The organism is Klebsiella sp. CN_Kp113, assembly GCF_040064585.1.
GTDB classification, from domain to species: domain Bacteria; phylum Pseudomonadota; class Gammaproteobacteria; order Enterobacterales; family Enterobacteriaceae; genus Klebsiella; species Klebsiella michiganensis.
Window position 1 is genome coordinate 1 of sequence record NZ_JBEAID010000028.1, and the last position, 57671, is coordinate 57671.

The 57671-nt window shown below is 57.0% G+C and carries 51 protein-coding genes and 4 tRNA genes (1 of these 55 running past the window's edge); 18 read left to right on the forward strand and 37 right to left on the reverse strand.

What is annotated here, in order from left to right:
* Positions 1-150: 150 nt before the first annotated feature.
* Genes hemG through pepQ form a run of 4 tightly spaced genes read right to left on the reverse strand, consistent with a single transcriptional unit; the run spans position 151 to position 4134 of the window.
* Positions 151-684 (reverse strand): menaquinone-dependent protoporphyrinogen IX dehydrogenase, encoded by a 534-nt coding sequence (gene hemG, locus ABLV30_RS18945; RefSeq protein ID WP_025108385.1) that lies wholly within the window; start codon positions 682-684, stop codon positions 151-153.
* Between the two features lie 11 nt (positions 685-695).
* On the reverse strand, positions 696-2147 hold the full coding sequence (gene trkH, locus ABLV30_RS18950) for a Trk system potassium transporter TrkH (RefSeq protein WP_004097624.1): 1452 nt from the start codon (positions 2145-2147) through the stop codon (positions 696-698).
* A gap of 41 nt (positions 2148-2188) precedes the next feature.
* A complete protein-coding gene (locus tag ABLV30_RS18955) occupies positions 2189-2803 on the reverse strand; it encodes an IMPACT family protein (RefSeq protein ID WP_014227487.1) in 615 nt (204 codons plus the stop codon).
* Complete coding sequence (gene pepQ / locus ABLV30_RS18960) at positions 2803-4134, reverse strand: Xaa-Pro dipeptidase (RefSeq protein ID WP_009652560.1); 1332 nt, start codon at positions 4132-4134, stop codon at positions 2803-2805. Before pepQ ends, ABLV30_RS18955 begins: the two co-directional genes overlap by 1 nt.
* Positions 4135-4325: 191 nt before the next feature.
* Between pepQ and fadB the strand changes: the two genes are divergently transcribed.
* From fadB to ABLV30_RS18975, 3 genes are all read left to right on the forward strand, one after another.
* A complete protein-coding gene (gene fadB / locus ABLV30_RS18965) occupies positions 4326-6515 on the forward strand; it encodes a fatty acid oxidation complex subunit alpha FadB (protein WP_042944072.1) in 2190 nt (729 codons plus the stop codon).
* Between the two features lie 9 nt (positions 6516-6524).
* Complete coding sequence (gene fadA, locus ABLV30_RS18970; protein WP_004097616.1) at positions 6525-7688, forward strand: acetyl-CoA C-acyltransferase FadA; 1164 nt, start codon at positions 6525-6527, stop codon at positions 7686-7688.
* Positions 7689-7928: 240 nt separating this feature from the next.
* Positions 7929-8240, forward strand: a complete 312-nt coding sequence (locus ABLV30_RS18975) for a hypothetical protein (RefSeq protein ID WP_025108389.1) — start codon at positions 7929-7931, stop codon at positions 8238-8240.
* 44 nt (positions 8241-8284) lie between these two features.
* Here ABLV30_RS18975 and fre read toward each other — a convergent pair whose 3' ends face one another.
* Both fre and ubiD read right to left on the reverse strand, forming a co-directional pair.
* The gene (gene fre, locus ABLV30_RS18980; RefSeq protein ID WP_014227484.1) at positions 8285-8986 is read right to left on the reverse strand and encodes an NAD(P)H-flavin reductase; all 702 of its coding nucleotides are present in this window, start codon (positions 8984-8986) and stop codon (positions 8285-8287) included.
* A 54-nt stretch (positions 8987-9040) separates the two neighbouring features.
* Positions 9041-10510 carry a 4-hydroxy-3-polyprenylbenzoate decarboxylase gene (gene ubiD / locus ABLV30_RS18985; protein ID WP_014227483.1) on the reverse strand — a complete coding sequence of 490 codons (1470 nt, stop codon included), beginning with the start codon at positions 10508-10510 and terminating at the stop codon, positions 9041-9043.
* 177 nt (positions 10511-10687) lie between these two features.
* Between ubiD and rfaH the strand changes: the two genes are divergently transcribed.
* The gene (gene rfaH, locus ABLV30_RS18990) at positions 10688-11176 is read left to right on the forward strand and encodes a transcription/translation regulatory transformer protein RfaH (RefSeq protein ID WP_004097595.1); all 489 of its coding nucleotides are present in this window, start codon (positions 10688-10690) and stop codon (positions 11174-11176) included.
* 6 nt (positions 11177-11182) lie between these two features.
* Here rfaH and tatD read toward each other — a convergent pair whose 3' ends face one another.
* The 9 genes from tatD to udp all read right to left on the reverse strand — a co-directional run bounded on the left by tatD (position 11183) and on the right by udp (position 19089).
* Positions 11183-11977 (reverse strand): 3'-5' ssDNA/RNA exonuclease TatD, encoded by a 795-nt coding sequence (tatD, locus tag ABLV30_RS18995; protein ID WP_162934418.1) that lies wholly within the window; start codon positions 11975-11977, stop codon positions 11183-11185.
* A gap of 30 nt (positions 11978-12007) precedes the next feature.
* Positions 12008-12781: a Sec-independent protein translocase subunit TatC gene (gene tatC / locus ABLV30_RS19000; protein WP_004097593.1), complete on the reverse strand. Its 774-nt coding sequence runs from the start codon at positions 12779-12781 to the stop codon at positions 12008-12010.
* Positions 12782-12783: 2 nt separating this feature from the next.
* Positions 12784-13323 (reverse strand): Sec-independent protein translocase protein TatB, encoded by a 540-nt coding sequence (gene tatB, locus ABLV30_RS19005; protein WP_014227481.1) that lies wholly within the window; start codon positions 13321-13323, stop codon positions 12784-12786.
* A 3-nt stretch (positions 13324-13326) separates the two neighbouring features.
* Positions 13327-13581 (reverse strand): Sec-independent protein translocase subunit TatA, encoded by a 255-nt coding sequence (gene tatA / locus ABLV30_RS19010; RefSeq protein ID WP_025108391.1) that lies wholly within the window; start codon positions 13579-13581, stop codon positions 13327-13329.
* Between the two features lie 77 nt (positions 13582-13658).
* Positions 13659-15299, reverse strand: a complete 1641-nt coding sequence (gene ubiB / locus ABLV30_RS19015; protein WP_025108392.1) for a ubiquinone biosynthesis regulatory protein kinase UbiB — start codon at positions 15297-15299, stop codon at positions 13659-13661.
* A complete protein-coding gene (locus ABLV30_RS19020; RefSeq protein WP_014227479.1) occupies positions 15296-15901 on the reverse strand; it encodes an SCP2 domain-containing protein in 606 nt (201 codons plus the stop codon). The genes ubiB and ABLV30_RS19020 overlap by 4 nt, the downstream gene beginning before the upstream one ends.
* Positions 15902-15914: 13 nt before the next feature.
* Complete coding sequence (gene ubiE, locus ABLV30_RS19025; protein WP_004097585.1) at positions 15915-16670, reverse strand: bifunctional demethylmenaquinone methyltransferase/2-methoxy-6-polyprenyl-1,4-benzoquinol methylase UbiE; 756 nt, start codon at positions 16668-16670, stop codon at positions 15915-15917.
* Positions 16671-16740: 70 nt separating this feature from the next.
* Complete coding sequence (rmuC, locus tag ABLV30_RS19030) at positions 16741-18189, reverse strand: DNA recombination protein RmuC (RefSeq protein WP_046878124.1); 1449 nt, start codon at positions 18187-18189, stop codon at positions 16741-16743.
* 138 nt (positions 18190-18327) lie between these two features.
* Complete coding sequence (gene udp, locus ABLV30_RS19035) at positions 18328-19089, reverse strand: uridine phosphorylase (protein WP_004097583.1); 762 nt, start codon at positions 19087-19089, stop codon at positions 18328-18330.
* A 267-nt stretch (positions 19090-19356) separates the two neighbouring features.
* On the opposite strand from udp, the gene ABLV30_RS19040 reads away from it, so the two are divergent.
* Positions 19357-20169 carry a dienelactone hydrolase family protein gene (locus tag ABLV30_RS19040; protein WP_265802088.1) on the forward strand — a complete coding sequence of 271 codons (813 nt, stop codon included), beginning with the start codon at positions 19357-19359 and terminating at the stop codon, positions 20167-20169.
* 3 nt (positions 20170-20172) lie between these two features.
* Here ABLV30_RS19040 and ABLV30_RS19045 read toward each other — a convergent pair whose 3' ends face one another.
* Both ABLV30_RS19045 and metE read right to left on the reverse strand, forming a co-directional pair.
* On the reverse strand, positions 20173-20862 hold the full coding sequence (locus tag ABLV30_RS19045) for a transporter substrate-binding domain-containing protein (protein ID WP_025108394.1): 690 nt from the start codon (positions 20860-20862) through the stop codon (positions 20173-20175).
* Between the two features lie 206 nt (positions 20863-21068).
* Positions 21069-23330, reverse strand: coding sequence for a 5-methyltetrahydropteroyltriglutamate--homocysteine S-methyltransferase (metE, locus tag ABLV30_RS19050; protein ID WP_219557777.1), 2262 nt, complete (start codon positions 23328-23330; stop codon positions 21069-21071).
* A 232-nt stretch (positions 23331-23562) separates the two neighbouring features.
* Between metE and metR the strand changes: the two genes are divergently transcribed.
* A complete protein-coding gene (metR, locus tag ABLV30_RS19055) occupies positions 23563-24516 on the forward strand; it encodes an HTH-type transcriptional regulator MetR (RefSeq protein WP_004097578.1) in 954 nt (317 codons plus the stop codon).
* On the opposite strand, the gene ABLV30_RS19060 is transcribed toward metR, so the two are convergent.
* The 3 genes from ABLV30_RS19060 to pldB form a co-directional block, all read right to left on the reverse strand.
* Positions 24404-25303 carry a carboxylate/amino acid/amine transporter gene (locus tag ABLV30_RS19060; RefSeq protein ID WP_032747372.1) on the reverse strand — a complete coding sequence of 300 codons (900 nt, stop codon included), beginning with the start codon at positions 25301-25303 and terminating at the stop codon, positions 24404-24406. The two genes, metR and ABLV30_RS19060, sit on opposite strands and share 113 nt — an antisense overlap.
* Positions 25304-25391: 88 nt before the next feature.
* Entirely contained in the window at positions 25392-26192 is an 801-nt protein-coding gene (gene yigL, locus ABLV30_RS19065) for a sugar/pyridoxal phosphate phosphatase YigL (protein WP_025108397.1), read from the reverse strand.
* Positions 26193-26235: 43 nt separating this feature from the next.
* The gene (gene pldB, locus ABLV30_RS19070; protein ID WP_004097574.1) at positions 26236-27228 is read right to left on the reverse strand and encodes a lysophospholipase L2; all 993 of its coding nucleotides are present in this window, start codon (positions 27226-27228) and stop codon (positions 26236-26238) included.
* 109 nt (positions 27229-27337) lie between these two features.
* Here pldB and rhtB point away from each other — a divergent pair, with 109 nt between their 5' ends.
* Entirely contained in the window at positions 27338-27958 is a 621-nt protein-coding gene (gene rhtB / locus ABLV30_RS19075; protein ID WP_014227472.1) for a homoserine/homoserine lactone efflux protein, read from the forward strand.
* Between the two features lie 162 nt (positions 27959-28120).
* Positions 28121-29029 (forward strand): Rpn family recombination-promoting nuclease/putative transposase, encoded by a 909-nt coding sequence (locus ABLV30_RS19080; RefSeq protein WP_265802084.1) that lies wholly within the window; start codon positions 28121-28123, stop codon positions 29027-29029.
* Between the two features lie 41 nt (positions 29030-29070).
* On the opposite strand, the gene rhtC is transcribed toward ABLV30_RS19080, so the two are convergent.
* The 3 genes from rhtC to pldA form a co-directional block, all read right to left on the reverse strand.
* Positions 29071-29694 carry a threonine export protein RhtC gene (rhtC, locus tag ABLV30_RS19085; RefSeq protein ID WP_025108400.1) on the reverse strand — a complete coding sequence of 208 codons (624 nt, stop codon included), beginning with the start codon at positions 29692-29694 and terminating at the stop codon, positions 29071-29073.
* 61 nt (positions 29695-29755) lie between these two features.
* Entirely contained in the window at positions 29756-31582 is a 1827-nt protein-coding gene (gene recQ, locus ABLV30_RS19090) for an ATP-dependent DNA helicase RecQ (protein WP_004097570.1), read from the reverse strand.
* Between the two features lie 67 nt (positions 31583-31649).
* A complete protein-coding gene (gene pldA / locus ABLV30_RS19095; RefSeq protein ID WP_004097569.1) occupies positions 31650-32522 on the reverse strand; it encodes a phospholipase A in 873 nt (290 codons plus the stop codon).
* Positions 32523-32677: 155 nt separating this feature from the next.
* On the opposite strand from pldA, the gene yigI reads away from it, so the two are divergent.
* Both yigI and rarD read left to right on the forward strand, forming a co-directional pair.
* Complete coding sequence (gene yigI / locus ABLV30_RS19100) at positions 32678-33142, forward strand: acyl-CoA thioesterase YigI (RefSeq protein WP_004097567.1); 465 nt, start codon at positions 32678-32680, stop codon at positions 33140-33142.
* A gap of 49 nt (positions 33143-33191) precedes the next feature.
* Complete coding sequence (rarD, locus tag ABLV30_RS19105; protein ID WP_014227470.1) at positions 33192-34085, forward strand: EamA family transporter RarD; 894 nt, start codon at positions 33192-33194, stop codon at positions 34083-34085.
* A gap of 41 nt (positions 34086-34126) precedes the next feature.
* On the opposite strand, the gene corA is transcribed toward rarD, so the two are convergent.
* The 8 genes from corA to ABLV30_RS19145 all read right to left on the reverse strand — a co-directional run bounded on the left by corA (position 34127) and on the right by ABLV30_RS19145 (position 42668).
* The gene (gene corA, locus ABLV30_RS19110) at positions 34127-35077 is read right to left on the reverse strand and encodes a magnesium/cobalt transporter CorA (RefSeq protein ID WP_004097564.1); all 951 of its coding nucleotides are present in this window, start codon (positions 35075-35077) and stop codon (positions 34127-34129) included.
* A gap of 354 nt (positions 35078-35431) precedes the next feature.
* On the reverse strand, positions 35432-37594 hold the full coding sequence (gene uvrD, locus ABLV30_RS19115) for a DNA helicase II (protein ID WP_064378206.1): 2163 nt from the start codon (positions 37592-37594) through the stop codon (positions 35432-35434).
* A 77-nt stretch (positions 37595-37671) separates the two neighbouring features.
* Positions 37672-38388: a 5-amino-6-(5-phospho-D-ribitylamino)uracil phosphatase YigB gene (gene yigB, locus ABLV30_RS19120; RefSeq protein WP_025108403.1), complete on the reverse strand. Its 717-nt coding sequence runs from the start codon at positions 38386-38388 to the stop codon at positions 37672-37674.
* Complete coding sequence (gene xerC / locus ABLV30_RS19125) at positions 38388-39290, reverse strand: tyrosine recombinase XerC (protein WP_009651718.1); 903 nt, start codon at positions 39288-39290, stop codon at positions 38388-38390. The genes yigB and xerC overlap by 1 nt, the downstream gene beginning before the upstream one ends.
* Positions 39287-39994: a DUF484 domain-containing protein gene (locus ABLV30_RS19130; protein WP_025108404.1), complete on the reverse strand. Its 708-nt coding sequence runs from the start codon at positions 39992-39994 to the stop codon at positions 39287-39289. Before ABLV30_RS19130 ends, xerC begins: the two co-directional genes overlap by 4 nt.
* Positions 39991-40815 (reverse strand): diaminopimelate epimerase, encoded by an 825-nt coding sequence (gene dapF / locus ABLV30_RS19135; protein ID WP_004127458.1) that lies wholly within the window; start codon positions 40813-40815, stop codon positions 39991-39993. The genes ABLV30_RS19130 and dapF overlap by 4 nt, the downstream gene beginning before the upstream one ends.
* Before the next feature lie 25 nt (positions 40816-40840).
* Positions 40841-41044, reverse strand: a complete 204-nt coding sequence (locus ABLV30_RS19140) for a lipoprotein (protein ID WP_009651708.1) — start codon at positions 41042-41044, stop codon at positions 40841-40843.
* Between the two features lie 163 nt (positions 41045-41207).
* Positions 41208-42668, reverse strand: a complete 1461-nt coding sequence (locus ABLV30_RS19145; protein ID WP_025108405.1) for a PLP-dependent aminotransferase family protein — start codon at positions 42666-42668, stop codon at positions 41208-41210.
* 132 nt (positions 42669-42800) lie between these two features.
* Between ABLV30_RS19145 and ABLV30_RS19150 the strand changes: the two genes are divergently transcribed.
* The 4 genes from ABLV30_RS19150 to cyaY all read left to right on the forward strand — a co-directional run bounded on the left by ABLV30_RS19150 (position 42801) and on the right by cyaY (position 48363).
* On the forward strand, positions 42801-44447 hold the full coding sequence (locus tag ABLV30_RS19150) for an amidohydrolase (protein WP_038423934.1): 1647 nt from the start codon (positions 42801-42803) through the stop codon (positions 44445-44447).
* Positions 44448-44651: 204 nt separating this feature from the next.
* Positions 44652-46328, forward strand: coding sequence for an MFS transporter (locus tag ABLV30_RS19155; protein WP_109241200.1), 1677 nt, complete (start codon positions 44652-44654; stop codon positions 46326-46328).
* 86 nt (positions 46329-46414) lie between these two features.
* Positions 46415-47998 (forward strand): MFS transporter, encoded by a 1584-nt coding sequence (locus ABLV30_RS19160; protein ID WP_049080725.1) that lies wholly within the window; start codon positions 46415-46417, stop codon positions 47996-47998.
* A gap of 44 nt (positions 47999-48042) precedes the next feature.
* On the forward strand, positions 48043-48363 hold the full coding sequence (gene cyaY / locus ABLV30_RS19165; protein WP_004097546.1) for an iron donor protein CyaY: 321 nt from the start codon (positions 48043-48045) through the stop codon (positions 48361-48363).
* A 136-nt stretch (positions 48364-48499) separates the two neighbouring features.
* Here the strand turns inward: cyaY and cyaA are convergent, their stop codons facing one another.
* Positions 48500-51049: a class I adenylate cyclase gene (gene cyaA / locus ABLV30_RS19170; protein ID WP_009651720.1), complete on the reverse strand. Its 2550-nt coding sequence runs from the start codon at positions 51047-51049 to the stop codon at positions 48500-48502.
* A gap of 346 nt (positions 51050-51395) precedes the next feature.
* On the opposite strand from cyaA, the gene hemC reads away from it, so the two are divergent.
* The 4 genes from hemC to hemY are packed head-to-tail and all read left to right on the forward strand — an operon-like array spanning position 51396 to position 55486.
* Complete coding sequence (gene hemC / locus ABLV30_RS19175) at positions 51396-52337, forward strand: hydroxymethylbilane synthase (RefSeq protein ID WP_160743210.1); 942 nt, start codon at positions 51396-51398, stop codon at positions 52335-52337.
* Positions 52334-53074, forward strand: coding sequence for a uroporphyrinogen-III synthase (hemD, locus tag ABLV30_RS19180; protein ID WP_032747353.1), 741 nt, complete (start codon positions 52334-52336; stop codon positions 53072-53074). The genes hemC and hemD overlap by 4 nt, the downstream gene beginning before the upstream one ends.
* Positions 53075-53095: 21 nt before the next feature.
* Complete coding sequence (gene hemX, locus ABLV30_RS19185) at positions 53096-54286, forward strand: uroporphyrinogen-III C-methyltransferase (protein WP_265802073.1); 1191 nt, start codon at positions 53096-53098, stop codon at positions 54284-54286.
* A 3-nt stretch (positions 54287-54289) separates the two neighbouring features.
* A complete protein-coding gene (hemY, locus tag ABLV30_RS19190) occupies positions 54290-55486 on the forward strand; it encodes a protoheme IX biogenesis protein HemY (protein WP_048263613.1) in 1197 nt (398 codons plus the stop codon).
* A 584-nt stretch (positions 55487-56070) separates the two neighbouring features.
* On the opposite strand, the gene ABLV30_RS19195 is transcribed toward hemY, so the two are convergent.
* The 5 genes from ABLV30_RS19195 to ABLV30_RS19215 all read right to left on the reverse strand — a co-directional run.
* Positions 56071-56147: transfer RNA gene (locus ABLV30_RS19195), tRNA-Pro, on the reverse strand.
* 45 nt (positions 56148-56192) lie between these two features.
* Positions 56193-56279 (reverse strand) — tRNA-Leu (locus ABLV30_RS19200).
* 22 nt (positions 56280-56301) lie between these two features.
* A tRNA-His gene (locus tag ABLV30_RS19205) sits at positions 56302-56377 on the reverse strand.
* 55 nt (positions 56378-56432) lie between these two features.
* A tRNA-Arg gene (locus ABLV30_RS19210) sits at positions 56433-56509 on the reverse strand.
* A 102-nt stretch (positions 56510-56611) separates the two neighbouring features.
* Positions 56612-57671 carry the 3' portion of an amino acid permease gene (locus ABLV30_RS19215; RefSeq protein ID WP_014227461.1) on the reverse strand. Its footprint extends 326 nt past the window's final position, so the window shows 1060 of its 1386 coding nt (coding positions 327-1386); the start codon falls outside the window, past its right edge — the gene reads right to left on this strand; it ends in the stop codon at positions 56612-56614.

Sequence of the window (57671 nt, forward strand, 5' to 3'; positions counted from 1 at the left end):
CATCGCTGAATCCCGCTGACCCGGCGGGCTGTAAGCCGTTGTTCCGTGTCAGTGGGAGCGCATTATAGGGAGTAATTCCGAAGTGACAAGGGGAAATTTCAAAAAACTTTTCGTTCGCTCAACTTTCCATCACCAGGGTGATTTAACGCGCTATTTGCTGGTCATTTGCGCAATTTCCCGCGCAAATCTGCCCACCTGCTGCCAGTCGGTATACACCACTTCTTTAGTGACATCCGTTTCGCCGCCGGTCATCTTCATAATAAGGCGAATCATAAACCGATCGTACCAACGATAGCGTGGATAGCGGAGCGCGCCGGCAAACACCGCGCAGTGCTGCGGCTGCCACGGCGAGTTAAGCAGAAACTTGCGGGTGTAGCTGTTTGTCTGCGGCGTTCGTTTTTCTGGCTTACGCGCGACGAGGTTGACCGAGAAAAAGGCGCCCGGTAGCGCCTGCAGCGACTGAAGATGCGTTTTTACAAACCGTTCTAAGGCGGGATGAAAATGACCATAGCGGATTGATGCGCCGATGACGACACGATCGTATAAGGGCCACTCCACTTCATTGGTGCGGTTGAGATCGATCGTGTCCGCATCAATCCCCTGCTCTTTTAATTCAGATGCCAGATAGGAGGCGATTTCACGCGTCTGTCCGTCGCGGGTAGAAAAGAGAATCAAAGTTTTCACAGGCACTCCTGTTATTCGCGCCAGAAAGTCGGAGTAAATAGCACCAGCAAGGTGAACACTTCCAGACGACCAAACAGCATATTAGCAATCAAGATCCATTTTGCGACAGGGTTCATCGTCGCAAAGTTATCCGCCACAACGCCCAGCCCAGGGCCAAGGTTATTCAGCGTCGCAACGACCGAAGCAAAGGCCGAGAAATCATCCACGCCGGTGGCGATAATCGCCAGCATACTAATGATAAACACCAGCGCATAGGCGGAGAAGAATCCCCAGACGGCTTCCAGGATACGTTCCGGCAGCGCGCGGTTCCCCAGTTTAATACTGTATACCGCGTTAGGATGTACCAGCCGTTTAAGCTCACGGTTACCCTGCTTGAAAAGCAGAAGAATACGGATAACCTTCAAACCACCGCCAGTCGACCCGGCACAGCCGCCGATAAAAGCCGAACAGAGGAGGAGGACCGGTAAAAATAGCGGCCAGCGCGCAATGCTGTCGGTCGTGAAGCCCGCCGTTGTCGCCATCGATACAACCTGAAAGAACGCCTGATTCACCGTCATGAGCGCCGAACTGTAGACGTCATGCAGCCACAGCACCAGGGTACATACCACCACCAGCGTGAGCTGCACGCCGATGAACATGCGGAATTCGGGATCGCGCCAGTACACTTTCAGGCTACGCCCGCTGAGTAATGAAAAGTGCAGGCCGTAGTTACAGCCCGATATCAGCAAGAAAATCGCAATAATGGAGTTAATCGTTGGGCTATTAAAGTAGCCCACGCTGGCGTCATGGGTGGAGAATCCGCCAATCGCAATCGTCGAGAAACTGTGCCCGATGGCGTCGAACGCCGGCATGCCGGCAAACCACAGCGCCAGCGCACAGGCCACCGTCAGTAAGACATAGATAAGCCACAGCGTTTTCGCCGTCTCAGCAATGCGCGGCCGCATCTTGTTATCTTTCAGCGGCCCGGGCATTTCCGCCCGATACAGCTGCATCCCCCCGACGCCCAGTATCGGCAGTATCGCTACCGCCAGCACGATGATCCCCATCCCGCCAAACCATTGCAGCATCTGACGATAGAAAAGAATGGCGTGGGGTAACGAATCTAACCCAACCAGCGTGGTTGCCCCGGTCGTTGTCAGACCCGAGAAGGATTCAAAGAAGGCATCCGTAATGCTCAGGTTGGGCTGTTCAGAGAAGATAAAGGGCAGCGAACCGACGCTTCCGAGCACCGTCCAGAACAGCACGACGATGAGAAACCCTTCGCGGGATTTCAGTTCCCCCTTCTCACGACGGTTGGGCCACCACAGCAGCGAACCGATCGCCAGGGCAACGAAAAAGGTCTGGGTAAACGCCCGCCCCGCGCCATCGCGATATATCAGGGCTATTAATCCCGGGAGGATCATTGTCCCCGAAAACAAAATGACCAGCAGTCCAACGATTCGGGTTATCGCGCGAAAATGCATCTCTGGCGCTTCCTTTGATATGCAAAAAAATCAGGTGGGGATTATTCGTCAATCTTCAGTAATTGCAACGAACCGCGACTAAAATCAGCCAGTTTTGCTGAAAATAGCGCCACTTCAGCCTGAGGAAGCGCCACGCGCAGCTGAACAGACGCTTGATATTCGCTTTCGACAATTTTCCCTGAGAACTGAGCCAACAGCGTTTCAATCCCGGCCAACTGCCCGTATTCACACTGCAAAGTATACGCGGTCAGCGGCGTCTTGCGCTGTGTTGTCAGCAGCGCAAGCGCCTGGTGCACACCGCCGCCGTACGCTTTGACCAGGCCGCCGGTGCCCAGCAGAATACCACCGTAGTAGCGCACGACGACAGCGGTTATCTCGCCGACGCCGCTACCCATCAGCTGCGCCAGCATCGGTTTACCCGCCGTCCCCGCCGGTTCGCCATCGTCGGAAAACCCCAGCTGCTGCGAGTCATTCGGAGGCCCGGCGACCCACGCCACGCAGTGGTGACGGGCATCCGGGTGATCCGCCCTGACTGACTCGACAAACGCCTTTGCCGCCGCTACGCCGTCGGTGTGCGCCAACAGCGTGATAAAGCGGCTCTTTTTGATCTCTTCCACAAAGGTGGCCGGCGCGGCCGGTATCAACCAGCTTTCCATTACGCCAGTTTCAGATCGCGCGTCATGTTTTCAATACTGTTTTCGTGGATCACGACGTTGTCTTCAATACGAATACCGCCAAACGGTTTCAGCGCTTCAATTTTCTGCCAGTTGAAGTGTTTGCTGAACTGCCCTTCGCGCCACGGCGCCAGCAGCGATTCAATAAAGTAGATGCCCGGTTCAATCGTCAATACCATCCGCGGCTGCAGTACGCGCGTGCAGCGCAGGTAAGGATATTTTGCCGGCGCGGCCAGATGGGTACCCGAATCATCCTGCATAAAACCCGCGACATCATGAACCTGGAGACCTAAAGGATGACCAATGCCGTGTGGCATAAACGGTCCGGTCAGGTCGTTTTCCACCATCGCTTCTTCGCTCATATCTTTGACTATCTGATGTTTGCGCAGCAGTTTGGCAATACGCTGATGGAACTGGACATGATAATCCACGTAGCTCACGCCCGCCTTCATGGTGCTAATCAGCGCCAGCTGTTCCTCATTAACGTCTTTAATCAGTTGAGCATAGTCACTATCGCCATGCGCCGCCCAGGTACGCGTCAGATCCGCCGCATAGCCGTTATATTCCGCGCCCGCATCCAGCAGGAAGCTGCGCAATTCCGCCGGCGCGCGATGATCCAGCTTCGTGTAATGCAGCACGGAGGCATGTTCGTTCAGCGCCACAATGTTGCTGTACGGTACATCGGTGTCGCGATGGCCGGTCGCGGTCAGATAGGCCTGGTTGATATCAAACTCGCTCATCCCGGAGAGGAACGCTTCATGAGCGGCCTGATGACCGTTAACCGCTGACTTCTGCGCTTCGCGCATGCAGGCCAGCTCATAGTCAGTTTTATAAGAACGATAGTAGTGCAGATAATCGATCGCCCCTTTCGGGTTGATTTTATCCGCCGCGATATCTAACCCCAACGCACGTTCCGGCACCGGCCCGATATAGGCAATATTGCCGCGCGCGGCGGGCAGCTGGCTGCCGATACCATCCGCTTTCGGCAGGGCAATCACATCCACCTCTTCGGTCCAGAATGAGGTCGGCAGCGGTTCCACGTTATGCCAGTAGTCGACCGGCAGATAGAACCACAGTTTGGGTTTATTGACGCCGTCCACCAGCAGCCAGCAGTTAGGGACCTGCGTAACCGGCACCCAGGCTTTGAACTGGGGATTGACCTTGAACGGATACGGATGATCGTCAAGGAAGACGTTGACCAGTTCACCGGAGTGGATCAGCAGGGCATCCAGCTTAAAGCGGGCCAGAACATCGCGGGTGCGTTCTTGTAAGGTAACGATATGATTTTTATAGAGACCGGCAAGGGATTCCATCATTTATCCTTTGATTTTATGAGATCGTGATGCTTCGCATCTTAGCACAATGACCTCAAACGGGGTGATCTCTACCGGGTGTGATCCGACCAGCATTTATTTAAAGTCTTATTTGCAATTTCTTAACATAAAATCCACACTCCGTCTCATCTGGTATGACCAGATCATATTGCTGGATTCAGGAGACTGACATGCTCTACAAAGGCGACACCCTGTACCTCGACTGGCGGGAAGACGGCATTGCCGAACTGGTATTTGATGCCCCCGGCTCGGTCAACAAGCTCGATACCGCAACCGTAGCCAGCCTCGGTGAAGCGCTGGACGTACTCGAAAAACAAAAAGATCTGCAAGGGCTGCTGCTACGCTCCGAGAAAGCCGCTTTTATTGTCGGCGCGGATATCACCGAATTTCTTTCTCTGTTCCTGGTTCCCGAAGAACAGCTCAGCCAGTGGCTGCATTTCGCTAATAGCGTATTTAATCGCCTGGAAGATTTGCCGGTTCCGACCATCTCCGCCGTCAACGGCTATGCGTTGGGCGGCGGCTGCGAATGCGTGCTGGCGACCGATTATCGCCTGGCGACGCCGGATCTGCGCATTGGTCTGCCGGAAACGAAGCTGGGCATCATGCCGGGCTTTGGCGGCTCGGTGCGGATGCCGCGGATGCTTGGCGCGGACAGCGCGCTGGAAATCATTGCCGCCGGCAAAGACGTTGGCGCCGAACAGGCCTTAAAAATCGGCCTCGTCGATGGCGTGGTTAAGCATGAAAAACTGATCGATGGCGCGGTCGCGATTCTGCGTCAGGCTATTAAAGGCGACCTGGACTGGAAGGCGAAGCGCCAGCCGAAGCTGGAGCCGCTGCATCTGAGTAAAATTGAAGCCGCGATGAGTTTTACCATCGCCAAAGGCATGGTGGCGCAAACCGCCGGGAAGCACTACCCGGCCCCGATTACCGCCGTTAAAACCATCGAAGCCGCCGCCCGCTTTGGCCGCGAAGAAGCGCTGGATCTGGAAAATAAAAGTTTCGTCCCGCTGGCGCATACCAACGAGGCACGTGCGCTGGTAGGTATCTTCCTTAACGATCAGTACGTCAAAGCAAAAGCGAAGAAGCTGACGAAAGATATCGACACGCCAAAACACGCGGCCGTGCTGGGCGCGGGAATTATGGGCGGCGGCATTGCATACCAGTCAGCCTGGAAAGGCGTGCCGGTCGTCATGAAAGATATCAACGACAAATCGCTGACGCTGGGCATGACCGAAGCGGCCAAGCTGCTGAATAAACAGCTTGAGCGCGGCAAAATCGACGGTCTTAAGATGGCTGGCGTCATTTCTACTATTCAGCCAACCCTGGATTACGCCGGCTTTGAACGCGTGGACGTCGTGGTCGAAGCCGTTGTTGAGAATCCGAAAGTGAAAAAAGCGGTGCTGGCGGAAACGGAAGACAAAGTCCGCCCGGATACCGTGCTGGCTTCGAATACCTCCACCATTCCCATCAGCGAGTTGGCCAGCGTACTGAAGCGCCCGGAAAACTTCTGCGGTATGCACTTCTTTAACCCGGTGCACCGGATGCCGCTGGTCGAGATCGTTCGCGGCGAGAAAAGCTCGGACGAAACCATTGCGAAAGTGGTCGCCTGGGCCAGCAAAATGGGCAAAACGCCGATTGTGGTCAACGACTGCCCCGGTTTCTTTGTTAACCGCGTGCTGTTCCCCTACTTCGCCGGTTTCAGCCAGCTGCTGCGCGACGGCGCGGACTTCCGCAAAGTCGATAAAGTGATGGAGAAGCAGTTTGGCTGGCCGATGGGCCCGGCCTATCTGCTGGACGTCGTTGGCATTGATACCGCGCATCACGCGCAGGCGGTCATGGCGGCGGGCTTCCCGCAGCGGATGCAGAAAGATTATCGCGATGCGATCGATGCGCTGTTCGACGCTAACCGTTTCGGCCAGAAAAATGGCCTCGGCTTCTGGCGCTACAAAGAAGACAGTAAAGGTAAGCCGAAGAAGGAAGAGGATACCGCAGTCGATAGCCTGCTGGCGGAAGTCAGCCAGCCGAAGCGTGATTTCAGCGATGAAGAGATTATCGCCCGCATGATGATCCCCATGGTCAACGAAGTGGTGCGCTGTCTCGAAGAGGGCATTATCGCCACCCCGGCAGAAGCCGATATGGCGCTGGTTTATGGCCTGGGCTTCCCTCCGTTCCACGGCGGCGCGTTCCGCTGGCTGGATACGCTCGGTAGCGCAAAATATCTCGATATGGCCCAGCAGTATCAGCATCTCGGCCCGCTATACGACGTGCCGGAAGGATTGCGCAGCAAAGCGCGTCATAACGAACCGTACTATCCACCGGTTGAGCCTGCCCGTGCGCCAGGCGACCTGAAAAAGGCTTAAGGAGTCACAATGGAACAGGTTGTCATTGTCGATGCAGTTCGTACCCCGATGGGCCGTTCAAAGGGCGGCGCCTTTCGCCACGTGCGCGCAGAAGATCTCTCCGCGCACCTGATGCGTAGCCTGCTTTCACGCAACCCATCCCTTGAAGCCAGCACGATTGACGATATTTACTGGGGCTGCGTTCAGCAGACTCTGGAACAGGGCTTCAATATTGCCCGCAACGCGGCGCTGCTGGCGGAAATCCCGCATTCGGTACCCGCCACCACGGTCAATCGGCTGTGCGGTTCTTCCATGCAGGCGCTTCACGACGCGGCACGCATGATCATGACCGGCGACGCCAGCGTATGCCTGATTGGCGGCGTAGAGCATATGGGCCACGTCCCGATGAGCCACGGCGTAGATTTCCATCCGGGCCTGAGCCGTAACGTCGCCAAAGCCGCCGGAATGATGGGGCTGACGGCAGAAATGCTGGCGCGCCTGCACGGCATCAGCCGCGAGATGCAGGACCAGTTTGCGGCTCGCTCCCACGCCCGCGCCTGGGCCGCGACGCAATCCGGCGCATTCAAAGCGGAAATTGTCCCGACCGGCGGTCACGACGCCGACGGCGTGCTGAAGTCTTACAGCTACGACGAAGTGATTCGCCCGGAGACAACGGTTGAAGCGCTGGCCGCGCTTAGACCCGCTTTCGATCCGGTAACCGGAACCGTGACGGCGGGAACCTCATCCGCCCTCTCCGATGGCGCCGCAGCCATGCTGTTAATGAGCGAAAGCCGCGCCCGCGAACTGGGCCTGAAGCCCCGCGCTCGCGTGCGTTCGATGGCTGTCGTCGGCTGCGACCCGTCAATAATGGGCTATGGTCCGGTTCCCGCGTCAAAACTGGCGCTGAAAAAAGCCGGGCTCTCCACCAGCGATATCGATGTGTTCGAAATGAACGAAGCTTTTGCCGCGCAGATCCTGCCGTGCATTAAAGATCTGGGGCTGATGGAACAGATCGACGAGAAGATCAACCTCAACGGCGGCGCGATCGCCCTGGGTCATCCGCTCGGCTGTTCCGGCGCGCGCATTAGTACCACATTGATCAACCAGATGGAGCGCAAAGACGCGCAGTTCGGCCTGGCGACGATGTGTATTGGTTTAGGTCAGGGTATCGCGACGGTATTCGAGCGGGTTTAATCAAAGAGTCATCTCAAAGCCATTGGTGCCAGAACAAGGCGGCAAGTGAATGAATCCCGATGAGCTTACATATAGTAAGTGATTCGGGTGAATGAATGCAGCCAACGCAGTTATGGTGACAATGGCGAAGAGAGAGGGCTTAGTTGCCGTTCTTCCCGCCTGTCAGGGGCGGGTTTTTTATTTCCGCTATTCGGTTATTATCACCGGATACGTCACGCTCATTAAGGATAATGAAGAGTCATGAAAATAATCCCCATCATTTTTTTGCTAACGACGTTCCCTGCCGCAGCGCTCGCCAGCGAACAGGATAACGCTCAGGCCTGCCTCTCATGGGGGATCGGTAAAATGGCGCAGGATCCGCAAAGCGAGCGGTTCAAGGATCTGACCGTCACCGATATCACTACCGAACGCTATGATGAGAAGATAGGCAGCCAGCATATCGCGACGCAGCTAGCCGCCACGCTGGAAAAAGAAGGGAACCCGGTAGGGAAAATGCTCTGTTTGCTGGAAAACGAGCGACCGCTGTACGTTTACTTCAGCGATGCCCGGTAACAACAGCATCCGGGCCAAAAGCCCGGATGCCGGCAGAGCGGCTATCAGATAAACGCAAAGGCATCGCCAAACAGGCGATCTTCGCGCGCGCCGCGCTCGTTGCAGAACAGGTCGCGGGCAATTTTCGCCATCTCGAAGCGGCCAGCGATATAGATATCATGCTCGCCCAGCGTACCGTAATCCTGCAGAACCGCCGTGAGTACGGTTCCGGTACGGCCACGCCACTCGGCGTCAGGCTGCTCAACAACGGGTTCGACGCGCAGGCCCGGATGCTGCAGGCTTAACGCTTCGAGCTCGGCCAGGTCATAGAGATGTTTCGCTTCGCGCCCGCCCCAGTAGATGGCGATATCGCGATTCGGATTGCGCGCCAGCGCGGTGAGCAGAATCGAACGCACGTAAGAGAAGCCCGTTCCCCCGGCGATTAAAATCAGAGGACGTTCTTCATCATCGCGCAGCCAGGCTTCGCCATGCGGCATATCGACCTCGATTTGACGCTCTTTCAGGATTCGATCCATCACCGCCATCGCATACAGGTTCAGTTCAGATGCACCGATATGCAGCTCGATAAACTCCTGTTCCGACGGCGTGGAGGCCATCGAGAATGGGCGCTTGTCGCGTTCGTCCATCACGACCATCAGATACTGACCGGCACGGAAGGAAAACGCCGCTTCCGGCACTAATCGAACGCGATACACAGTATCGGTAATCGCCTCCACTGAGGTCACTTTACAGCTTAAGGTTGTCATGCGTCCCCTCTGTCGGGTCTATTGTGCAAAACAGCGGCGTAGCCCCGCTTACTGTTATTTGAAGATAGCCAGTTCATCCCAGATGGCGTCGACGCGCGCCGTCACCTCAGGATCTTTCTTGATCGGACGACCCCACTCGCGCTGGGTCTCTCCAGGCCATTTATTTGTGGCATCCAGCCCCATTTTTGAACCCAAACCGGAAACCGGTGAGGCAAAATCCAGATAATCAATTGGCGTATTTTCTACCAGTACCGTATCACGCGCCGGGTCCATACGGGTAGTAATCGCCCAAATCACATCATTCCAGTCGCGCGCGTTGACATCGTCATCGCAGACAATAACGAACTTGGTATACATGAACTGGCGGAGGAACGACCAGACGCCCATCATGACGCGTTTCGCGTGACCGGCGTACTGCTTCTTCATCGTGACGACCGCCAGGCGATAGGAACAGCCTTCAGGCGGCAAATAGAAATCCACGATTTCAGGAAACTGCTTTTGCAGAATGGGGACGAACACTTCGTTCAGCGCAACGCCCAGTACCGCCGGCTCATCCGGCGGGCGCCCGGTATAGGTCGAGTGATAGATGGCATCTTCACGCTGAGTAATGTGGGTAACGGTAAAGACCGGGAAGTTATCCACTTCATTGTAGTAGCCAGTATGGTCGCCATAGGGGCCTTCCGGCGCCATTTCTCCGGCTTCAATATACCCTTCCAGCACGATCTCCGCGCTGGCGGGCACCTCAAGATCGTTAGAGATGCACTTCACGACTTCGGTTTTGGTGCCGCGCAGTAGCCCGGCAAAAGCGTATTCGGAAAGAGTATCCGGAACCGGAGTCACCGCCCCGAGAATGGTTGCCGGATCGGCACCCAGCGCGACGGAGACCGGGAAACGCTCGCCAGGACGCGCCGCGCACCACTCCTGGAAGTCCAGCGCGCCGCCGCGATGCGATAGCCAGCGCATAATCAGCTTGTTCTTGCCAATCAGCTGCTGGCGATAAATGCCCAGATTCTGCCGCTCTTTATGCGGGCCGCGGGTCACCGTCAGACCCCAGGTGATCAGCGGCGCGGCATCTTCCGGCCAGCAGGTCATGATCGGGATACGAGTCAAATCAACTTCATCACCCTGAATGATTTTTTGCTGGCACGGCGCTCCGCGCAGACGCTTAGTCGGCATATTCAGCACCTGTTTGAACTGCGGCAGCTTATCAAACAGATCGCGGAAGCCTTTTGGGGGTTCCGGCTCTTTCAGGAATGCCAGAAGCTTACCCACTTCCCGCAGAGAACTGACATCCTCCTGCCCCATCCCCAGCGCGACTCGCCGCGGCGTGCCGAAAAGATTACACAGCACCGGCATGGCGTAGCCCTTGGGATTTTCGAATAGCAGCGCCGGACCGCCAGCTCGCAAAGTGCGGTCGGCAATTTCGGTGATTTCCAGGTGAGGATCGACCGGCAGGGAGATCCGTTTCAATTCCCCCTGCTGCTCCAGTAATGTCAGAAATTCGCGTAGATCGTGGTATTTCATGGAGTTGTTATTGACCTCTATACAGGCGGGTGATTATACGGCGTTCGCCGGAGCTATGCTGTATTTTTGTTAAATTAGCGTGAAAGAACGCTGAAATTTAGTTTTCACCCGCAATGATTTCGCGATCGTACCGGGCTTTTGTTATGCTTGCAGCTAGTAGCATTGGAAAGAGTCATTATGCAAGCCTGGTACTTACTTTATTGCAAACGTGGGCAGCTTGAACGAGCCCAGGAACACCTTGAACGGCAGGCCGTCAATTGCCTGATGCCAACGATCGAGCTGGAAAAAATCGTCCGCGGTAAACGCACGACGGTCAGCGAGCCCCTGTTCCCAAATTATCTGTTTATCGAGTTCGACCCGGAAGTGATTCATACCACTACCATCAGCGCCACGCGCGGTGTGAACAGTTTTGTGCGTTTCGGCGCGCTGCCCGCTATCGTGCCATCTGCCGTCATTCATCAGCTTTCCATCTACAAACCGGAAGGTATCACCGATCCTGAAACGCCGCACGAAGGCGACAGCGTGCTGATTACCGATGGCGCTTTTGAGGGTCTGCAGGCTATTTTTACCGAACCGGACGGCGAAGCCCGCTCGATGCTGCTGCTGAATCTGCTTAACAAGCAGGTGCTCCAGAGCGTTAAAAATACTGACTTTTATAAAATCTGACGGCGCTTAAAAACCCACGCCAAAAAGTCTTCTGACGTTAGCATCAGTCACGTCTTCCAGCCATTGCGCCTCCTCCCCACGCCATTGCGCGATGCGGGTCAGAATATGCGGCAGGTAGGCGGGCTCATTGCGGCGAGAAGCGGGTTTTGGCAGCATATCTCGCGGCAACAGGTACGGCGCATCGGTCTCAATCAGCAGGCGCTCTGCCGGAATATCGACCAGCAGCTCTCGCAGCTCCAGCCCCCGACGCTCATCGCATACCCAGCCGGTGATACCAATAAATAAACCGTGCTCCACGCATTCGCGCATCTCTTCGCGGCTACCGGTAAAACAATGCACAACGGCCCCCGGGAGCTTATCAAGCCAGGGCACCAGCAGGGCCAGGAAGCGCTCGTGCGCATCGCGGCAGTGCAGAAATACCGGCATCGACAGCTCCGCGGCCAGCGCCAGCTGAGCGCTAAACGCCGCTTCTTGCTCCTGAGGCGTCGAAAAATTGCGGTTGAAATCCAGCCCGCACTCACCCACCGCAACGACTTCCGGCTCGCGAGCCAGCGCATAGACCGCTGCCGCCGCCGAGTCCGTCCAGCTGCGACTGTCGTGGGGATGAACGCCGGCCGTTGACCAGCACCCGGAATAACGGCGCGCCAGCTGCTGCGCCTGCGCGCTTTCATGCAGGTTGGTTCCCGTCAATAGCATCCCGCTGACGCCCGCCGCCCGGGCCCGGGAAACCACCTCGTCGCGATCGCGGGAAAACTGCGAACTGGTCAGATTTACGCCGATATCAAACATCATCGCTCCCATACGGCAACCGCCCTGGCGGGCGGTTGAACGTTATTCTTCTTTGCCCTGCGCCTCTTCGGCAGCGGCATCCTCATCACGCGTCAGGCGTTTACCGGTGTAGAACCGCGCGAAGAAGACCCCGACCTCAAACAGACAGTACATCGGAATCGCCAGCAGGGTTTGCGAGAACACGTCCGGCGGGGTCAGCAGCATCCCGACAACGAATGCGCCAACCAGTACGTAGGGGCGTTTCTTACGCAGGTCGTCCGGCGTGGTGACGCCCATCCAGCACAGCAGGACTATGGCCACCGGAACCTCGAATGAGACGCCAAAGGCGATAAACAGCGCCATCACAAAGTCGAGGTAGCTGCGAATATCGGTAGAGACCTGTACGCCTTCCGGCGCCGCGTGGGTCAGAAAACCAAACGCCAGCGGGAAAACGACGAAGTAGGCAAAGGCCATGCCGATATAGAACAGCAGCGTACTGGAGACCAGCAGCGGCATAACCAGCCGACGTTCATGCTTATACAGCGCTGGCGCCACAAAGGCCCAGACCTGATACAAAATGACCGGGACCGACAAAATTATCGATACCATAAAGGTCAGCTTGATCGGCGTGAAGAAAGGCGAGGCCACATCCGTGGCGATCATGGTCGCACCGACCGGCATCTGCCGAATCAGCGGCGCGGAAACCAGCTGATAGATATCGTTGGCGAAATAGACTAACGCCAGGAAAATCACCAGAATCGCAAGAATGCTGTTGATCAAGCGCTTGCGCAGCTCAATCAGATGCGTAATTAGCGGTTGAGTATCGTCTACGCCCATTTTTACTGTTTATCACTCGGTACAGGGGAGGAGGAATCGGAAGCCGACACGGCAGCTTTCACTTTCGCTGCCGGGATTTCACTCTGCGAAGCGGGGAGTTCTTCAGACACGGAGTCAGGCGCATGCTCTGGCGCACTGGCCTGATGTTCAGCCGTCGCTGGCGTCACGTCCTTGCGCTGCTCTTCACTCCCTTTTACGACCGGGTTGTGAATGGTATTGGCTTCATCGCTGGCTTTTTCAGGATCGTGGGCGGAGTAGGATCGCTTCATAGATTCAGCCGCTTCACGCAGTTCATCCATTGAAGCTTTTAGCTCGGGCGTCAGGTTGTCCAGGCTGGCCTTTTCCACCTTTTTAAGGCTTTCCTGAAACTCCTGCAGTTTTAATTCCTGGGTAATTTCATTTTGTACGGTAGCCGCAAGCGACCGCAGCGTGCGGATCCAGCTCACCACCGTCTTTACCGCTACCGGTAGTCGCTGTGGCCCCAGAACGATGAGGCCAATCACGAATACCAGCAGCAGCTCACTAAAACCGATATCGAACACGAATTACACCTGCTCTTTGTCGTGGCGTTTAGTCTCGTCTTTCTTTGCATCATCCGGCTTATCAGCAAGGGTCTTCGCCGCGAAATCTGCATCCGGCGCGGAGGATTTTTCCGGTTTCTCTTCGTCGCTCATGGCCTTTTTAAAGCCTTTGATCGACGCCCCTAAATCTGAACCGAGCGAGCTCAGCTTTTTTGTCCCAAAAAGCAGAACCACGATGACGACAACAATGAGTAACTGCCAAATACTGATACCACCCATACACATTCCCCTATGACAGATGATGAATTATTAGGACGCATTATACACATTATGCGCAGTGATAAAGGCGGCCGCCGTCAGTTCGTCTTTCGCCAGCCGATAAGCCAGGTTACGACCCCAGCGGCCATCAGCCAGCCTGGCATCATGCCCCACTCGGGACGATGAATGAATAGCAGCGTACCACTCAGTAATAAAACCGCGCCTATACCGAACAAATAGCGGGACTGACCCTGGCGCACGTGCCGCACCTGGATGTCGCGCACGATGGTATCGACGCTATTCTGCAGCTGCTTGCTTTGCTGCAGGCTCTGGTAAACCAGCTCCGGTATTTCCGGCATTCTTTCGATCCAGAACGGCGCTTTTTCTTTAAACGCCCGCACCAGAGCCGGAATGCCCACCTGATCTTTGATCCACGATTCAAGGAACGGTTTCGCCGTTTTCCACAAGTCTAACTGAGGATAGAGCTGGCGACCTACACCTTCTACGTAAAGTAATGTCTTCTGCAGCAGAACCAGCTGCGGCTGCACTTCCATATTGAAACGTCGCGCCGTATTAAACAGGTTCAACAACACGTGGCCAAACGAGATTTCCGCCAGCGGTTTTTCAAAGATAGGCTCGCAGACGGTACGAATAGCAAACTCGAACTCTTCAACGTTGGTATCCGCGGGAACCCAGCCGGAATCAACGTGCAGCTCCGCAACTTTGCGATAATCGCGGTTGAAGAAGGCAATGAAGTTCTCCGCCAGATAGCGCTTATCTTCTTTGTTCAGCGAACCGACAATACCGCAGTCAATACCAATGTACTGCGGATCTTCCGGATGATGACGACTGACAAAAATATTGCCCGGATGCATGTCGGCATGGAAGAAGCTGTCGCGGAAAACCTGCGTAAAGAAGACCTGCACGCCACGCTCGGCCAGCAGCTTCATGTTAGTCCCCTGCGCTTCCAGCGCGGCGACGTCGGACACCGGGATCCCGTAAATCCGCTCCATCACCATCATGCCTTCGCTACAGTAGTCCGAATAAACTTCCGGGACATAAAGCATTGGGCTCTCGTCGAAGTTGCGGCGAAGCTGGATAGCGTTAGCCGATTCACGCAGCAGGTTGAGCTCATCCAGCAGCGTTTTTTCATATTCGCGAACCACTTCCTGCGGGCGAAGGCGACGGCCGTCCGGTAACAGACGCGGCACCCAGCGGGCAAGACGGTAGATAAGCTTCATATCCGCTTTGATAACCGGCACGATATCCGGGCGGATCACCTTAATGACCACCTCTTTACCGTTCTCTTTCAGACGCGCGGTATGCACCTGGGCAATAGAAGCGGAAGCGAGCGGTTCAACAGAGAAGTCATCAAACCAGGCTTCTACCGGCAGGCCGCCCATGGCTTGCTCAATCTGCTTTTTGGCCTGCAGACCGTCAAAGGGCGCGACGCGATCCTGCAGCATGGCCAGCTGATCGGCAATGTGCGGCGGAAACAGGTCGCGACGGGTCGAGAGCATCTGACCAAACTTGATCCACACCGGCCCCAGTTCTTGTAATGCGAGGCGCAGTCGCTCGCCAAGAGGACGATCTTTATGGCGGTTGGGCATCCAGAACAGCATCCGCCGCCAGATTCGCAGCGGCAGCGTGATACGCATTTTGGGAATGAGCTCATCAAGCCCGTAGCTCAAAAAGGTGTGGACGATAAAATACAGGCGCCGTAATTCTCCTGGCGTCATTTGCCCTCCAGCGTGTCCAGCCGTTTTTCCAGCGCGGCCAGGGTTCGTTCTACCGCAGCGGTTTCCTCTGCAAACCAGGCCAGCTCCAGCGGCCCCGGCGCCAGGCGCCACTCTTCGGTAATCGCTTCCGCGACATAGCGCTGCTGGCGTTGAGCGCCATGCAGAAGAAAGCGAGCGCCGCCGCGGAATACTTTACTAAAGCCTTCCGCAACCACATCACCGGTATACGGGGCGAGCAGTTCAGCCGGATCGAACTCTGCCAGATCGCACAGCGTGACGGTATTTTGCACCACCTGCAGGTCGCCCTGCACTTCAAGATCGCCGCTGCGAATCAGCGCGGTAAGCTGCTGGCGATTGCGCAATTGCGGAAGCACGCTAAGGCGGGTACGTACGGTGCAATCAGCCTCACCTTCCCACGCGCCCAGCACGTCCAGCTGACGTTCGCTAAAAACCAGCACCACAGGATCGGAAAGCTCTTGCAGCTCGATGCGCAGCACTTTCCCCAGCAGGCGCTGGCGCGCGGGTTTCAGCGCCCGATCGCGCCAGAGGAAGGTGTTAAGGACCGTCTCAAGACCGGCGGTGACCAGTGGTTTGAAAGGCATAGCGTCCCTCCTGTCAGAACTTATATCCGCGGTGTAGCGCAACGATACCTGCCGTCAGGTTGTAGTAGTCGACGCTTTCAAACCCTGCGTCCTGCATCATGCCTTTCAGCGTGTCCTGATCGGGATGCATTCGAATAGATTCAGCAAGATAACGATAGCTTTCGGCATCTTTAGCAACCAGCTCACCCACGCGCGGCAGGATATGGAAGGAATAGGCATCGTAGGCTTTACTGAGCGGCTCAATAATCGGTTTTGAGAATTCCAGCACCAGCAGGCGGCCGCCCGGCTTTAATACGCGATACATTGAGCGCAGCGCTTTTTCTTTGTCGGTCACGTTACGCAGACCGAAAGAAATCGTAATGCAATCAAAGGTGTTGTCTGCAAAAGGCAGCGCTTCAGCGTTTGCCTGGACGTATTCCACGTTGCCGACAATACCAATGTTACGCAGCTTTTCGCGGCCCATTTTCAGCATAGAGTCGTTGATGTCCGCCAGCATCACGCGGCCGGTTTCACCCACCAGGCGAGAGAATTTCGCCGTCAGATCGCCGGTACCACCAGCCAGATCCAATACGGTTTGCCCGCGGCGGACGCCGCTGCAGTCGATGGTGAAACGCTTCCACAAACGATGAATACCGAACGACATCAGGTCGTTCATTACGTCATATTTTGCGGCCACAGAATGAAATACATGCGCCACCATGTCAGCTTTCTGCTCTTTGGCGACAGTCTGAAAGCCAAAATGCGTCGTTTCTTGTGAATCCTCAACCATCTCAATGCCTGCTTGCTTATCAAGAAAATGTTCGTTGAGTGTAACAGGTTTAGCGCACTTCCCATACGCTTCAACGTGGCCGGGAGCCGCCCCCAAACATGGCAGTAGCCGTAGGATCGGATGAAATATCGTTATCTTCCGGCGGGTTACCCCCCTGCGCAAGGCGGTATTCTTCATCCTGGGCCGTCGCCTGTTCAACTAACTCAGGATTAATCTCACGCTTAACCTCCACGCCCAGCTCACGGAATGATTCCGCCTGTACCAGCAGGTTACCTCGTCCGGAGGCGAGCTTTTTCATCGCCTGGCGGTAGTTATCCTGAGCTTTATCCAGGCCCTGTCCGATGGCGGACATATCATCGACAAACAGGCGCATCTTGTCATACAGCCGCCCCGCTCTTTCGGCAATTTTCTGCGCGTTACGGCTCTGATGCTCATAGCGCCAGAGATTGGCGATAGTCCGCAGCGCCACCAGCAGCGTGGTTGGGCTCACCAGCATGATGTTGTTCTTCAGCGCTTCGCTAATGAGTTCTGGCTGACGATCGATAGCCAGCAGGAAGGCGGGCTCCACCGGGATAAACATCAGAACGTAGTCGAGCGAACGCAGCCCCGGCAGCTGCTGGTAGTCTTTACGCCCCAGCAGGCGCATATGGTTGCGTACCGAAGCGATATGCTCCTGCAGCGCCGCTTCACGGGTGTAATCATCTTCGGCGTTGAAATAGCGCTCATAGGCCACCAGGGTCATCTTGGCATCGATCACCACGTCTTTCCCCTGCGGTAAACGGACAATCACATCGGGCTGCATCCGCGCGCGGTTGTCCGTTTCGATGCTGACCTGGGTCTGATATTCATATCCTTCCCGCAGTCCGGACGCTTCCAGCACGCGGGTCAACACCACCTCGCCCCAGTTGCCCTGGGTTTTGTTATCGCCTTTGAGCGCGCGCGTCAGGTTTAGCGCCTCCTGGGCCATTTGCGCATTCAGCTGCTGAAGATTGCGGATTTCATGGGCCAGAGTATGGCGCTCCCGCGCTTCCTGACCAAAGCTATCCTGCACCTGCCGACGAAAGCCATCCAGCTGTTCGCGAAGCGGCGTCAGCAGGCCGTGCAGGCTCTGGCGATTCTGCTCATCCACCCGCCGGTTGCTGTGCTCAAAAATGCGATTTGCCAGATTCTCAAACTGTTCGCTAAGACGCTGCTCGCTGTTCACCATCTGGCGAATTTTGTCTTCCGCATGCAGCTGAGTGGATTCAAGTCGGGTGGTCACTTCGCGAAGATCGGCTTCCAGCGAGGCGTTGATATCGCGCAGGCTGCGCAGTTCGTTATTGAGCAGTTCACACTCTTCTCGCCAGTGTGACTCCTGCACCAGACGTTGGCGGGCCGCGCTCAGCTCAATATCCAGCTCGCGCCGCTCATCGATAAGATCGGCGCGAATTTGATCGGCGTGCGCTTTGGTCGCCAGCCAGCCGACAATCAGCCCGACGGCCAGCGCCACAACGGCACTAATAATAATTGAGATATCCACAACGCCCCCTGCGGCAACGACTTACGGCACAAAATAGAATTGTGCTGTACAAACGTCCAGTTTGAAAGGGTTTTCCTGCGAGGCGCTACGCAAAAAAGAAGGGCCGGAGAGTCCGACCCCTGGCAGAAGAAAGGGTAACTACAGCAGGCGGCGCGCCGCTTCCACGACAATTTTCACCGCGTGGCTTTCGGTTTGCTTCATGGTTTCCGCGTTCGGAATTTCCTGCTGGGTACGGTTGACGATAACTCCGGCAACCATCCCGGCGCGCAGGCCCTGGCTGGCGCACATCGTCAGCAGCGTGGCGGATTCCATTTCATAGTTCATCACGCCCATCGCCTGCCACTCTTCCATCGAGCCTTTAAAGCGGCTAACAACGCGGCCGGAGAAGGTATCGTAACGTTCCTGGCCCGGATAGAAGGTGTCGGAAGAGGCGGTGACACCGATATGGGTGGTCGCGCCGATAGACTTCGCCGCTTCAACCAGCGCGGTAGTACATTCAAAGTCAGCCACCGCCGGGAACTCCATTGGCGCAAAGTGCAGGCTTGCGCCGTCCAGACGGACGGACGCGGTCGTCACCAGAACGTCGCCGACATTAATATGCGGCTGAATGGCGCCGGTGGTGCCGATGCGCAGGAAGGTACGGATGCCCAGCTGGGCCAGCTCTTCCACGGCGATAGAGGTCGATGGGCCGCCGATACCGGTAGAGCAGACAATCACTGCTTTACCATCCAGCTCAGCGCGCCAGGTGGTGAATTCACGGTGAGATGCCAGCTTAACCGGCTTATCCATCAGCGCGGCGATCTTTTCCACACGCTCCGGATCGCCAGGGACGATAGCCAGCGTAGCCCCTTGTAAATCGTTTTTGGTGAGGCCGAGATGAAAAACATCAGACTTGGACATAAAAAACTCCTCTGTGGGTCGAATTATCAGCAGAAGCAAAACGGTACTTTACAGAAGCTGTCGGCTCAATTTTGTGACCACAATCACCATGAATGAAATTCATTGCAATAACTTTCCATAAAAGAGTGATATACATCACATTAACAAGCTAAATCGCAGAAGCCTGAACAAAAGATAGCCTGTTTCGGGCACTGTGTTTGATTAACGTCCTGTCCAGAGCAGCTATAGTTATTGATGCGCTAATAAATTGAGGGTACGGAGAATACCATGACGACAATTAAGCAAACCGGCTTTGCACCTGCAGCCACGCCGCACGCCTCAACTGCCGTTCACACATCAGATGAGAACATCGTCTCCGGGGAGACATCCATCCCTTCACAGGGAGACAACATGCCGGCGTTCCATGCTCGCCCGCGCGGCGTCGACGGTCCGCTGCCGGTCGTTATCGTGGTCCAGGAAATTTTCGGCGTGCATGAACATATCCGCGATATCTGCCGCCGTCTGGCAAAGGAGGGGTATCTGGCTATCGCACCGGAGCTCTACTTCCGCCAGGGCGATCCTAATGATTACAGCGACATCCCTTCTCTGTTCCAGGGACTGGTCAAAAAGGTGCCGGATTCTCAGGTGCTGGCCGACCTCGATCACGTGGCCAGTTGGGCCTACCGCCACGGCGGCGATGCCCATCGCTTGCTGATTACCGGCTTCTGCTGGGGCGGGCGTATTACCTGGCTGTACGCTGCACATAATCCGCAGTTAAAAGCCGCCATCGCCTGGTACGGCAAGCTGGTCGGCGAGAAAACGCTGAATTCGCCGAAGCATCCGGTCGATATTGCCGTCGATCTTAACGCGCCGGTGTTAGGGCTTTATGGCGCGAAAGATGACAGCATCCCGCAGGACACGGTGGAAACGATGCGTCAGGCGCTGCGGGCGGCCAACGCCACGGCGGAAATCGTGGTTTACCCGCACGCCGACCACGCATTTAATGCCGACTATCGCGCCAGCTATCATGAAGAGTCGGCAAAAGACGGCTGGCAGCGGATGCTGGCCTGGTTTGCGCAGTATGGCGGTAAGCGCGGTTAACGATCAGCTATTGCCGATATGGCGGCTCACCATCCCGGCAATAGTACCGTCCGCTATCCAGGAAGAGAGGCGGCGGCAAATAAATTCATAGTGCTGCGTCGCATTGCGCGGTACGCATATCGCCTGGTGTATCTGGCTAAAGCTGTCGGGCAGAACGCGAAACTGCGGATTCTCCTGCGCGGCTTTCTCCAGAGGCTGGCGAATACCGGCCACCCAATCGCCTTCGCCGTTGATAAACGCCTGAATAGCCTCCTGTGAGGTGGCGTACTGGCGCATCGTCGCATGCTGCAGCGTGCGAATCAGATACAGCTCGTAGGCCGCGCCTTTGCCCACGTTAATTACCACGCCTGCGCGGTCCATCTCCTGAACCGATTGAATCTGGCTCTCTTTTTTCACCATCAGCGAGCTTTCGATAGTGACGTAGGATGGCGTAAAGCGAAGCTTATCTTCCCGCGCCGGGTCGATAGCCAGAAAGGCGATATCCCATTGATCCTGCAGCGCCGCGTCCACTACCTGCCCGGCCGTCGGCCAGGTCACAAACCGCGCTTCGCGCTGGCTCTCTGCAGCCAGTTTCTTTGCCAGCTCGACGGTAATCCCCCCCGGAGACCCATCCGGCAGCAGTGTCGTAAGCACCGGATTACCCAGATTAATGGCAAAACGCAAATACCCTTTTTGATCGTGGTGTTCAATCATCTTTCACCTCAGGAGAGTTATCACAGCTTCGGTTCAGGGAACGCTTAACTGTAGTCAAAGACATCCGTCCTGAGCAACAGCCGGGAGCGGGTGGACGTTATCCAGACGCTGCCGCCTCACGCCGAACAGTTCTTCACATTCGGTTTTGCCAGCGAAGAGAAGAAACCAAAAAAGGAGGCCGGGGCCTCCCACAAGTGTGATTTATATTACGCCTGGCGCAGGTTTTGCGCGGCCTTGACCATGTTGGCCAGCGCGGCGCGCGTTTCCGTCCAGCCGCGGGTTTTCAGGCCGCAGTCCGGGTTCACCCACAGGCGCTCTGCCGGGATACGCTGCGCGGCTTTTTCCAGCAGCGCTTCAATCCACTCCACGCTCGGCACGTTCGGGGAGTGAATGTCGTACACGCCCGGCCCGATTTCATTCGGGTAGTCGAACGCTTCGAACGACTCCAGCAGCTCCATATCAGAGCGCGAGGTTTCGATGGTAATCACGTCCGCATCCAGCGCGGCGATGGAATCCATGATGTCGTTGAACTCGCAATAGCACATATGGGTGTGGATCTGCGTGTCGTCTTTCGCCACCGCGGCATTGATGCGGAAAGCTTCCACCCCCCATGCCAGATACGCATCCCAATCGCTACGCTTCAGCGGCAGGCCTTCCCGCAGGGCCGGTTCGTCGATCTGGATGATACCGATACCGGCGGCTTCCAGATCCGCCACTTCATCGCGCAGCGCGAGGGCTATCTGTTTCGCAATCGTTTCACGGCTGACGTCCTCACGCGGGAAGGACCAGCAAAGAATGGTCACCGGGCCGGTCAGCATGCCTTTTACCGGTTTGTCGGTCAGGGACTGAGCGTATTTTGCCCACTCGACGGTGATCGCCTCCGGGCGGCTGATATCGCCGATGACCACCGGCGGTTTGACGCAGCGGGAGCCGTAGCTCTGTACCCAGCCGTTCTGCGTGAAAATAAAGCCGTCCAGGTGTTCGCCGAAGTATTCCACCATATCGTTACGCTCGGCTTCACCGTGTACCAGCACGTCCAGCCCCAGTCGCTCCTGCTCAACGATCGCCTGCTTAATGTGTTCGGCGATGCCGGTGCGGTAACGGTTAGCGTCGAGATTTCCCTTTTTGAAGTCCAGACGCAGGCCGCGGATCTCGGTGGTCTGGGGGAAGGAGCCGATGGTGGTGGTTGGCCAGGCCGGCAGCTTAAAGCGGGCGCGCTGCGCTTCGGCGCGAACTTCGTAGACGCTTTGGCGCTGGCTGTCCTGAGCGGTAATGGCCGCCAGACGCTTCTCTACCGCAGAGTTGTGCACGCGGGTTGACTGGCGACGTGCCTGGATCGGCGCGCTCCAGTCAGCAATCGCCGCGGTGTCGCCGCTGTTCAGCGCATCGCGCAGCAGCGCCAGCTCCCGGCATTTTTGCAGGGCGAAGGCAAACCAGCTCTTCACTTCGGCATCGAGCCGCGTTTCCACGTTCAGATCGATCGGGCTGTGCAGCAGGGAGCAGGAAGAGGCTACCCACAGTTCACGTTTGCCGACGATATCTTTAACCTGCGCGTATTTCTCGCTCAGATCGGCGCGCCAGACGTTGCGGCCGTTGATCAGCCCCGCGGAGAGCAGCCAGTCGGCAGGCAGGCGCTTATGCAGTTCGGCGACATCGTCCTGGCCGTGGACCAGATCCACATGCAGGCCCTGTACCGGCAGTGCGGTAATGGTGTCGAGGTTATCGGTAATGCCTTCAAAGTAGGTAGTCAGCAGCAGCTTAAGCTGACCGCTAAGGGCCGCGTAAGCCGGTTTGAAGGCATCCAGCCACGCCTGCGGCAGCTCGAGCACCAGCGCCGGTTCATCAATCTGCACCCACTCAACGCCGCGTTTTACCAGCTCCGCCAGCACCTGCTGGTAAACCGGCAGAATATCGTGCAGCAGGTTCAGACGATCGAACGACTCGCCTTTCACCTTACCAAGCCACAGATAGGTGACTGGCCCAAGTAGAACGGGCTTCACTTTGTGGCCCAGCGCCAGCGCTTCGTCCACCTCATCCAACAGCTGGGTCCAGCTCAGTTTGAACTGCTGGCCCTTCACAAATTCCGGCACTATGTAGTGGTAGTTAGTGTTAAACCATTTGGTCATTTCCGCCGCCGCGGCCGGTTCGCCGGTCGGCGCGCGGCCGCGGCCTATGCGAAAAAGGGTATCGATATCAACGGAGCCGTCTTTGTTCTGATGACGAGCCGGCACGTTGCCAAGCCACAGGCTGGTGGTCAGAACATGGTCGTACCAGGCGAAATCGCCCACCGGTAGCAGGTCAATGCCCGCCTGCTTCTGCTGCTCCCAGTGGCGAGCGCGCAGTTCGCGGCCAACGGCCAGCAGTTCTTCGCGGCTGGTATTGCCCGCCCAGTAGCTTTCTTGCGCTTTCTTCAGCTCGCGGCGCAGGCCAATGCGAGGGAAACCGAGGGTGTGGTTAATAATTGTCATTTTTTGAGCCTCATAATTGCAATCCGAAAGATTTCGGATTTAGGGAAGGCGGCAAACTTGCTCATCCCCAGGAGCTTACTGAAGTAAGTGACTGGGGTGAGGAAGTGCAGCCAACGCTGCCATAAATTCGAAAGATAAAGGATTTAGACGTCCAGATGTTTACACATCCATAATTGGCAGTTACTGTATATTCCTCAAGCGCAAATTATTCATGCCGAAGTGAAGGACTTTCATGATCGAAATTAAACACCTGAAAACGCTCCAGGCGTTGCGGAATAGCGGCTCTCTGGCAGGCGCGGCGGCGGCCCTGCACCAGACCCAATCCGCCTTGTCCCACCAGTTCAGCGATCTGGAACAGCGCCTCGGCTTCCGTCTGTTTGTACGTAAAAGTCAGCCGCTGCGCTTTACGCCGCAGGGAGAGATCCTGCTGCAGCTGGCCAATCAGGTCCTGCCGCAAATCAGCCGCGCCCTGCAGGATTGCAATGAGCCGCAGCAAACCCGGCTGCGTATCGCCATCGAATGCCATAGCTGTATTCAGTGGCTCACGCCGGCGCTGGAGAGTTTCCGCGCCCGCTGGCCGCATGTAGAGGTGGACTTTCAGTCCGGGGTGATCTTCGACCCGCAGCCGGGCCTGCAGCAGGGCGAGCTGGATCTGGTGATGACCTCCGATATCCTGCCGCGCAGCGGCCTGCACTATTCGCCAATGTTTGATTTCGAAGTGCGCCTGGTGATGGCGCCGGATCATCCGCTGGCGACAAAGGCGCGCATCGCGCCCGAGGATTTAGCGACTGAAATGCTGCTGATTTATCCGGTCCAGCGCGCACGTCTGGATATCTGGCGTCACTTCCTGCAGCCTGCCGGGATTAGCCCGCAGCTGAAGAGCGTCGACAATACGCTGCTGTTAATTCAGATGGTGGCGGCGCGAATGGGCATCGCCGCCCTGCCGCACTGGGTCGTGGAAAGCTTTGAGCGCCAGGGCCTGGTGGTGACCAAAACCCTGGGCGAAGGACTGTGGAGCCGACTGTACGCCGCGGTGCGCGACGGCGAGCAGCGCCAGCCGGTTACCGAGGCGTTTATTCGCTCAGCGCGGAACCACGCTTGCGATCATTTACCGTTTGTGCGGAGTGCGGAGCGACCCAGCGTCGATGGACCCATAGCGAGGCCAGGATCACCAGAGCGCCAATAATAAAGCTCGGCCAGCGGGGCTGCGTCTGCCAGATGGCCAGGTTTACCAGCAGCCCGGCAGGCACGTGCATATTGTTCATGATGCCGAGCGTACCGGCATCCACCTGGGTGGCGCCGTAGTTCCACATAAAGTAACCAATCCCGGATGCCGCCACGCCAAGAAAGGCCAGGATGCCCCACTGTAGCGAAGTTTCCGGCATTTTCTGCGCGTTACCCAGCATCGACCAGGCAACCGCCGCCACCAGAAACGCCCCGATGTAGAACCAGGCGAAGGCGTTATGCTGCGGCATCGGACGCGTTTCCATCAGGCGCTTGTACCCCACCATGCCAATCGCGAAGCTGATATTGGAGAGTTGAACCAGGGTCAAACCGGTCCAGAAATGGTTGGTCACCTGGTCATAACGGATGATGCCCGCGCCGATTACCGCCAGCAGCGCGCTGCAGGCGTAGCCCCAGCGCAGGCGACGGCGGCTCATCACATCGTAAATCAGCGTGATATAGAGCGGCGTCAGGACGGTAAACAGCAGAAGCTCCGATACCGTCAGGTACAGATAGGCCTGGAAACTCAGCATATACATAATGCCGAGCTGCATCGCCCCCACCAGCATATACAGGCCGATGGTTGACAGGCTCTGCCCGCGGGTGCGCAGGAAGGGCAAAAACACCAGCGCCGCCAGGCCAACGCGCGCCAGCACCGCAAAATAGCTGTCGACGTGGCCTGCCAGGTACTCGCCATACAGGCTAAAGGAAAAGGCCCACAGAATGGTGGTGATAATCAGTAGCGCCACAATGAATGTCTCATAGAGTAAAGAACACGCATTGTAGCGGAGTGATAGGTTGACGACTGCTCATTAATTAAACAATCGTCAATCTTTTTTAGTCAAGATAGAGTTTACGCAGGTAGTGGGGAACGGCGTCATCGACGTTGCTGCCGATCACTTCCAGCTCAGGATGCAGGTCTTTCAGCCGCTGGTGCGCGTTGGCCATAATGCAGCCCTTGCCCGCCATTGACAGCATTTCCGCATCGTTCATACCGTCGCCGAAGGCGATACACTCTTTCAGGCTATAGCCGAGCATCTTCGCCACGGCCTCCAGCGCATGCCCTTTCGACACGCCGCCCGCCATCACTTCGAGGCAGGTAACGGTAGAGAAGCTCACGTTCACCCGATCGCCCCAGCGGGCGTTGATCGCCTGCTCCAGCGGCAGCAGATGCTCATGCTTATCGCAGGTGAAAAAGACTTTGCTGATCCCTTCAGGATCCAGCTCGCCCGGCTCGTACAGCTTGTAGTTAAACACCGCCTCTTTGAAGAAGCGCATCTCTTCCGGACGATGGCGATTCATATACCACTCATCTTCACGATAGACGTTGGTCACAATCGCCGGATCGTTACGCATCATTTCGAACAGGTCGGCGGCGATATCGCGGTCAAGGTTGTGGGCGAAGATCTGCTTCCCTTCGCTATCGTGCACGCGAGCGCCGTTCGAGGTGATCATATAGGATTTAATGCCGAGATTATCGCGAATTTGCCCAACATCGATGTAGTGGCGGCCGGTCGCGAACACGAAGTTGATACCGCGTGCGGTAAGCAGCTTCAGCGTCTCTTTGGCGTAAGGAGTTAAGCAGTGATCGGGAGAAAGCAGCGTGCCATCTAAATCAGACGCAACAACCTGGTACATAAAAATTTTAACCTCTAAGCAGGGCGACGAGCGTTTCGCCGGATTAAGTGTGTCGACCAAAAAAATCGACGATAGCGTTTAGCGCGACCGAGCGCATTGCGTCCTTTTCAAAAAGGATCTCATGGTATGCCCCTTCTATGACAAACGGCTTATCCCCTTCACAGGGATGACCGCCAGCGGCGCGAAGTTCACAGTAGCGATCGTGCATACGGTTATCGACCACCCGCTCTTCTTCCGCCTGGAGCAATAATGTTGGCGTGACGTCTTTCTCCGCACCGGCCAGCACCTCTTCGCCGGCGAGGATCCCCTCGCGCACCCAGTGGAACGTCGGCCCGCCGACCCGCAGCTGCGGCTCATCGGCGTAAAAGCGCAGGTTGCGGCGATAGCGTTGACGGCTGTGCGTCAGTACGTTAACCGCAAAGGGCAGCGCCCGCCAGCGGCCGGTACCGAGGGCATACTCTTCACGAATGCGCTGATGGCCCTCAGCCCAATCGAGAATATGGCGCACCATCCAGTCAGGCAGGCGCATAACGATGCCGAACATCGGCGCACAGAGCGCCATCGCGTCGCAATGCTGGTGGTAGCGCTGCAAAAATAGCGTCGCAATGGCGCCGCCCATGGAGTGGGCCAGTATAAACCGTTTCCGCCAGCGTCCGGGCGCCACCTGCTGCTGCCAGAACGCGGCGAGATCGTCGACGTAATCGCTGAAATTAACGACGTGCCCGCGGTGGGTATCTGAAAGCATGCGTCCGGAGCGCCCCTGGCCGCGATGATCGATAATCATCACGTCAAAACCGCTGCGGAAAAGATCGTAAGCCAGTTCGGCGTACTTAACGTAGCTTTCAATGCGACCCGGACAAATAACCACGACCCGGTCATGACTTTTGGCGCAGAAGCGAACAAAGCGCACCGGAACGTTATCCACGCCCGTAAATTCAGCCTCTTCCCGCTGACGCCAGAAATCGGTCAGTGGCCCCATGGTAAAGGCCGCAAACGCGTTTTCTCGTGTTTCCCAGTCCTTTTGCTGCAAAAACATCGGGCTTACACCCCTGATAACCGCTGAAAATCGTTTTTTTATCGTGCATCACACAATGCTTACACAATAGCGTATTGTGGCATAAAAACAGACAATCAGGGAGTTTCTCATGACGTTCGAGTGGTGGTTTGCCTATCTGCTGACATCTCTTATTCTCAGCCTGTCGCCGGGATCCGGGGCGATAAATACCATGACCACCTCAATCAACCACGGTTATCGCGGCGCGGCGGCTTCTATTGCCGGGCTACAGACCGGGCTCGGCATTCATATCGTGCTGGTGGGCGTTGGCCTAGGTACGCTTTTTTCCCGTTCGCTGTTGGCCTTTGAAATCCTGAAATGGGCGGGCGCCGCTTATCTTATCTGGCTCGGCATTCAGCAGTGGCGAGCCGCGGGTTCTCTCGATCTGAATACTCTTGCGCAAGCGCAGAGCCGCGGCAAACTCTTTAAGCGCGCGGTGTTCGTCAACCTGACCAACCCAAAAAGCATCGTGTTCCTCGCCGCGCTCTTCCCGCAGTTTATCGTACCGCACCAGCCCCAGGTGATGCAGTACCTCGTGCTCGGCGTCACCACCATCGTGGTCGATATTATCGTGATGATTGGCTACGCCACGCTGGCGCAGCGCATCGCCGCGTGGATCAAAGGGCCCAAACAGATGAAGGCGCTAAACAAGGTTTTTGGATCGCTGTTTATGCTGGTCGGCGCCCTGCTGGCCTCCGCGCGCCACGCCTGATGGATGGAAGCACGCTCGCAAATTATCGTTAGCTTTGCGGGTATAGCGACATCGTCAGCCGAGCAGGCGGGCAAAGAACAAAGATAATTTTTTTGCCCGCTGTTGAACTCGCAGCGCCAGTGCCAGAATGCCGCCAGATTCTCTTCTTCATGGACGAAAACGATGGCGGAAGCGGCAACCCCTCACGATGCGGTATTCAGAACTTTTCTCTCCCGTGTGGAAACCGCACGGGATTTTATCGAGATCCATCTGCCCCCCTCACTCATGCAAATTTGCAAACGGGATACCCTACGCCTTGAGTCAGGAAGCTTTATTGAAGATGATCTGCGCCCCTACTACAGCGATATCCTCTATTCTCTGGAAACGACCAGTGGTTGCGGCTATGTTCACGTTCTGATTGAACATCAAAGTTCGCCAGATAAATTAATGGCGTTTCGTTTAATGCGCTATGCCATCGCTGCTATGCAGCGGCACATAGAAGAAGGGCATAAAACGCTACCTCTGGTGATCCCGATTCTTTTTTATCAGGGACGGCGAAGCCCCTATCCCTGGTCGCTGGACTGGCTGGAGAACTTTGCCGATCCGGATACTGCGCGCCAGATTTACTCCACCGCCTTTCCGCTGGTGGACATCACCGTTATTCCCGATGACGAAATCATGGAGCACCGGAGTATGGCGGCCCTGACGCTGGTACAAAAGCATATATGGCAGCGCGATATGGCCGAGCTCGTCGACAAGCTCACCAGCCTGCTGTTGCTGGAACAGATGAGCAGACAACAAATTACCGTACTGATAAAATATATGGCCCAGGCGGGAGAAGAGCAGGATGTTCGGCCGCTATTATATGAGCTGGCACAGCGGGTGCCGCAACATGGAGGTGTACTGATGACTCTGGCAGAAAAGTGGCTTGAGGAAGGTATGCAGAAGGGCATTAAGGAAGGCATAAAAGAGGGCAAACGCGCTGCGCTTCTTAACGTCGCAAAGGCCATGCTCGAGCGGGGCATTGATACTACTGCGGTTATGGAAATGACCGGTCTGACGTCCGACGATTTGCAGCAGCTGCGTCATTAATATCCGGCCCGCCCATAACCCTTGGGCGGGCCGCAGAACGCTTAGCGCGAAATAATCAGGTGAATACCAAACCCGGCAAACAGAGTACCGGCAATGCCGTCTATCCACTTCGCCATCCGCTGATAGCCGCGGCGCATGCCCGGTAGGGCGAACAGGCTGGCGACCACCGTAAACCAGGCCAGCGTCTCCAGAACAATCAGCAGGAAAATCCCCCAGCGCGCGCCGGAACTGACGCTGTCGCCGACAAACAGCGAGAACACGGAGCCAAAATAGATAATCGCTTTTGGGTTAGCCAGATTGGTCAGCAGCCCTTTCAGGAAGCTCCGGCCGCTGCGCGCCAGTTCGACCTGAGGCTCTACCGCCGCTGCCGCTTCGCTTTTTTTCAGCGCGCCGCGCAGCATCTGGAAACCCATCCAGCACAGATACAGGCCGCCGCCGACCATAATAATGGTATGCAGCCAGGCCATCTTCTCGATAATCAGGTTCAGGCCGAGCAGCGCTACGCCCGCCCATATCATTACTCCGCAGGTGATCCCCAGCACGCCCATCATCGCCTCTTTGCGGGAGCGGCTAACGGCGGTTTGTGAAACAAAGAAGAAGTCCGGGCCAGGACTCATCAGCGCAATGATATGCACCAGCGCCACGGTGAAAAAAAGCGTCAACATAATTAACTCGCAGGGAAATAGTCAGGACGAAAACTATATTTACACTTTTTCGTCTGGCTGACTACTCATCATCGCCATCCACGTGCGCGCGGATCAGGGCCATAAACTCTTTACCAAAACGCTCGAGCTTACGCGTGCCAACGCCGTTGACGCTGAGCATCTCCCCGGCCGTCAGCGGCGTTTGCTCGGCCATTTCAATTAGCGTCGCATCGTTAAACACCACGTAGGGCGGGATATTCTCTTCGTCGGCAATCGCCTTACGCAGTTTGCGCAGCTTGGCGAACAGCTTGCGATCGTAATTACCGCCAAAGGATTTCTGCATCGCTTTCGGCTTCAGCGCCACAATACGCGGCACGGCAAGCTGTAGCGTCACGTCGCCGCGCAGGACCGGACGCGCGGCCTCGGTAAGCTGTAGTGCAGAGTGCTGGGCTATATTCTGCGTAACCAGGCCTAAATGAATAAGTTGACGGATCACGCTGACCCAATGCTCGTGGCTCTGTTCGCGCCCAATGCCGTAGACCGGCAGCTTGTCGTGCCCCATATCGCGAATACGCTGGTTATTGGCGCCGCGCAGCACTTCCACCACGTAGCCCATACCAAAGCGCTGATTGACGCGGTAAATCGTCGACAGCGCCTTACGCGCGTCCATTAAACCGTCGTACTGTTTCGGCGGATCGAGGCAGATATCGCAGTTGCCGCAGGGCTCCTGGCGCCCCTCGCCAAAGTAGTTGAGCAGCACCAGACGGCGGCAGGTTTGCGCTTCGGCAAAGGCCCCCATCGCGTTGAGCTTATGGCGTTCAATGTCCTGCAGCGGCCCGGCGGGTTTCTCCTCAAGGCAGCGTCGGAGCCACGCCATATCCGCCGGATCGTAAAACAGCATCGCCTCGGCAGGCAGCCCATCGCGCCCGGCGCGCCCGGTCTCCTGATAATAGGATTCAATATTGCGGGGGATATCGAAATGCACCACAAAACGGACGTTCGGTTTGTTGATACCCATACCGAAGGCTACCGTCGCCACCACGATTTGCAGGTCGTCGCGCTGGAATTTCTCCTGCACGTCGGCGCGGATATGGTTTTCCAGCCCGGCGTGATAGGCCGCGGCGCTGATGCCGCGGCTTTGCAGGCGAGCGGCGGTGTCTTCCACTTTTGAGCGGCTATTGCAGTAGATAATGCCCGACTTACCGCGCTGATCCTGCACGTAGCGCATCAGCTGATCCAGCGGCTTAAACTTCTCCATCAGCATATAGCGGATGTTGGGTCGGTCGAAGCTGCTGACCTGAATGAGCGGGTCGTTTAGATCCAGCAGGCGAACAATGTCGCGACGCGTCGTGTCATCGGCGGTAGCGGTCAGCGCCATAAACGGGATTTGCGGTATCCGCTGGCGCAGCTGCCCTAACGCGGCGTATTCCGGACGGAAATCGTGCCCCCACTGGGAAATACAGTGCGCCTCGTCTACCGCCACCATCGACAGATTCCAGTGCGTAAGATGCTCAAGGAAGTTATCCAGCATCAGGCGCTCCGGGGCGATATACAGCAGGCGAATCTGCCCGCTGCGGCAGCCGGCCATCACCTCCTGCTGCTGCTCCCGGCTCTGGGTTGAGTTCAGGCATGCCGCCGCCACGCCGTTAGCCAGCAGCTGATCGACCTGGTCCTTCATCAAGGAAATAAGCGGCGACACCACGACGGTGAGACCGCCCAGTACCAGCGCCGGAACCTGATAACACAGCGACTTGCCGCCGCCGGTTGGCATCACCACCAGGCAATCGCGCCCGGCCAACGCCGTATCAATGATAGTTTCCTGGCCCGGGCGAAACTGCTGGTAGCCGAAGGTCTCTTGTAAAACCTGCTTAGCCAGCGATTCCTGATTCAATACTTCCGCCTGCGCCACGTTGACCCCATATGCCTGAAAAGAAAACAGGCGCTATTTTCAGCGCCTGAGAGCCAGAGTGCAACGATTAAAACAGATCGTTGAGCATCAGCCCGACGCCGACGCGGGTCTGATTGAAGTTATAATCGATGAGCGACTCGCCATAACCGCTATAGACCTGAGTATAGACGCGCACGTGTTTGGTGATCGGATAGCTCACCCCAAGCTCGGCGCCGCCGTAGCCGGTATTCCAGTTATATTGCCCTTGGGCGCTGAGGATGGCGTCGCCCAGCTGATAGCCCACTTTCAGCCGGTAATACCCCATATATTTGGTGATATCCGGATTATCGTCGGTGCTGCCAATCACGTACCAGGGCTTCACCTCAACCAGCCAGTTGCCGTTTTGCGCCATCAGCCGGGTATAGAGGCGGTTCCAGCTGCGGGAGGTGGGATCGGAACGGCCGTTAGAGTCGTGGTTATAACCCATCTCAACGTCGCGCAGCGTCCAGCCGGCGAACGAGTAATCGGTCGCAAACCCGAGGAACAGCTGCGGCTCATAGTTGGTTTCGCGAAACGGCGCGGACTCTTTGCTGTTGGAGAGCTGCCACCAGGATTTTTGCGTATAAGAAGCGCCCAGCAGCGAATTCTCACCGAGGATCCCTCGCCACAGCGGAAACGCCAGGCTGAGCTGGAACTTCACTTCATCTTTACGCGCATTTTCGGCCCAGTCGTAGCTACGAATCGCTTCTTTATTGAGATCGCTGGTCCACGTATAGAGCAGATAGTTGCTCTCGTAGGGATAGAGCAGGAACGGATTATCATGGTCCTGTAACAGGTTGGCGATAATGCTCCCGCGAACGACCGGAGCGTCGTGGACCTGTTTATTCACCGGCGCGTCCTGCGCCAGAACGCCGGCCGGAAGCGCAACAAGCGCCAGCAGGCAGGCCAAAGAGATACGCATTGCTGTTCTCCTGGATGGATATTTATTATTTCTGTTTAACCCAGGCAGCATTCTACCTATTTATGCGGCATCTGACCTGTTATCCGTTCTTAAAGTAGAAATCAATATTTTAGAAGCATAAAATCAACATTTCATTAACTTATGGAAGTATTGTTATGTCTGAACTGACCGCCGCCGCCGCCCTGAAGCTGGTGGGAGAGATCTTCGTCTACCATATGCCGTTTAATCGTGCCTTAGGGCTGGAGCTGGAGCGCTATGAAAAGGAGTTTGCCCAGCTGAGTTTCAACAATCAGCCGATGATGGTGGGCAACTGGGCGCAGAGCATTTTACATGGCGGCGTGATCGCCTCAGCGCTGGACGTCGCTGCGGGGCTGGTATGCGTCGGCAGCACGCTGACTCGCCACGACACCATCAATGAAGAAGAGCTGCGCCAGCGCCTGTCGCGGATGGGCACTATCGATCTGCGCGTCGACTACCTGCGTCCGGGCCGCGGGGAACGCTTTACCGCCACCAGCAGCCTGCTGCGAGCCGGTAATAAAGTGGCGGTGGCCCGCGTCGAGCTGCATAACGAAGAGCAGGTGTATATCGCCAGCGCCACGGCGACGTATATGGTGGGTTGATCGGCCTAAATCGAGTAACATCTCTCTCTTTGGCAATGGATTTGTACCGATGGACGCTAAACAAACGCGGGTGGGGATTCTTCTGGCCCTGGCCGCCTATTTTATCTGGGGTATCGCGCCGGCGTACTTCAAGCTTATCTACTATGTTCCCGCCGATGAAATTCTGACTCACCGCGTGATCTGGTCCTTCTTCTTCATGGTCGCGCTGATCAGCATCAGCCGTCAGTGGCCGCAGGTCAAAAGGCTGCTGAAAACGCCGAAAAAGGTGTTCCTGCTGGCGCTCTCTGCGGTGCTGGTGGGCGGCAACTGGCTGCTGTTTATCTGGGCGGTGAATAACCATCATATGCTGGAAGCCAGCCTGGGCTATTTTATCAATCCGCTGGTGAATATTCTGCTGGGGATGATCTTCCTCGGGGAGCGCTTTCGCCGGATGCAGTGGCTGGCGGTGCTGCTGGCCGCCTGCGGCGTGCTGGTACAGCTCTGGACCTTCGGCTCGCTGCCGATTATCGCGCTGGGCCTGGCGTTCAGCTTCGCTTTTTACGGCCTGCTGCGTAAAAAGATCGCCGTGGATGCGCAAACCGGGATGCTGTTTGAGACGCTCTGGCTGCTGCCGGTCGCCGCGATTTATCTGTTTGGTATTGCCGATAGCCCGACCAGCCACATGGGGCAGAATCCGTGGTCGCTGAACCTGCTGCTGATGGCGGCGGGCGTGGTCACCACCATCCCGCTGCTGTGCTTTACCGGCGCGGCGACGCGTCTGCGCCTCTCCACGCTGGGATTTTTCCAGTATATCGGCCCGACGCTGATGTTCCTGCTGGCGGTAACCTTCTACGGCGAAGTGCCGGGCGCGGATAAAATGGTAACCTTCGCCTTTATCTGGGTGGCGCTGGCGATTTTCGTGATGGATGCGGTTTACACAATACGCCGTACGCGTAGGGCATAAAGCCAAGCTGGTACGCAAAAAAGGAGCCGAAGCTCCTTTTTTTACAGCCAGTTTTTACGCTTAAAGTACAGATACGGCGCCAGGCCGGCGAGCATCATAAAGACAATCGCGCCGGGATAGCCAAAGCTCCAGTGCAGCTCGGGCATAAACTCAAAGTTCATCCCATAGCTGGAAGCCACCAGCGTCGGCGGCAGGAACACCACGGAGACCACCGAGAAGATCTTGATGATGCGGTTCTGCTCAATGTTGATAAAACCCATCGCCGCCTGCATCAGGAAGTTAACCTTCTGGAACAGCGACTCGTTGTGCGGCAGCAGGGATTCGATGTCGCGCAGGATCTCACGCGCCTGCTCCAGCTGACCGGCCGGAAGGCGGGCTTTGCGCACGAGGAAGTTCAGCGCACGCTGGGTATCCATCAGACACAGGCGGACTTTCCATCCGATATCTTCCTGCTCCGCCAGCGTCGAGAGCGCCTCATCGTAATCATCGCCCTGACGACCTTCCATGATCACCCGGCTGAGCTTTTCCAGGTCGCTATAGATGTTTTCAATTTCATCCGCCAGCTGCTCGATTTTGGTTTCGAACAGGTCCAGCAGCAGCTCGTAAGCGTTGCCGTCCACCATCGACTGGCTGCGGGCGCGCATGCGATACAGGCGGAAAGCGGGCAGCTCCCGTTCGCGCAGGGTGAACAGACGCCCTTCGCGGATAGTAAACGCGACGGTAGAGTTACCGGCGTGATCCTCAGCATCTTCAAAAAAGAAAAATGAGTGGATATGCAGGCCGTCTTCATCCTCAAAGAAACGCGCTGACGCTTCGATGTCTTCCAGCTCCGGGCGCGTCGCCAGGTTCTGGCCCAATTCCGTTTGCACGCGGCTTCGTTCATCGTCGTCAGGCTCGACCAGATCGACCCACACCGAACTGGCGAGGTGCTTGATCTCGTCGGCTTCCAGACGTGTTAAACGATTGTTTTCCAGTTGAAATGCGCTCAGCATGACCGGGACTCCCAATGCAAAAAATTATCGGACAGTTCGGTGGGCACACAGAAACAATTTGGGTTTCAGACCATTAAGCCTGACTCAGAGCGACGGGAATAGAACGGGTCGCCGACAACCGCTAAGGCTATCAGCATAAGAGGATAGCCTTAGGAGTTGTTCCTGATGGGCAGGAAATTGAGCCAGCATCTACTGGGTGTGTCCAAGGCGAATGTCCTCTTAGCGTAATCGTGCGCGCATGTTACGCCAGCGCAAAAACGGCGTCAACACGCAACGGAACGCTAAAGAGCAAATCAAGCTCCTTAACGTATAAAGGTAGCAGAATATTACAAAATAATGATACTTTTCTTACTGTTACACTGTTTCAAGCCGGGCATACGCCGCGACCAGCCATTTAATCCCCTGCCCCTGAAACGCAACCTGCAGGCGGCTGTGTTCGCCGCTGCCTTCGAGGTTCACGATCGTGCCTTCGCCAAACTTGGCATGGCGCACGCGCTGGCCCAGCTTATAACCGGTGTCGTTTTCCGCCATCGGCGTCCCCATCCGCTGATGGCTGACCGGACGGCTCACCGTGGCGCGCAGCCGCACCTCTTCCACGCACGACTCCGGCAGCTCGCCGATAAAGCGCGACGGACGGTGATAAACCTCTTTGCCATACAGGCGGCGGGTTTCCGCATAGGTCAGCGTGAGCTTCTGCATCGCACGGGTGACGCCGACGTAGGCCAGACGGCGTTCTTCTTCCAGGCGACCGCCCTCATCAAGCGCCATCTGGCTCGGGAACATCCCCTCTTCCACGCCGACGATAAAGACCTGCGGGAACTCCAGCCCTTTCGCCGAGTGCAGGGTCATCAGCTGTACCGCATCCTGCCAGGTATCCGCCTGCCCTTCTCCCGCTTCCAGCGCCGCATGCGAGAGGAACGCCTGCAGCGGCATCAAATCTTCATCTTCTTCGTTGTAGCTGAACTGGCGCGTTGCCGTCACCAGCTCCTCTAAGTTTTCAATGCGCGTCTGGCCTTTCTCGCCTTTCTCCTGCTCGTACATCATGCGCAGGCCGGAGTCTTTAATCACCCGATCGGTCTGCACGTGCAGCGGCATATCGGCGGTTTCCTGCGCCAGGGCGTCAATGAGCTCCATAAAACGCTGCAGGGCGCTGGCGGCGCGTCCGGCAAGCACTTTATTTTTTAACAGCTCGCGACAGGCCTGCCACAGCGTCAGCTGACGGTCGCGCGAGGTCTGGCGCACCACGTCCAGCGTGCGATCGCCGATACCGCGCGTCGGGGTATTCACCACGCGCTCAAAGGCCGCGTCGTCATTACGATTGGCGATCAGGCGCAGATAGGAGAGCGCATCTTTGATCTCCTGGCGTTCGAAGAAGCGCATGCCGCCATAAATACGATACGGCATGCTGGCCTGCAGCAGCGCCTCTTCCAGCACGCGCGACTGGGCGTTGCTGCGATACAGAATCGCGCACTGCTCCAGCGCCCCGCCGTTTTCCTGCCAGGTTTTGATGCGGTTGACGACAAAGCGCGCCTCATCAAGATCGTTAAACGCGCAGTAGAGCGAAATCGGCTCGCCGTCGGCACCGTCGGTCCACAGCTTTTTCCCCAGGCGCCCGCTGTTGTTTTCAATCAGGGCGTTGGCCGCGCTGAGGATATTGCTGGTCGAGCGATAGTTTTGCTCGAGGCGGATAGTTTCCGCGCCGGGGAAATCGTTGAGGAAGCGCTGGATGTTCTCCACCTGCGCGCCGCGCCAGCCGTAAATGGACTGATCGTCATCGCCGACGATCATCACCTTGCCGGTATCACCCGCCAGCAGGCGGATCCACGCGTACTGAATGTTGTTGGTATCCTGAAATTCGTCCACCAGGATATTGGTAAAGCGCTCGCGGTAGTGCTGAAGAATGTGCGGCTTGTTGAGCCACAGTTCGTGGGCGCGCAGCAGCAGTTCGGCGAAATCCACCAGCCCCGCCCGATCGCAGGCCTCCTGGTAGGCCTGATAAACCTTCTGCCAGGTCTGCTCAACCGGGTTACCGTAGCTCTGTATATGGTGCGGGCGCAGCCCTTCATCTTTCTGGCCGTTGATGTACCACATCGCCTGACGCGGCGGCCACTGCTTCTCATCGAGATTCATCGCCTTAATCAGACGCTTGAGCAGGCGCAGCTGGTCTTCGCTGTCGAGGATCTGGAAGTCCTGCGGCAGGTTGGCGTCAAGGTGATGAGCGCGCAGCAGCCGGTGCGCCAATCCGTGGAAAGTGCCGACCCACATACCGCCCTGGGTGGTACCCATCAGTTGGCCAATACGATGGCGCATTTCCGCCGCCGCTTTATTGGTAAAGGTCACCGCCATAATGGAGTAAGGGGAACAGTGCTCAACGCTCAGCAGCCAGGCGATGCGGTGTACCAGCACGCGCGTCTTACCGCTGCCCGCGCCTGCCAGAACCAGCATATTCGTACGTGATGCCGCAACGGCTTCACGCTGTTTGTCATTAAGGCTGTCGAGCAGATAAGAAACGTCCATTGGCACCGCCGGAAATGAGACGCCCGGCAACGTTCAGTCCACCGGGCTACTGTTAATTTATACAGAACTACTGACGATTATATCAGCGAGGTCAGAGATGCCAACCGTGAAATTTCGATGTGCGGTAACAGGCGGCTGTCGGCGGTGCGCATCAGGTCTGCGCCCTGCGGTTTGATCCAACAGGCCTGCATGCCGCAACGAATGGAGCCCGCCACGTCGGTCGTCAGATCGTCCCCGACGTGCAGAATCTGCCCCAGCGGCAGCGCCAGCCGCTCGGCTGCGAGATGATACATATCGGCAAAAGGCTTAGAGCGCCCGTCCGGACCGGCGCGCAGCACGAAGCGGAAGTAGTCGCTCAGGCCAAAAAGCTCCGGCTGGGCATTACCGTTGGTAATGGCCACCAGCGGCCACTTTTCCGCCAGCTGCGCCAGCGTATCGTGCGTCTCCTGCGGGACATCGATCAGGCTGCGCCAGTGGGCGAAGTTCGCCATCGCTTCCTCGGCCCCCGTTTTCGCCATCGCCGCAGAAAGCCCGGCGTTGATCATCCCCAGCTCCAGCGCGCGGCGGCGCCACTCGGTGACATCGTGGTAAATTTCCGGCTCTGACGCCAGCAGCGTCTGGCGCAGCCGGTTGAGTTCGCTGGCGTCAAATTGACTCAGCGACGGGTGGTAGCTGCGCACAAAGCTCAGCGACTCATGCAGCGTTCGGTCAATCACCGGACGGTTGTCATAAAGGGTATCGTCCAGGTCAAATGTCAGTGCTGAAATCTGGCCCAGAGGTCGGTAAAAACGCATTATTTCCCCCGTTTGGCGCGCGGATGCGCCGCATCGTACACCGACGCAAGGTGTTGAAAATCAAGATGGGTATAAATTTGAGTGGTGGACAGATTCGCATGACCCAGCAGCTCCTGCACCCCGCGCAGATCGCCGCTCGACTCCAGCATATGGGTCGCGAAAGAGTGGCGCAGCTTATGCGGATGCACGTGGCTGTTGAGGCCCTGCTTAATGCCCCATTCGGCAAAGCGCTTTTGCACGTTACGCGCGGAAATTCGCTTACCCAGCTTTGATAAGAACAGGGCGTCTTCATCAGCGCCGAACAGGCCGCGCAGGTCGAGCCAGTGCTCAATCCACACCACCGCGTTGCGGCCAATCGGCAGGCGGCGCTCTTTGCTGCCTTTGCCCATCACCCACACCTCGCCGGATTCCAGATCGAGGTGCTTAATGTCGAGATTAACCAGCTCCGAGAGACGCAGTCCCGCACCGTACATCACTTCCAGCATCGCCCTGTCGCGTACCGCCAGCGGATCGTTAAGATCGATATCCAGCAGTCGGTTAACGTCGTCGACGTCGATATTTTTCGGTAAATGGCGCGGTGTTTTCGGCGCCGAAATCCCCTTCGCCGGATTCGCGGCCAGTTCGCCCTGGCTCACCAGCCAGTCAAAGAAGCTACGTAAGGCGGAGAGACGTAAAGCCAGGCTGGCTGGCCCCAGCCCCTGGCGACGGCTGCGCACCGCCAGGCTACGGACCTGGGCAGCATCGCACTGCTGCCAGCTTTTCAGCCCGGCGCTATCCGCCAGCGCGATAAGCGTCTCAAGCTGGCGGCGGTAGTTCAGCAGCGTTATCGGGCTCAGCTGACGCTCCACGCCGAGATAGCGTAAAAAGCGTTCTACGGGCGTAAACAGCGGCGAGTCGGTCATGCGCGCTCGATCCAGCGCTCCAGCAACCCCGGGAGCATCGACGCAATTTCCTGCAAAAGCTGCGTTCCCTGACCTTGCTGATAGTGCTGAGGGTCGCGACTGCTGAACAGCATCACGCCGGGCGCTTCATCCCCTCCCAGCAGCGACATCGCCACCGAACCCACAGCTTTTGCTTCCGGCAGCACCACCAGCAGTTCCGGGCCGTTTAATGGGCCAAGATAATGGCGCTGTTGCCCAAGACGCTGAATGCGAATAGGCTCAAACGCCTGACGGCTTATCGCCAGATGAGTGAATTTGGAGGGCGCGCCGAGCCGCCAGCTGTCGGGAAACAGGCGCACCGTGGCGCCCGCCAGGCCCAGCTCGCGCGCCCAGCGATGAAAGCGGTTCAGCATTTCATCAAGGCTATCGGCCGCCGCCAGCCGCGTCTGGAGATCAAACAGGCGCTGAAACAGGCTTTCGTTAGCCGTCGCCTGGGCCATCAGCAGCGTCATATTCTCTTCCAGCACGTTGATATGGTTCCGCGCCCGCGCCATGTGCCATTCCACCAGCGAGACCGAACCACGTACCGGATGCGGCACCGACATATGCTCCACCAGCGCCGCATTACGAATAAAGAATTCAGGATGTTGCAACAGATAGTCCACCACTGCGCGATCGTTCAGCTCGCTGGCGAGTTCCTGCTGTTCTTCCCCGACTTGTTTCATAAATGAATAAATCCGTCATAGACATGTGCCGCCGGGCCAGTCATATACAGCGGTTGGCCCGGACCTTTCCAGGCGATATCAAGACGCCCGCCGGGTAATTCCACGCGGACCTCCTCGCCCAGTAACCCCTGCTGGATACCGACTGCCGCCGCCGCGCAGGCGCCGCTGCCGCAGGCCTGCGTTTCACCCGCGCCGCGTTCATACACGCGCAGGCGAATATGGGAGCGGCTGACCACCTGCATAAAGCCGATGTTCGCCCGCTCCGGGAAGCGCTCGTGGTTTTCCATCACCGGGCCGAGCGTTTCCACCGTCGCGGTTTCCACATCATCGACCTGGATAACGCAGTGCGGGTTGCCCATGGACACCACGCCGCACAATACTGTCTGTTCAGCGGCGCGCATGATATAGGTCTTTTCCGCTTTGTTGGCGCGGAACGGCACCTGCGACGGTTCGAAGTTTGGCTCACCCATATTCACGCGCACCAGATCGTCTTCCGTTACGCTTAATACCATACGGCCGTTCGAGGTACTGACGCGGATGTCACGTTTATTGGTCAGGCCTTTCAGCCGCACAAAGCGGGCGAAACAGCGCGCGCCGTTGCCGCATTGCGCCACCTCGCTACCGTCGGCATTGAAGATGCGATAGTGGAAGTCGAGCTCCGGATCGTAGGGCGGCTCAACCACCAGCAGCTGATCGAAGCCCACGCCAAGATGCCGATCCGCCAGACGACGAATCAGTTCCGGTGAGAAAAAAACATTCTGAGTTACCGCGTCAACAACCATAAAGTCATTGCCAAGGCCATGCATTTTAGAGAACTGCATCATCTACTCCAGCAGCGCGGAACTGTCAGTAATTCACCTGGGTCGGACCACCGCTATCACCGCGATCGTTACGATCCGGCGTAGAGCTCTGGATACCGCTATCAACCGGTTTAGTCGGCGGAGGCGCCGTTTTATCCGCTGGCGGGAAATAGAGCGGCCCTTTCAGACCACAGCCGGTGAGGCTGAGGACCGCAAATAAAACGGCAAGCGCTGGGAAAACGTTTTTCATGGATAGTAGCCCGTAATTCATTCTTTCTGTTTTCTATCATCGCAGGAGAAGACGTAAAAGCAAGCGTTTAGGGCAGCTTTATGACATCTGAAAAGCGGCTTTCCACCAGGGTTACAGCGCAAACGCGTTGGTGGATATACGCTGAGTATTCATTTTAGCAGGGTCACTGCCAGCATTTTTTTAGCACCTGTATCGACTGCACAATATCCGCTTCCATCACGCCGGCAAATCCCAGCACCACGCCGTAATGATGGCGGCTTTCAGGCGTACCGGGGATCCACAATGCGCTCAGCGGCGTAATTTCCACGCCTGCCGCCTGAGCCTGGCTAACGAGACGGGTTTCTGTTTCAGCATCATCCAGCGTAATCGCCGCATGTAGCCCCGAGGCCACTTCCGGCATCACGCCAATATGGCTCAGATGCTGATTCCACTCGGCCAGCAGCAGATCGCGACGGCTTTTACTGATTCTGCGCATTCGCCGGATATGGGGCTGGAAATGCCCCTCCGAAATAAAGCTCGCCATCACCTGCTGGTCGTTCATTGGCGGCTGGCGGGTGGATAGCGTACGCAGCAGGTTCAGCGGTTCCACCAGCTGTTGCGGAACCACCATGTAGCCCAGGCGTAGCGCGGGATACATCACTTTGGAAAACGAACCGATATAAATCACCCGATGGCGGTTATCCAGCGCGGCGAGCGGCATCAGCGGCGTGCCGTTATAGCGATACTCGCCGTCGTAATCATCCTCCATAATCCACGCCTGATGCTTTCTGGCCCACTCCAGCAGCGTCATCCGCCGCGATAGCGAGAGCGTCGCGCCCGTCGGGTACTGGCATGACGGGCTCACGTAGACCATCCGGGCGTCGGGATAATCCGTCAACTGCGCCGTCTGAAGCCCCTCATCATCAACGTTAATCGCTTTAATATTCAAACCAAGGCAGGAGAATACGCCCGCCGCCGCCCAGTGGCAGGGGTTTTCCATAATGACGTCCTGCCCGACGCGCAGCAGCAGCGCGGAACAGAGCATTATCGCCTGTTGTGCGCCAAGGGTAATAATCACCTGAGCCGGATCGCACTTCAGGCCGCGCGAGGTATGCAGATAGCTGGCGATAAGCTCGCGCAGCTGTAAATCGCCCGCCGGAACGCCGTAACCCATTTGCGCAATGGGTCGCCGCCGCCAGAAGCGGTTTTGCAGGCGCGACCAGGTATCAAACGGGAAATGGTCAATCGCGGGCATGCCGATGCGAAAAGCCTTCGGCGGGCCATCGTGCACAAAATGGCGATTAAACCGCGCCGTCAGCGGCAGGCGCGAGTCGACGCGTAAGGCAGGAATTTCAGGGACGTCGGGGCCTTCGTCAACCTCCTGCCCGCGATAACGTATATAGGTGCCGTCGCCCTGTCGGGTTTCAATTAAATCATCGGCATATAAACGCTCGTAGACCGAGACCACCGTATTGCGAGAAACCCCCAGCAGCCGCGCCAGCTCACGCGTCGCGGGTAGTTTAGCCCCGTGAAGACCGGGCGTATTCACCATCTTCTCTCTCAGGGCGCGATAAAGCTGCTCGCTACGCTTTCTGCCAGCATCCAGCTTTATACCCGTTAAATCAAAAGGCAGAGCAACCGACAAATTGGCACCTTAATATCGTGGGTTTTTGGTCCTGTTATACATCCAATATGACAATTAGCATAGGCGCATTAATACTCATGATGAAAGCGACGCCTTTCATCGCTCTCTGAACCCTGAATGATTGAGCCTACTATGTCAGCATCAGAAATCACGATTTTTGCCGCTAAAAAAATCATTACGATGTGCCCGAACCGCCCGGAGACCACCCATGTCGCGGTGCGCGGCGACCGTATTTTAGGCACCGGCACGCTTGAAGAACTCACCGGCTTTGGCGAATACCAGCTGGACGAGACCTTTGCCGATAAAGTGTTAATGCCCGGCCTGATTGAAGCCCACTCGCACGTCACCGGCGGCGGTATGTGGCAATTCCCCTATGTGGGTTACTACGATCGCCCGGACCATACCGGTAAAGTCTGGAAAGGCTGCCGCTCTTTTGACGACGTCGTCAGCGCGCTGCAGGCGGTGGAACGTGAGATGACCGATCCGCACGCGCCGCTGATCGCATGGGGCGTTGATCCCATTTATTTCGGCAGCGAAAAGCTGGGCCGCGAACATCTGGACCGCGTCTCAACCACCCGTCCGGTCGCGGTTATCCATATGAGCATCCACCTGATGGGCGCCAATACCGCCGCGCTGCACGACTGCGGAATATTTGACGACTGCCAGATCGAAGGCGTGGTGAAAAATCAGGACGGTACGCTGCACGGCGAGCTGGTGGAGTTCGCCGCCATGGGGCCAATCCTGAATAAATATGGTTTCTGGGACGAACTCACCACCGAAATCGCCATCGCCAATTTCGGCCAGGAAGCGTTTCGCGCAGGCTGCACCAGCGCAGCCGATATGGGTCTGACCGATTTCAGCAATCCCGAGCTGATGACCAACTACATCCGCATGACCCGTGAAGAGGACTTCCCGATTCGTCTGCTGGTGGCCTACGGTCCTCCTTTCGTCAAAAAACCCTTCCAGGAAGCGCTGGATTTCGCCCCGGACGTCATGCGTCACGGGCACGAAAAAATGCACTTCGGCCCGATGAAAATCTTCCTCGACGGCTCTATCCAGGGTGGGTCAGGACGGATGCTGGAGCCCTTCTATTATCTGGATGGCCACAACGGCGCGTGGAACGCCACGCCGGAAGAGGTGGAGCAGCAGGTCTACGACATCATGTCCCGCGGCTACCAGGTTCACTGCCACTGTAACGGCGACGAGGCCTCGGAAGCGTTCATTAAAGCCGTCGAGAAAACCCTGAATCGTATTCCGGCAGTGAACCACCGCGCGGTGATGCAGCACGCGCAGATGCTGCGTGAAGATCAGTTCAAACGCATCAAAGAGATGGGTATGGGCGTGAACTTTTTCAGCAACCACGTCTATTACTGGGGCGATCAGCACTACAGCAAAACCATGGGCCCGGAGCGCGCAATGCGTATGGACGCCTGCGGCAGCGCGGTGCGCCACGGTATTCCTTTCGCCTTCCACAGCGATTGCGGCATCACCCCCATCAACCCGCTGTTCACCGGCTGGTGCGCGGTGAACCGCCTGACGGCATCCGGGCGCGTACTGGGCGAAGCGGAAAAAATCTCCGTCGATCAAGCGCTGCACGCGATGACCCTCGGCGCGGCATGGACCATGAAAATGGACCATCTGATCGGCAGCATCGAATGCGGTAAATATGCCGACTTCACCGTGCTGGAAGACGATCCGCAGGCCATCGAGCCGGTTCAGCTTAAAGATGTGAAGGTCTGGGGCACCGTGCTGGGCGGTAAGAAACAGCAAATCCAGTAATCCTGTTGCGAACATTATCCACCCGGCGGCGACGTCGGGCGGATAGCTATTGCACAAAATCATTCACGTGGCATCAAGGCGGCACCTGAGAGAATCCTCGGTCACTTATTACAGTAAGCGACCGGGGTGAACGCAGGCAGCCAGCACAGAGGCAGCTTGAAGGATGATGTGTAGATTGCCTGAAATTAACCACAGAACACGATCATGACGACAAATTCAGTAATTAACTCTCCCGGCATATCGCGCAACGCGGCCGCCGATACGGCGATGAAATGGTTGCCGCTGCTGGTGCTGTGCCTCGCTCAGCTCTCGACATCCGGCGATAATGCCACGCTGAGCATCGCTACCGGCGCGCTGGTCAAAGACCTGCACGCGTCAATGGATCTCATCAGCATCGCCAACGCGATGTATTCGCTGGCCGCGGGCTCTCTGATGGTCGCCGCCGGGATGGCCGGGCTTATCGTCGGCTGGAAGAAAACCTTCCGCATCGGCTGCGCGCTGCTGTTTCTTGCCGAGCTGACCGCTTATTTCTCACCGAACATGCTGGTCTTCACCTACGGCGCCCGTCTGCTTTCCGGTATTGGCGGAAGCTTTATGATCCCTTCGGTGCTGGGGCTTATCGCCAGTAACTATAAAGGCCGCCAGCAGGCGATCGCCTTTGGCGCTATCGGCGCGGCAAGCGGCGTCTCCTTCGCCGCCGGTCCGTTGATTTGCGGCCTGCTGGTTGACCACCTCGGCTGGCGCGCCGCGTTTGCCGCTATCGCCGGCCTGTGCATCGTTATCTTCAGCGGCTCCTTCCTGGTCCCTACGCCGGCAAAACCTGAACGCAAAGTGGTGTTCGATCTGCCGGGCGTCGTCCTGACGGTTATCGGCCTGTTCAGCGTGATCCTCGGCTTCCTGAAAGTATCAAGCTGGGGTCTGTTTACGCCGTTTAACGCGCCGTTCACCGTCATGGGTCTTAGCCCGGCGCCGTTCCTCGTCCTGTTTGGCCTGATCGTGCTGGCGATTATGCTGAAGTGGGAGCGCCATCGCGAAGCCACCACCGGCAGCGCGCTGATCCCGCTGTCGTTCCTCGCAACGCCGCAGGTGCGTAACGGTCTCTATCTGACGGCGTTTATCTTCCTCGCCTACGGTTCCGGTATTTTTGTGACCGTGAGCTTTGTACAGGTGGTTGCCGGGCTGAACGGTATTGAAACCGGCTTGCTCATTCTGCCGTTTGCGCTGGGCGTCGTGGTCTTTTCGCTGGGGCTGCCGATCGTCTGGAAAAACGCGAATCCGAAACGGATGTGCCAGAGCGCGCTGCTCATCGGCACGCTGGGCTCCGTGTTGTGCATCTTCGGCTTCGGCCCGTCCGATTTCAGCATGATCGTGCCGGTAGGGATGTGTCTGATTGGCGTCAGTATGGGCATCGTTTCCGCCTATTCCAGCTATATTGTTACCAGCGCCCTGCCGGCGCGCGATGCGCAGCAGTCCGGCGGCGTGCAGGCGACTTCGCGTAACGTCGGCCAGGCAATCGGCGTAGCGGTTTGCGGTATGGTGATGCTGACGGCGGTCACCATGACGGTACAGGATATGGCCAGCCACGACGCTTCGCTAAGCCAGGATACACAGCAGAAGGTGGCAAATCTCTCCGTTATTCCTTATCTCAGCGATACGGGTTTCTCAACGCTGATGCTGGACCAGGGCGTGAATCAGAAGGATGTAACGGAACTCAACCAGGTCTATAAAACCGCCCGCCTGAAAGCCACGCGAGCGGGTATGGTCGCCACCGCGGTCATGACGCTGCTGTTTTTATTCGGGACGCGCAATCTTCCCGTCCGCGCCAGGGGTTCTGATGACGCAGCAGGAGAAGAGCCGCGTGCGAAGAAGTCGAAAATCTGAGTTAAGATCGAAAGATAACTAACAATAACGCGCCCCTCCCGCGAGGAAGGGCGCGTTTTGTCGTTTCTATCAAAAAGGAACACGCTGTGACCACCAACCCTACACCGACAAACTGGTTACCTTTGGTTGTCTTATGCTGCGCACAGTTTCTGGCTTCCGCCGATAACGTGACGTTAAGTATCGCCACGCAGGCGCTAATGAACGATCTGCACGCCACGCTTGGGCAGGTCAGTACAGCGAATACCATGTATCCGTTGATTGCGGGCACGTTTATGGTGGCAGGCGGAATGCTGGGGTGTATCTGGGGTTGGCGAATGCTGTTTCGCATCGGCTGCCTGATTTTTATCCTCGCCGAAGCCTGCGCCTTTTTTTCGCCATCGATCGCGCTCTTCACCTGGGGGGCGCGTCTGACCGCCGGGATAGGCGGTAGCCTGATGATCCCCGCCGTTTTTGGCCTGATCTCTGCCCTGTATCAGCAGCGACGACGGGTTGCCGCCTTTGGCGCTCTGGGCGCCTCCAGCGGCATTTCATTCGCCTGTGGTCCAATTGTATGCGGATATTTGCTGGACCACGTCGGCTGGCGCATCGCGTTTGCCTCGCTTGGCCTGCTGGCGCTGCTTATCCTGCTCTGCTCCGTCATCATCCCGGCATCAGAAAACAAACGCGCCGCTATCGCCTTCGATACCCCGGGCTTTCTGTTAGGCACCCTGGGGCTGTTCCTGACGATTTTCGGTATTCTGCGCATCCCGGTCTGGGGGCTGGTTATGCCCTTCGACCCGGCAGTGAGCGTTCTCGGCCTGAGCCCTGCCCCTTTCGTTATTCTCTGCGGCCTGATGGTGCTGGTGATGATGCTGCGCTGGGAACGTCATTTTGAAGCCACTACCGGCCACGCTCTGCTCCCCGCGGTTTTCCTGAAAACCCGCCTGGTGCGCCACGGGCTCTATCTCACCGGTTGGATATTTTTTGCCTACAGTTCGGCTATTTTTACCGTGGTGAGTTTTGCGCAGATTGTTAAAAGCGTATCGGCGATGGAAACAGGGCTGCTGATACTCCCTTTTGCGATATGTCTCGCCGCCTGTTCGCTGGGCCTGCCGCTGTTTATTCAGCAGCGAAACCCTCGCCGCCAGTGCCAGATGGGGCTGACGGCGGGAATCGCCGGCGCTCTGGTTGCCGCCGCGGCGCTGCACGTGACGGGGTTTACCCCTGTACTGATGGCGTCAGGGCTTTGTTTAATCGGCGCGGGGATGGGCACCATCGCGGCCAATGCCCCGATACTGGTCACCACTGGCGCAGGGAATCGGCACGCCGAACAGTCCGGCGGCGTTCAGGCCGCCTCGCGCGATATCGGGCAGGCATTAGGAATGGCGTTAATCAGTACCGTCATGCTCACGGTGTTAACCTTCCTGATGAAATATCAGGTACAGCACGACCCGGCAATGGGCCTGGCCGCCCGACAGGCCATCGGCCATCTCACGTTTATCCCCTGGACGAGCGATCGGACTTTCCATCAGCTTATCCAGACACAAAACCTGGCGCCCGGCGATCTCTCTGGCCTTCTTCAGCATTATCAACAGAGCCGGATGCTGAGCGCGCGTTACGGGCTGCTGGCGATGGCGATCGTGACGTCTCTACTGCTGATCCGCCTTCGCCATCTGCCGAAGTCATCGTAGATTGCGCTATACTGCCGCCACGATCAAAAAAGCGGGAAAGAACCATGAACGACAGTGAATTCCATCGCCTGGCCGATACCCTGTGGATGACCATCGAAGAGCGTCTCGACGACTGGGATGGCGACAGCGATATCGACTGCGAAATCAACGGCGGCGTGCTGACTATCAGCTTTGAAAACGGCAGCAAAATTATTATCAACCGCCAGGAGCCGCTGCACCAGGTATGGCTGGCGACAAAACAAGGCGGCTACCATTTCGACTTGAAAGGCGACGAGTGGGTATGCGACCGCAGCGGCGAAACCTTCTGGGATCTGCTGGAACAGGCGGCGACCGCGCAGGCCGGTGAAGCGGTGAGTTTTCGCTAAACGCGCGTGATTCGAGTTCCCCGGATTGCGGCTAACGCCGTATCCGGGCGACAAAACCCATATCACCCCGAAGCCCAGGCAAGCGAAGCGCCCCCGGGAAATTTACCTGCGCCGAATGACAGGTCTACGCGGCGGGTCATGAGTAGTGCTGCAACATCGATGATGTCGCGGAATCCTCACCTGCAGCAAGGGTCGCCGCGGCAATCACCTGGCTGCGGAACGGGATCACCTGTTCTCGGCCGTCGACATCGACGATTTGATAAAACTGCGGCAGGTTAAAGTTGATAAAGCTGGAGCCGTAGGTAAAGCGGTCATGCGACGAAGAGTAGAAGCGGCTGACGTCGCGTACCAGCTCTTCTTTGCTACCTTCGCAGTGGTGATACACCTCGGCGCGGTTGCTCTCATCAAGGATATAGATGTTAAATCCGTTATCGTTATCCGCATCTTCAAAGAAGAACTGAATAATCCCTTCGCTGGCAAAACCATCCACCACCTGCGGCAGCCTGACGTGGTTGGTTTCCACCTGCACCGACAGGCCGTGCAGTTTGTTATGCGAAATCGCGCCGTAGAATTCGATGGCGTTTTCCAGCTTCTGTACCGAGACGTTAAGACGCTCGAAGAAGAGTCCCCAGGTCTGCCCGGAAACGCGTAGCGCTTTAAAACGGCCGGTATCCTGGCGGGTACTGGAAAGACGCAGCTCAACGCATTCAGACACCAGCTGCTGCACGCGAGTGCGGATCAGGCCGCGCAGATGCTGGCTATAGCAGAAAACTTCCACGCTATCCGGCGGCGCGGCGTCCTGGTGCATCTTGCCAAGAATGGTTTTCAGCGCTTCGATCATCGCCTGCTCGCCGTTAAAGTGCAGCGTACGCACCTCGTTCCACGAGTTGCGATACAGCAGATCGATGCTGCCAATCAGGCACTTTTGCTCTTCGCCGAAGCTGAAAACATCCAGCTTGCGGAAGTCGAAATGCACCACCTGATTGCGGAAGGCCGCCGTCGGGTCATATTCGAGGTTGACGATAATCGCCAGGTGGCGAATTTCGCAGGGGCTATACAGCGCTTTCGGCGTCGGAGACGGCAGGCGCAGCGGGAAGTGATGCGCCACATCGGCCACCATCTCCTGCAGCTTCGCCAGATCGACAATCCCGTTGCCCTTAATAAACAGGCGCGTACGTGACGTCAGCAGGCCGTTAAACCAGGCCCAGGCCACCAGCTTATTAAGATAACGGTTATATTCCAGCGGCTGATGGCTGATGATCGATTCCATGTCCGGCGCGCGGTTATAGACATACCAGCCGGTACGGTTGGCACGGCCCGGCGGCACGTGGATGAAAGTCAGATTCGGCTCAGACAGATCCGGCGAAATTTGCGGGTTTACCAGGGTCACTTTCCCCGGCAGCGCTTCAAAGGCGGCGTACAGCTTACGCGTCAGCACGCCAATATCCTGCGGGCTGGCGGAAACGCTCAGGTTATTACGGCGCGCAAAGCGAATCAGGTTACGATAGCTCTGCATCATCGCATCAAGCAGTTCGTTGTGCGCTTTACGGACTTCGTCAATCTTCCAGTTGGCCCGGTTATCGAGCATCATCAGACGCTTTTCATCCCAGCCCCACTCTTTCACCAGGTGGCTGACGACTTCACGGCGCCAGCCGACGCAGGCGCGCTCGCGGCTCAGCTTCTCGCACACTTTTAAATAGAAACATCGACGCACCAGATCGAGGCGCGTTTCATCTTCGATGGCCTGCAGATAGAGCGTGACGCGCTCCAGCATCATGCAGTAAGGGTCAAGGCCAAACGAGACGATTTCACCATCATGCAGGCGCTGCTTGATATCTTTCGCCAGCAGACGGTTGTTGGGATACTCCCAGGAGTACGCTTCCAGCAGCAGCGTCTTCAGCACCGCCTTATAGGGCGAGTCGATGCTTTTATACAGCTGCCACAGGCTGGCGCCGAAGTACTCTTCTGCCGAGAGGGAGCTCAGGCCGCCGAGATCCAGCCATTCGTTCGGCGTCAGCACGCCCTGCGCGTAGAGGCTCATCACGTAATCGTCGTAATGCTCTTCTTCATCGCACGGCACCATATTCCACAGAATACGTTTCCCGGCAAGGCGCACCGCGGTACGGTAAAACTCATCCAGCAGCAGGATGTGTTGGGTTGAGCCGCAGTCTTCACCGCCCAGGCTGCCGCTTTCGTTATGGCGGAAGCGGTTTTCGTCGATCAGGAAGAAGCTGACCTCAACGCCCAGCGACGCGGCCCAGCTCTCGAGCAGGCTACATTTGCGCTGCAGCAGCTGGCGCTCTTCGCTATCCAGCCATGATTGGTGGCAAACCCAGATATCCAGGTCGGAAGAGCAACTTTGGCCGACGGAAGAAGTACTGCCCATAGAGTAAAGGCCGGTGATCGGCAGCTCGCCTTTCGGCGGCTCTTTGGCCAGCATTCCACGGTTGAGCTCGAGTTCATCAAGATAGTGACGTTGGGTTTCATCAGGCGTGTAGAGGCAAATGCCACGGGGAACGTTACCGTCAAGGTAACCCGGCATCAGCGGATGATGATAATGTAGTAATGTCGGCAGTAGACTGTAAACCTGCTGGAAAGCGGGTCCCATGGCAGCAAGGGCGCGATCCACGCGCAATTGGTTGATGGCATCCAGTCTCTGTTTCAGTGTCTCAATATAGAGGTACAAGACATATCGCCTGATGTTCAAAAACCCGACGTACAATAGTACGGAGAGTTTCAGTATTTCAACAAAAACCGTCACCATTCGTCGTCGGTGTGGTTGTGATGAACTGCTGACTGACAAATGGTTTAAAACGTGATCAATCTAACACCTTGCTGATTGACCGTAAAGAAAGATGAGCTACATACAAGTGTAGCACCCTTTACTACGTGTAAATTCTTCACTACGTTTGCGGCAACCCGCAAACGCATGAAAGGCTAAAAAAATGGCCGCGACCCTTAACCCCACAAAACTAACATCCCTAAGACAACAATGTTAGGATGGTTAGTGGTCGACTATGACGGTAACAAGCATGTTAGACAAAGTTTTGAGAATTGCCACACGGCAAAGCCCGCTTGCGCTATGGCAGGCACATTATGTGAAAGAGCGCCTGGAGTCCTGTCATCCGGGGCTTTCCGTTGAGCTGGTGCCTATGGTCACCCGCGGCGACGTGATCCTTGATACGCCCCTTGCAAAAGTGGGCGGTAAGGGCCTCTTTGTGAAAGAGTTAGAGCTGGCCATGCTGGAAGGTCGCGCCGACATTGCCGTCCATTCTATGAAGGACGTGCCGGTGGAGTTTCCCGAAGGGCTGGGGCTGGTGACCATCTGTGAACGCGAAGATCCGCGCGATGCCTTTGTCTCGAATCACTACGCTTCCATTGATGAACTCCCCCACGGCAGCATCGTTGGCACCTCAAGTTTACGCCGTCAGTGTCAGCTGGCCGCCGCGCGGCCGGATCTCACGATCCGCTCTCTGCGCGGCAACGTTGGCACGCGTCTGGGCAAGCTTGATAGCGGCGAGTACGACGCCATTATTCTGGCCGCCGCAGGGCTTAAGCGCCTGAACCTTGAGGCGCGTATTCGTCAACCGCTGTCCCCGGAGCAATCTCTGCCCGCCGTCGGCCAGGGCGCGGTCGGCATTGAGTGTCGCCTTGACGACGAATGGACCAAAACGCTGCTGGCCCCGCTGAATCATACGGAAACGGCCATCCGCGTCCGCGCTGAACGGGCGATGAACACCCGGCTTGAAGGCGGCTGTCAGGTGCCTATCGGCAGCTATGCCGAACTGATCGACGGTGAGCTATGGCTGCGCGCGCTGGTTGGCGCGCCGGATGGCTCACTCACGGTACGCGGCGAGCGGCGCGGTCGCCCGGAAGATGCCGAAACGCTGGGCGTCGCCCTTGCCGAAGAACTTCTGGATAACGGCGCTCGCGACATTCTCGCCGTCGTCTACGCAGGAGAAGCGCCTCAATGAGCATTCTGGTTACCCGTCCGCTGCCGCAAGGCGAAGAGTTAGTCAGCCGCCTGCGCGCGCTGGGACGCGTGGCCTGGAGCTTTCCGCTCATTGAGTTTACCCCGGGCCGTCAGCTCTCTGAGCTGGGCGGCCAGCTGGCAAGCCTCGCCGCAGGCGATTTACTCTTCGCGCTATCTCAGCATGCCGTCGAGTTTGCCCACGCTCGCCTCCAGCAGCAGGGGCTGCGCTGGCCCACGGCGCCCGACTATTTTGCCATTGGCCGCACCACCGCGCTGGCCCTGCATAAGGTCAGTAATCGACAAGTTCGCTACCCGTTAGATCGGGAAATCAGCGAAGTCTTGCTACAATTACCTGAATTACAAAACATTGCGGGGAAAAAAGCGCTCATCCTGCGCGGCAACGGCGGGCGGGAATTACTCGGTGACACGCTTCGCGAACGCGGCGCTGATGTCACTTTTTGTGAATGTTATCAACGTAGTGCAAGGCACTACGATGGCGCAGAAGAAGCAATGCGCTGGCAGTCTCGCGGGGTTTCGACGCTGGTCATCACCAGCGGCGAGATGCTGCAGCAGCTCTGGACGCTAATACCACAGTGGTATCGCGAACGTTGGCTCCTGAGCTGTCGCATTTTCGTTGTCAGTGAACGTCTGGCCGAGCAGGCCAGGGAATTGGGCTGGCAGGATATCCAGGTTGCCGATAGCGCCGACAACGATGCGCTGCTACGCGCATTACAATAACTCTCAACATTGGAAGCCATAATGACGGAACAACAGAATCAATCCGCCGTGGTTGAAGAGACCAGGGAGGCCGTGGAAACGACGCCACAGCCAGAGAAGAATGTCGAAAAGAAAAACGGCGGCAGTAAAACCAGCCTCGCCCTGAGCGCAATAGCTATCGCTATCGCCCTCGCCGCTGGCGTAGGCCTTTATGGTCTGACGAAGACTCAGGCAACCCGCCAGAGCGAAGCCAGCGCCGGGCTATCCAGCCAGATCGCCGCGCTGCAAAAAGCGCAGGAGAGCCAAAAAAGCGAGCTTGAAGACATCATCAAGCAGCAGGCCGATCAGCTGACGGAAGCGCAGCGTCAGCAGGATTCTCTGGCGAAGAAGCTGGAAGAAGTGCAGGAGAAGGTCGCGGTCATTTCCGGCAGCGATGCAAAAACCTGGCTGCTCGCGCAGGCTGATTTCCTCGTAAAACTGGCCGGACGTAAGCTGTGGAGCGATCAGGACGTGACGACCGCCGCCGCGCTGCTGAAAAGCGCCGATGCCAGCCTCGCCGATATGAACGATCCGAGCCTGATTTCCGCCCGTCGCGCCATTACCGACGATATTGCTTCGCTTTCCGCCGTGAGTCAGGTCGACTACGACGGCATCATTCTGAAAGTGAACCAGCTCGCCAACCAGATCGATAATTTACGCCTGGCGGACAACAACGACGATGACACCCCGATGGATTCCGATAGCGATGAGCTATCCAGCTCCATTAGCGAGTGGCGGGTAAACCTGCAAAAAAGCTGGCAGAACTTTATGGACAGCTTTATTACCGTTCGCCGCCGCGATGAGACCGCCGTGCCGCTGCTGGCGCCAAACCAGGATGTCTATCTGCGCGAAAACATCCGCTCCCGTCTGCTGGTCGCGGCGCAGGCGGTTCCGCGTCATCAGGAAGAAACCTACAAACAGGCGCTGGATAACGTCTCGACGTGGGTTCGTGCTTACTACGACACTGAAGATGCCACCACCAAAGCCTTCCTTGAGGACGTGGATAAGCTCAGCCAGCAAAGTATCACCATGAACGTACCGGAGAGCCTGCAGAGCCAGGCGCTGCTGGAGAAACTGATGCAAACGCGGGTACGTAATCTGATGGCGCAGCCGGCTGAAACCCAGGCCAGCGCCCCGGCTCCCGCGCCGGCAGCTGCTGCCCACGCGCCAACGCCTGCGCCACAAGGAGAGTAACGCATGTTGAAAATTCTCTTACTCTTCGCGCTGCTGCTTGCCGGGATCGTGGTCGGTCCGATGATCGCGGGTCATCAGGGCTACGTCCTGATCCAGACCGATAATTACAACATTGAAACCAGCGTCACCGGGTTAGCGATCATCATGATCCTCACCATGGTGGTGCTGTTTGCCATTGAGTGGCTGCTGCGGCGCATTTTCCGCACCGGCGCGCATACCCGCGGCTGGTTCGTGGGCCGCAAGCGTCGCCGCGCGCGTAAGCAAACCGAGCAGGCGCTGCTGAAGCTGGCGGAGGGCGATTATCAGCAGGTTGAGAAGCTGATGGCGAAAAATGCCGATCACGCTGAGCAGCCCGTTGTGAACTACCTGCTGGCGGCAGAAGCCGCCCAGCAGCGTGGCGATGAAGCCCGCGCCAACCAGCATCTAGAGCGCGCGACAGAGCTCGCCGGCGACGACCTGATACCTGTCGAAATCACCCGCGTACGCCTGCAGCTGGCGCGTAATGAAAACCACGCCGCCCGCCACGGCATCGACAAGCTGCTGGAGATCACGCCGCGTCATCCGGAGGTCCTGCGCCTCGCCGAGCAGGCCTACATTCGTACCGGCGCCTGGAATTCGCTGCTGGATATTCTTCCATCAATGGCGAAAGCCAACGTCAGCGATGAGGAGCACCGTGCCGAACTGGAACAGCTGGCGTGGATTGGCCTGATGGATAAAACGCTGGCCGACGGCGGCAGCGAAGGTCTGCGCGACTGGTGGAAAAGCCAGAACCGAAAAACCCGCAGCCAGGTGGCGCTACAGGTGGCAATGGCTAATCGCCTTATCGAAAGCGACGACCATGATACCGCGCAGCAGATTATTATCGAAGGTCTGAAAAAGCACTACGACGATCGTCTGGTGATGCCGATCCCGCGGCTGAAAACGAATAATCCGGAACAGCTGGAAAAGGTGCTGCGCCAGCAGATCAAAACGGTCGGCGACCGTCCGCTGCTGTGGAGTACGCTGGGACAATCGCTCATGCGTCACGGCGAGTGGCAGGAAGCCAGCATCGCGTTCCGCGCAGCGCTCAAGCAGCGCCCGGATGCGTTTGACTACGCGTGGCTGGCCGATACACTTGACCGCCTGCATCAGCCGGAAGAAGCGGCGACGATGCGTCGCGACGGCCTGCTGTTAACCCTGCAAAACAACCCGCAGCAGTAATGCCCTTCTCGCCTCCATCGGGGGCGAGAATCTCTTCTCTTCCCGCCTGAGCGTTTCTCTATCCCTGAAAAGAAAAAAACGCCTGCTCTGAAACCAGGGCAGGCGTTAAAACAGGTCTGTTTGACAACAAATTGGGTGCTTCACTCAACGTAGTGTCCATGGTGTTTGATGAGGCTATATGCTTCATCCTTCACGCTGTCTCTTCGTTGGCTGCACACGCTCACCCCAGTCACTTACCTTTGTAAGCTCCGGGGGATTCCCGTGCTGGCCGTCTCGACACATCATGAATGATTTAGCATATAAAATGCGACATCTGTCAGTGGACGATAAGCACCGTAAAACGGCTCTGCATCATTCCTGAGTTTATGAGGCACTAAGGCGAACATAAGAGATGGAATGAGCATCTACCCGTTTATTATCGCACAGGATCGGTAGAAAATGCATCTATCCGCACAAGGAATTGGGACTATTCTGGACAATAAATCGCATGCTGATTAGCGAGATATTTTTTGCGATATCAGGGAGATAGGAACGTTTTTGCAAAAGCGGAAAACAAAAAACCCCGCCGAAGCGGGGTTCAAAATTGGTCGGCGAGAGAGGATTCGAACCTCCGACCCACTGGTCCCAAACCAGTTGCGCTACCAAGCTGCGCTACTCGCCGATGTACTGCTTTTTTGAATTTTTAGTTCAATTCTTTATAAAGTCGTGGTGCGAGGGGGGGGACTTGAACCCCCACGTCCGTAAGAACACTAACACCTGAAGCTAGCGCGTCTACCAATTCCGCCACCTTCGCAATATCACAACTTTCTAAATAATGGGGTGGCTAATGGGATTCGAACCCACGACAACTGGAATCACAATCCAGGGCTCTACCAACTGAGCTATAGCCACCACTGCAAATCTTTTACGCGGTATTGAAACCACCGCAGCTCCAGCACCGGGTAAATGGTGCGCCCGACAGGATTCGAACCTGAGACCTCTGCCTCCGGAGGGCAGCGCTCTATCCAGCTGAGCTACGGGCGCTTAGCGCCGTTGCGGGGTCGGATAATACGGACTTCCTCCCCCGCTGTCTAGTGCCTTTTTAAAGAAAATTATTGTTTGCTCATGCTTTGTGCGTTTTGTTGCTTATTGCGCCACATTATCAACATTTCCGCGTCGGCCAAGGCCAAATACCTTATAAATAAGCGTCACGGCGGCGAGGAAAATCATTCCGACAAAGAGCGACATACGCGTATCGTCGTTAAATCCCATACCTATCAGCACGCAAATCAGGAACGCCATGGTCAAATAGTTCGCCCACGGGAACAGCAGCGAGCGAAACGGATGGCTGGCCATCGCTTCTTTATGCACGAGACGAAAACGCAGCTGGCTAATCAGAATCACAAACCAAGGCACCATCCCCGGCAGCACGCTGGCGCTGTAAACGTAGACGAAAACTCGCTGTGGATTAGGGATAATGTAGTTCAGGCACGAGCCGACCAGCAGAATCAGGATCGACAGCGCCACGCCCGCTGACGGCACGCCGTTGCGCGAGACTTTGGCGATGGCCGCGGGCAGCTGACGGTTTTTTGCCAGCGCGTAGAGCATGCGGCCGCAGCTGTACATACCGCTGTTACAGCCGGAAAGCGCCGCCGTGAGCACCACAAAGTTGATAATGCCCGCCGCCGCGGTGATGCCGATTTTGGCAAAGGTCAGTACGAACGGACTGCCGTTGGAGCCAATTTGATCCCACGGGAAAATAGTGACGATCACAAAAATCGCCCCTACATAGAAAATCAGGATTCGCCACAGTACCTTGCCAACCGCGCTACGCAGCGTAACCTGCGGGTTCTTCGCTTCACCGGCGGTAATCCCGATAAGCTCGACGCCCTGATAAGACGCGACCACGATGCACAGCGCCGTCAGGAAGCCCTTCCAGCCGCCGGCGAAGAAGCCACCGTGCTCGGTCAGATTGCCAAAGCCAATGGCGTGCCCGCCGTTGCCAAAGCCAAAGAAAATAACGCCCAGCCCCACCACGATCATCACAATAATGGTGGTGACCTTAATCATGGCAAACCAGAATTCAATTTCGCCGTACAGCCGTACCGCCGCGAGGTTCGCCAGCGCCACCAGCCCGACGGCAATCAGCGCCGGTATCCACTGCGCCATATCCGGGAACCAGAACTGCACATAAACCCCGATAGCC

Excerpts from the sequence above, each read along its gene's own strand:
- ABLV30_RS19140 (WP_009651708.1), bottom strand. The coding sequence starts at position 41,044 with ATGAAAAACGTTTTCCCAGCGCTTGCCGTTTTATTTGCGGTCCTCAGC.
- ABLV30_RS19045 (WP_025108394.1), bottom strand. The coding sequence starts at position 20,862 with ATGATTGAACACCACGATCAAAAAGGGTATTTGCGTTTTGCCATTAAT.
- metR (WP_004097578.1), top strand. The coding sequence starts at position 23,563 with ATGATCGAAATTAAACACCTGAAAACGCTCCAGGCGTTGCGGAATAGC.
- tatC (WP_004097593.1), bottom strand. The coding sequence starts at position 12,781 with ATGGGCGTAGACGATACTCAACCGCTAATTACGCATCTGATTGAGCTG.
- ABLV30_RS19150 (WP_038423934.1), top strand. The coding sequence starts at position 42,801 with ATGTCAGCATCAGAAATCACGATTTTTGCCGCTAAAAAAATCATTACG.
- ubiB (WP_025108392.1), bottom strand. The coding sequence starts at position 15,299 with ATGACGCCAGGAGAATTACGGCGCCTGTATTTTATCGTCCACACCTTT.
- udp (WP_004097583.1), bottom strand. The coding sequence starts at position 19,089 with ATGTCCAAGTCTGATGTTTTTCATCTCGGCCTCACCAAAAACGATTTA.
- rfaH (WP_004097595.1), top strand. The coding sequence starts at position 10,688 with ATGCAAGCCTGGTACTTACTTTATTGCAAACGTGGGCAGCTTGAACGA.
- ABLV30_RS19155 (WP_109241200.1), top strand. The coding sequence starts at position 44,652 with ATGACGACAAATTCAGTAATTAACTCTCCCGGCATATCGCGCAACGCG.
- rhtC (WP_025108400.1), bottom strand. The coding sequence starts at position 29,694 with ATGTTGACGCTTTTTTTCACCGTGGCGCTGGTGCATATCATTGCGCTG.
- pldB (WP_004097574.1), bottom strand. The coding sequence starts at position 27,228 with ATGTTTTTGCAGCAAAAGGACTGGGAAACACGAGAAAACGCGTTTGCG.
- rarD (WP_014227470.1), top strand. The coding sequence starts at position 33,192 with ATGGACGCTAAACAAACGCGGGTGGGGATTCTTCTGGCCCTGGCCGCC.
- metE (WP_219557777.1), bottom strand. The coding sequence starts at position 23,330 with ATGACAATTATTAACCACACCCTCGGTTTCCCTCGCATTGGCCTGCGC.
- xerC (WP_009651718.1), bottom strand. The coding sequence starts at position 39,290 with ATGACCGACTCGCCGCTGTTTACGCCCGTAGAACGCTTTTTACGCTAT.
- dapF (WP_004127458.1), bottom strand. The coding sequence starts at position 40,815 with ATGCAGTTCTCTAAAATGCATGGCCTTGGCAATGACTTTATGGTTGTT.
- fadB (WP_042944072.1), top strand. The coding sequence starts at position 4,326 with ATGCTCTACAAAGGCGACACCCTGTACCTCGACTGGCGGGAAGACGGC.
- hemD (WP_032747353.1), top strand. The coding sequence starts at position 52,334 with ATGAGCATTCTGGTTACCCGTCCGCTGCCGCAAGGCGAAGAGTTAGTC.
- rhtB (WP_014227472.1), top strand. The coding sequence starts at position 27,338 with ATGACGTTCGAGTGGTGGTTTGCCTATCTGCTGACATCTCTTATTCTC.
- tatA (WP_025108391.1), bottom strand. The coding sequence starts at position 13,581 with ATGGGTGGTATCAGTATTTGGCAGTTACTCATTGTTGTCGTCATCGTG.
- ABLV30_RS18955 (WP_014227487.1), bottom strand. The coding sequence starts at position 2,803 with ATGGAAAGCTGGTTGATACCGGCCGCGCCGGCCACCTTTGTGGAAGAG.
- hemC (WP_160743210.1), top strand. The coding sequence starts at position 51,396 with ATGTTAGACAAAGTTTTGAGAATTGCCACACGGCAAAGCCCGCTTGCG.
- ABLV30_RS19040 (WP_265802088.1), top strand. The coding sequence starts at position 19,357 with ATGACGACAATTAAGCAAACCGGCTTTGCACCTGCAGCCACGCCGCAC.
- yigL (WP_025108397.1), bottom strand. The coding sequence starts at position 26,192 with ATGTACCAGGTTGTTGCGTCTGATTTAGATGGCACGCTGCTTTCTCCC.
- hemX (WP_265802073.1), top strand. The coding sequence starts at position 53,096 with ATGACGGAACAACAGAATCAATCCGCCGTGGTTGAAGAGACCAGGGAG.
- yigI (WP_004097567.1), top strand. The coding sequence starts at position 32,678 with ATGTCTGAACTGACCGCCGCCGCCGCCCTGAAGCTGGTGGGAGAGATC.
- pldA (WP_004097569.1), bottom strand. The coding sequence starts at position 32,522 with ATGCGTATCTCTTTGGCCTGCCTGCTGGCGCTTGTTGCGCTTCCGGCC.
- fre (WP_014227484.1), bottom strand. The coding sequence starts at position 8,986 with ATGACAACCTTAAGCTGTAAAGTGACCTCAGTGGAGGCGATTACCGAT.
- cyaY (WP_004097546.1), top strand. The coding sequence starts at position 48,043 with ATGAACGACAGTGAATTCCATCGCCTGGCCGATACCCTGTGGATGACC.
- ubiD (WP_014227483.1), bottom strand. The coding sequence starts at position 10,510 with ATGAAATACCACGATCTACGCGAATTTCTGACATTACTGGAGCAGCAG.
- ABLV30_RS19020 (WP_014227479.1), bottom strand. The coding sequence starts at position 15,901 with ATGCCTTTCAAACCACTGGTCACCGCCGGTCTTGAGACGGTCCTTAAC.
- ABLV30_RS18975 (WP_025108389.1), top strand. The coding sequence starts at position 7,929 with ATGAAAATAATCCCCATCATTTTTTTGCTAACGACGTTCCCTGCCGCA.
- trkH (WP_004097624.1), bottom strand. The coding sequence starts at position 2,147 with ATGCATTTTCGCGCGATAACCCGAATCGTTGGACTGCTGGTCATTTTG.
- yigB (WP_025108403.1), bottom strand. The coding sequence starts at position 38,388 with ATGCGTTTTTACCGACCTCTGGGCCAGATTTCAGCACTGACATTTGAC.
- hemY (WP_048263613.1), top strand. The coding sequence starts at position 54,290 with ATGTTGAAAATTCTCTTACTCTTCGCGCTGCTGCTTGCCGGGATCGTG.
- pepQ (WP_009652560.1), bottom strand. The coding sequence starts at position 4,134 with ATGGAATCCCTTGCCGGTCTCTATAAAAATCATATCGTTACCTTACAA.
- ABLV30_RS19080 (WP_265802084.1), top strand. The coding sequence starts at position 28,121 with ATGGCGGAAGCGGCAACCCCTCACGATGCGGTATTCAGAACTTTTCTC.
- tatD (WP_162934418.1), bottom strand. The coding sequence starts at position 11,977 with ATGGGAGCGATGATGTTTGATATCGGCGTAAATCTGACCAGTTCGCAG.
- uvrD (WP_064378206.1), bottom strand. The coding sequence starts at position 37,594 with ATGGACGTTTCTTATCTGCTCGACAGCCTTAATGACAAACAGCGTGAA.
- fadA (WP_004097616.1), top strand. The coding sequence starts at position 6,525 with ATGGAACAGGTTGTCATTGTCGATGCAGTTCGTACCCCGATGGGCCGT.
- corA (WP_004097564.1), bottom strand. The coding sequence starts at position 35,077 with ATGCTGAGCGCATTTCAACTGGAAAACAATCGTTTAACACGTCTGGAA.
- ubiE (WP_004097585.1), bottom strand. The coding sequence starts at position 16,670 with ATGGTTGAGGATTCACAAGAAACGACGCATTTTGGCTTTCAGACTGTC.
- ABLV30_RS19130 (WP_025108404.1), bottom strand. The coding sequence starts at position 39,994 with ATGAAACAAGTCGGGGAAGAACAGCAGGAACTCGCCAGCGAGCTGAAC.